Raw genomic sequence first — 57,671 nt, 5'->3', positions numbered from 1 at the left:
CACCCAGCGCAGGGAGAGGGACAGCGGCGCCTTGCCACCGAGCTTGGTGTCATAGGTCACGATCGGGCCCATGGCGAAGTCACGGCCACGGAATCCGTTCAGGCGATCCGCAATCGGCCCGCTGTCGTTGCCCAGCTGCTGCACGGTGCCCATCACGATGCCAGCGCCCCATTTGCCGAATTTCTTCACGCCCATCACGTCGAGCGTGAACAGCGGCGCATCCTGATAGTCAGTAGCGGTGTTCCGCGTATAGAACTGGAAAGCCCCTACCGCGTTGAATTCGAGCCCGTATTCCGGCATCAGATGCGTAAATGCAATCTGCGGTACGAAGGTCCAGTTGTTCAGGCTCGGGTTGGCCAACGCATTCTTGTCGTACTGGCCCGTGGGCGCCCACACGTTGAAGCTCAGCGCCATATGGCTGGTCTTCGAGAAGTGATAGCCCGCGATGATCGGGCTGAAGTACATGTCGTACAGATTGGAGGCCCGATCCGATGTCCCACGCGAGAAATTGCCTATACCGGCAGTTGTATGGACCGACATCCAGACGTAGGGCAGCGTAAAGCTCGAGGCAAAGTTCCACGCCCCTCCGCCGGTATCCCAGACCTTCATCAGCGTGGCCAGCGTGAAGGCGACCTTCGCGTCGAGACCGATTGAGGTCTTGCCGGCGATCGGCACTTCCCGGCCGCCACTGACCGATCCGTCCATGTAAAGCTGTTGCAAATTTGCAATCCAGACCGGCTCGGACGGGATGACGGCCACATTGGGCGACACACTCGTGCCGGTCACCGGGCGACCCAGTGCGCCTTCCGTGGCGTGACCGGCCAGCGGAGCCAGTAGCCCTCCCGCGGCCAAAGCGGTCAGGACGGCTGATTGCGCGCGCTTCATTCTTGTTTCCCCTTGACGATGACAATGCACCCCTCCCGGCGCAGAAGCTGCATCGTCTCAGATTCCTCCCGGGTCCGAATTCAGCTTTCTAGTTTCACGAGTTGAATGTTTTCGCTGTTCCGACTCCTCCGGGGTTCCGGAGTCCAGACGGAATCCCGCTGATGCCCTTGCCCACGTCAACAGCACGGGTAAGCGTCGGTGGTAAGGTGTGTCCATGCGCGTCCCGCACATCGCAAATCGCATATGGACGCCCCGTGCCTTCCCAACTCTCCTGCATTCAGTCCGACCATCATGGCCAGCGCCCTGCTTCTCGAGAACATCCACGCCAGCGCCCAGCAACTGCTGAGCCGCCACCAGATCGACCTCGCCACCCAGGGCAAGGCCCTGGCCGGCGACGCGCTGCTTGCCGCCGCGCGCGATTACGAACTGCTGGGCATCCGCTCGGCTACCACGCTGACAGCCGAAGCGTTCGCCAAGGCGCAGCGGCTGCTCACGGTCGGCTGCTTCTGCATCGGCACGTCCCAGGTGGACCTGGGCGCGGCTGCTCATGCCGGCATCCCGGTTTTCAATGCGCCGTTCTCGAACACACGTTCTGTGGCGGAGCTGGTCATCGGGCAGGCCATCATGCTGATGCGGCGCATCCCGGAAAAGAGCCGCGCCGCCCACAACGGCCAATGGCAGAAAACCGCCAAGGGTGCCTTCGAGATCCGGGGCAAGACCATGGCGGTGATCGGCTATGGGAACATCGGCGCGCAGGTTGGCATCCTGGCTGAGGCGATGGGCATGCGCGTGGTGTTCTACGACATCCGCCCCCGCCTGTCGATCGGAGGCGCCATGCCGGTGCACTCGCTCGAAGATGCCCTGTCGCAGGCCGACGTCGTGACGCTGCACGTTCCCGCCACGCCGCAAACGCGCAACCTGATGGATGCCAAGGCACTGGCTGCCATGCGGCCTGGCAGCATCCTGATCAATGCGTCGCGCGGCACCGTGGTGGATATCCCGGCGCTGGCGCAATTGCTGGACAACGGGCAACTGGCTGGCGCAGCCATCGACGTGTTTCCGGAAGAGCCGCGCAGTAACGCCGATCCGTTCGTCTCGCCGCTTCAGGGCAAGCCGAATGTCATCCTGACGCCCCATGTCGGCGGCAGCACCGAAGAGGCGCAGGAGAATATTGGCGTGGAAGTGGCAACCAAGCTGGTCAATTTTCTCGAAACCGGCGCAACCCTGGGCGCAGTGAACCTGCCCCAGATTCAGCCGGCGCCGCAACAGGCTCCGGCCCGCGTGCTCAACATCCACTACAACCGGCCGGGCACGCTGTCGCACTTCAACCAGGCGCTGGCCGAGATCGGCGCGAATATCGTGGCCCAGCAACTGCAGACCGAGGGCGATATCGGCTACGCGATTACCGACATCAGCCTGGTGCCACCTGCCGGCTGGGCGGAGGCGCTGATGAAGGATGACGCCTTCATTCGCACCCGGATGATCGTGGCGCCCTGACCGGCGGCTCTACCGCCGCCCCGGTCATCGCGCCTTGCCCGATTTCCGGTGCTCACAGGGCCCGGCCCCGAAATGCGGGCCGGGCCCTTCTTCTGCCAGCGCATCCTGCGGATTGCGCAACGGACATTCCTTCAGGGACAGACACCCGCATCCGATACAGCCGTCGAGCTGATCGCGGAGTTGCGTCAACGTGCGGATACGCGCGTCCAGATCCGCGCGCCATATGGCTGAGAGCCGTCGCCAGTCCGCAACCGTCGGCGCCTTGTCATCCGGCAGGCGGCTGAACGCATCGGCAATCACGGACAGCGGCAAGCCCATGCGCTGGGCCACCCGTATGACCGCAAGGCGCCGCAGTATCCCGCGCGGATACCGGCGCTGGTTGCCGGCACTTCGTGTGCTGCAGATCAATCCCTTCGATTCATAAAAATGCAGCGCGGACACCGCGACGCCGCTACGCGCGGCAACTTCGCCAACGGTGAGCGGATCACCGGATCGCAACGGGTGGTCTTCCTGATCTTCGAGGGCGCGTTTCATGGTGGTGGAAAGCTGGTCACGGACGATGCGCCATCGTAGCGTGAAAATTCGCCTACAAACAGCTTGACCTCAAGCCCACTTGAGGTTTGATACTGGCGCGACTTTCCACTGAGGACCTTGCCATGCTGCTCGAATCGCCCCGCGCTCCCTATCTCCAGTTCATGAATCCCCCCGATCTTTACGACCCCAAGCTCAACGGCTATTCGCATGTGGCTGTAGCGACGCGCCCGGCAAGGATCATTTTCGCGGCCGGGCAAGGCGGGGAAGACATGATCGGCGGCTTGCGTGCCGGCTTCCAGGAGCAGGTGAAACAGGCGCTTGCCAACCTGCGCGTCGCGCTGCAGGCCGGCGGCGCCGACATTCCTGATATCGCAAAGATCACCGTGCTCATCGTCGACCATTCGATGGACCGTCTGGCGATCTTCAGCCGTGCGTGGCAAGCCATGCTCGGTGACTGGCCAGCCCCCGCCTGCACGCTGATCCCGGTGCCGCGACTGGCGCTGGATGGCATGTTGTTCGAGATCGAGGCCATCGCTGTATTGCCCGAGTAAAAGGACTGCCACAAAGAAGACTGCCGGACGCAAGATTCGTACCGCGAGCGAACCGGGCGTGCGTCACCTACAGTAGGTGGAGATGCAACGGAGACGTACGTCATGGAAGCACTGACCACTGCACTGGCGCGGCTCAGCCTCCATGCCAGGCGGTGCGCGGAATCGTTGGCAGCCGTGGCCGCCGTGGCTACGGAACCTCAATGGCGTGCCGAGCTGGCCTATCGCGCCAACCTGCAGCATTGCGCAGCCGCGGAACTGGCGGCGCGTGCCGGCATCCCTGGCGAGGATGCCAATGACGCTCCGGCCGGTCTTCGGGAGATTCCGCCTTTCCTTGCCGGTAAACAGGGTCTGATCGATTTCGCAGCGCAGCAGGCGGCGCGCGCCGCCGCCGCATATGGCGACTTGCTACGCGAACCACTCGATGACGTCGAGTTGCGCCTGTTACTAGCGCACTACTACCGTGGCGCAACGGAACTGCAGCGCCTGCTCGAACAACGCGCGATGGATCTCGATCACTCGCATAGCGATGAGCGCGCGGCCCACGCAACGCCTCCGCTACATCGCTAACGCGCCGGGTGGCGGCAAGGCCGCTGGTTGCAGCGCCGCCTGGGTCTTCGCGGTCAGCTCCTGCTGCGGCAAATAGGGACGAATAACCAGCGCCACGTAGTCCTGGTCGTCCGGCGAGACCACCAGATACACCAGCCCCGAGATCACCAGTGCCACCTCGCCGATCTGCTCGGCGATGCGCGCGGCCACGAAGTACTGCAGCAATGTCTGGTCGATGGTCGAGTCGATGGCCTGGGCCGCCGTGGAAATCGTCTGCAGGCATTGCTCGCCGGTCTGGCACACCACGATCACTTCGTCGATCGCATAGCCAGTCGGCGCCCCCCGCACCATCACCGAAATTCCCTCGCTGGTCTTGGCCCGATGCCAGCCCGGCTTGGCGTGGAAATCCGGCAGCACCATCTTTGCCCCGGAATCATGGGCAACGGCGTTGAATTGCTGGGCAAAATCGTGGGGACTGATGGCAAGCAACTGCCGTTCGACAGGCGTGGAGGACACGGCCACGGACGCGGCCACGCTCGCGCTGACCAGAATGGCGGCTAGATTCATCGCTACCTCCCTCGCACGCGCGCCAACAGGAGGCACGGCGCCGCCAGCCGGTCACGATGCACGCCGTGTCTGTGCAACAGGCGTTCCAGCCTCTGGCGGGCGGTTGGACGTCCCAGGCGGGACATTGTCCCGATACGTGGTCCCCTTCAGGACCACTATAGGCGGCAGAGACGTCCGGCGATATGCCTCGACTACTTTCTGGCGGTTTGCATCGCGGCGCTATCGGCACTCTGCGGCGTCACCAGCCGCAGCCCACTGGCAACCGCTGCCGCACCCGCGAATCCTGCGCCGAGTGCCAGCGCAAGCGTCGGGCCGTGGCTGTCGGCAATGCTGTAAGACAACGCCACCAGCGCAGCGCCCGTGGCCTGACCAAGCAGCCGTGCCGTGGCCACCACTCCGCTGGCGCCGCCGGCACGCTCGCGCGGCGCGCTGGCCATCAGCGCCTTGAGGTTGGGTGACTGGAAGAATCCAAAACCAGCGCCACAGATCGCCATGCGGATACCGATATTGAGGACGCTGGCGTCAGCCGGCATCAGCGCCAGCGACGCCATGCCCACGGCCATGATCGCCAGGCCAATACCGCCGAGCAGCCCCGGCGGATAGCGATCCGAAAGGCGGCCCGCGATCGGCGCCATCAGCGCCACCACGGCGGACCACGGCGTGAGCAGGAACCCGGTTTCCACCGGACTGCGACCCAGGACATGCTCGAAATAGAACGGCAACGACACAAAGGCCAGCCCTTGCGCCGCGAACGAGCAGATTGCCGTCAGCGTCGAGAGCGCGAACATCGGCCGCTTGAACAGGTCCACCGGCAACATCGGGGCCGGGTGACCGCGCTCGCGGCGCAGCAGCAATACGAACGCAATGACGAACACGATGGCAGCAGCCACCACGTATTTGGCCGGCGCGCGCTGGACGCCCTCGCCCAATGCAAAGATCAGCGAGGCAAACGTGATGACGTTAAGAATGGCCGCCACGGGGTCGAAACCATGGTCGCTACGCTTGGTCTTCGGTAGAGACGGAATGGCGATCGCCAGCGCAAGCAAACCGATCGGCAGGTTCACCGCGAACAGCCACGGCCACGATCCGAACGACAGGATGACCGATGCCACGGTGGGCCCGACCGCGAAGGACACCCCCACCACCAGTGCATTGAGCCCGACACCGCGGCCAAGGCGGTGAATCGGAAAGATGGCGCTGATCAGGGCGGTGTTCACGCTCATGATCGCGGAGGCGCCGATGCCCTGAAGCGCGCGCGCGGCGGCCAGCGATGGCAGCGACCACGCCATCGCGCAGATCACCGACGAGACGATAAACACCACCACGCCGGCGAGATAGATCCGCCGATGGCCAAGAATGCCGCCCAGCGCCGCGAACGGCAGCAGCGTCGCCACCATGGCCAGCTGGTAAGCGTTGATGATCCACACGGAAGCAGCCGGCGTGCTGTTCAGGTCGGCCGCGATATTGGGCAGCGCTGTGTTCGCGATTGCCGTGTCGAGCGTGGCCAGCGAGACCGCGATCATGATGGCGGCCATGCCGCGCTTCTCACGCGCAGTCATCGGGGTGTCGAGGGGCGCGGCGGCGGAGGCTGGCTGGCTGGCGTTGTTCTGCACGGTGTCGAACGGGAGCGAGTGTCGGAAACGGCGATTTCGTTGCAACGTCAACTATCGCCAAGTCGCAACAATACGGGAAAACGCCAAGGTCTGCTGGACTCGCTTCAACGCCCGGTTGACTGATGTCTGGCAAGTATCGCGCGTTCAGTCGACTTCTACGCCGTTCGTGCCACGATGTTTTGCGAACTCCGCCGAAACCCAGTCGAGAAACACTCTCACTCGCTGCGACAACTGACGACTCCGGGGGTACAGCAGCGATACCGACATCGCTGGTGGGGGAGTTTCCGGCAGCACGCTGACCAACGTGCCGCGGAGCAAATCCTCCTCGATGTGGTAGCGCGGCACCTGGATCAATCCGAGGCCGAGCCGACATGCCGCCACCAGGCTTTCCGCGCCGCTCACCGACACGGGCGCCGGCAACATGACCTCACTGCGTACCCCTCCGGCCATGAATTCGAGCGGCAGCAGGCCACCGGTTAGCGTGGAGCGAAACCCGACCATGCTGTGGTCGCCAAGCGACTCGATCGACACTGGATTGCCATGTCGCGCAAGGTATGGGGGAGCAGCGAGCGTGAGTTGCGCCAGTCGGGCCACGCGTCTGGCCACCATCTCGCTGTCCTGCGGTTCACCAACCCGGAGCACGCAGTCGATGCCCTCCCGAACCAGATCGACCAGACGATCGCCCTCACTGATTTGCAGCGTGATGCCCGGGTGCCGTGCCAGGAATGCCGGCAAGGCCGGAAACAGGAAGCGGCGCGCGAGTTGCCCTTGCACGTCGACCCGCAGCACGCCCTTAGGTGAGGTGCCCGCGAATGCCGCCTCGGCCTCCTCGAAATCCGCCAGCAGCCGCAGACAGCGCTGGAAATAGGCTTCGCCGTCGAGCGTCGGGCTCACGTGGCGTGTGGTCCGCTGCAGTAATCGCACGCCAAGCCGCGATTCCAGTTGCTTGACCGCGTCGGTCACCGACGAGCGTGGCAAGTCCAGGTCCTTGGCCGCAGCGGTGAAACTGCGCCGCTCCACGATTCGTGCGAACACGCGCATGGCGTCGATACGGTCCATATTGTTCGGATTTTCGAATACTGATGCCCAATTCTGCCTGTTTATCTAGCATTGCGTAAGGTCTATCGTTCCCTCACCGATTCAGTTCATTCGAGGAAATGCCATGACTACAGACCACTCGCAGCCGTCGCAGGGGGAATCACAAAAGGTCGCCATCGTTACCGGCGCATCACGCGGCATCGGCGCCGCCATTTCGGCGCGGCTGGCCCGCGACGGCTTCGCGGTCGTCATCAACTATGCGAACGGCGCGGACACCGCCGGGGATCTGCGTCGCAAGCTCGAAGCAAGTGGCGGCCGGGCCATGACCTTCCAGGCCGATGTCAGCGATGCCAGCGCGGTCGCCCGCATGTTCGATGCAGCCGAGGCCAAGTTTGACGGCGTCGACGTCGTTGTCAACAACGCGGGCGTGATGGTGCTCGACACGATTGCAGCGTCTGACGACGCAGCATTCGAGCGCGTGATGAACATCAATCTGAAAGGGGCTTACCACACCATGCGCGAGGCTGCCCGCCGCCTGCGCCATGGCGGCCGGATCATCAATCTCTCGACCAGCGTCATTGGCTTGCGCATGGAGCGCTACGGCATCTACGCGGCCTCGAAGGCGGCCGTGGAAGCGATGACCGCCGTATTGAGCAAGGAGATGCGCGGCCGCGCCATTACCGTCAATGCGGTGGCACCGGGGCCAACCGCTACCGACCTGTTCCTCAACGGCAAATCACCTGAAACGATCGAACGGCTCGCGCAGCTCAATCCGCTCGAACGACTGGGTACACCTGAAGATATAGCGGCAGCGGTGGCATTCCTGGCCAGCCCCGATGGGGCCTGGATCAACGGCCAGGTGTTACGCGCGAATGGGGGAATGGTCTAACGGCCGCGCAGGTGCGCAGGTGCGTGGTGCCCATTCAATAGTACGGGCCGTAGCGCATCTGCACGTCATCGACGTGGTTGGTCCGCAAGTTGAAGAGGCACGTATAGCGGAACGACATGCTCTCCTCGGTGCCATCGGGCTCGAACGTGCCCTCGCCGCTCACGCCCGCTTGCGAGGCGGATTGTTGATAGATCCGCTCGCGGTCCGGCATCATCATCACGCTGCCGGGCTGCGGATATCGATTCTTGACGGCGTTTGCGACCATCTTCTCGCAGGCGTTGCCGGCGGCTTCCATCTGCGCCCGGCTGACGCCGCCGTAGTTTCCGGCAGGAGGTGCCACGCTAGTGGGAGGCGTGCGTTGTGGCGGGGTGGGAGGAGGCATTGGTGTGCTGGTGCAGGCTGCGAGCAACGCGGCCAGGGCCAGGCACGGATAGGAAAGACGTGGCATCAGGTCGTATCCGGAGTCGGCGGAAAAAACCGTCGGAAGACGGGTGCTATGCCTTGGACTCTATGTCAGAAATGCTCTCGGAGCAACCTGGAAGGCGCTGGCGCGTCACGCAACCTTGCCGGCTTCCCGCGTCAGAGGGGCTGCCGGGGCCGCCGGAGCCGCCGTTGTCATGTGAGATGTCGCGGAAGAAAGCCGCGCGCGCGTGGACTCATCGGCCGCCGGCCCTGCCCTGAGCACATGGCGCCTGCCCATCTGCAGCGGCTCGCCGTTCTCGGTATCCACCAGCATCGGTTCCACCACCTTGCCGGTTTCACGATCGACGATCTGGACACTGGGCCCTTCCGGCGCGAAGTTGCGATTGCCCCAGGCCAGCAGCGCCAGCAATACCGGGCGGAAATCCCTCCCGCAATCGGTCAGCACGTACTCGTAGCGCGGCGGGCGCTCCGAATACTGGCGCTTTTCCAGCAGGCCTTCCTCGACCAGCCCGTTGAGCCGGCGCGTCAGCATATTCGGCGCGATATCGAGGTTTCTCTGGAACTCGTCGAAGCGCTTCGTGCCATAGAACGCATCGCGCAGAATCAGAATGCTCCACCATTCGCCCACACGCTCGAGGCTGCGGGCGATCGGGCATTGCATATTGCGGAAAGTCTTGCGTTGCATATCGTCCGGACCGTTTGGCGAAAACATGATGATGATACCTACGTTCGGCAACGTCGGACGATCTGGAATGGTGGCGGCCGCCCCGACCCCGCCCCCATGACGGCGCCAAGGGCAGCGACAGAAGCAACGCGACCAACAAAAACGGCGCCGCAATATCCATTGCGGCGCCAGAATACCTGCGCGGAGTGGAGTGCCGCGCAGGCCCTCGCTTTCAGTTGGATCAGAAGATGTGGCGCAGACCCAGCGAAACGCCCATCTGACCGCTGGCATCAGGCGTCTTGTAATAGACCTGCGAGGTCGACGGCAGATAGCCCACCGACTGACCGTTCGGCAAATACGAGATGTTGTCCCAGTTCAGCGACGCATTGCGTGCGTACATCACCGCGAAGAAGACATCCGTGCGCTTGGAAAGGTTGTAGTCGGCCAGCGCCAGGTACTGCTGAGGATTCTTCGGGTTGACGTGCTGCCCAGCGATCGTCGCGTCCTTGATGTCGTCGTAGTAGTACGCCGCGGTCAGGCGCAGCGCGGCCGTGGCATCCCAGGACACGCCGGCCCAGTACATGTTGTCGCGATGCGGCAACAGCGTCGGCGTGCCGGTCGACGGTGCCACCGAGTTGCCCCAGCGATAGCCGGCGACCATCTTCACCAGTCCGAGACGGTAGCTGCCCGCGACCATCGCGCGCATGTCGCGGCCGTAGTCGTTCGAACCCGACGCGCCGGTTGCCTGGGCGGTATTCAGCGTCTTGACTTCGTCATAGGCCGCCGCGACACCGAACGGCCCAGACTGGTAGGACGCGCCGATACCGTACGCCGAACCGGCCGCGAACGTACCGGTGCGCTCGCCGAACGACCAGTGCGTCATCAGAGAAACCGGGCCAAACGTGCCCTGGTACTGGACCATGTTGTTTTCGCGGAAGTTCGCCCCGGCAATGCCGACCACGGGCTCGAACTCGGGCGCGTACGCTGCTGGCGTGAAGCTACCCATGATCAGGAACGCTGAGGTGTACTGGCGGCCGAACGTCAGCTTCCCCCACTGGTTTTGCAGGCCCAGGTAAGCCTGGCGGCCGAACAGCAGGCCGCCGTTACCCATCTGTCCATTGTCGGTATTGAACTGGTTCTCCAGCACGAACAAGCTCTGGAGCCCGCCACCAAGATCCTCGATACCGCGCAAGCCGAAACGCGACTGCGCGATGCCCGACGAGTTCATGAACACGTCCGACCCGCTACCCGGCGCCAGCACGCCGTTGTTGGTGTTCTGTACGTGATTGACGTACTGGATGCTCGTCGTCACAACGCCATAGAGCGTCACGGACGATTGTGCCTGCGCCCCTTGCGCAAGCAGGCCGCCGGCAATGGCGGCGAACAGCGTCTTCTTCATGTTTTGGAATCCCCGTCCTCTGGTGTGGTGGCCCATGACTCCGGTTCCTCCGACCCGGTGCCCTGAGGCGCAATCTTGCGATTACGTCATGTCATTTAATCTCTCGTATTAAATTGACAAGGACGAAGGCTAAGGCCATCCGAAGGTTCAGATAGCTAGGACTTTCCCCAACTGGACGGGTATTTGGACGGATTCGAAGCCTCGACAGATGTCGGACATCAGATTTTTCCGTATCCTTGCCGGGCTTTCATTCATCCACCGAGAAGCTCAGGGAACGGCAGGACATTTCTGATGAAGCTCAAGCAAGCGCGCACCATCATCGTCGACGAGCACAAGCCGCCTGCGCAAGGCAAGGCTGCCAGGCGTGGCAGCCCCGGCGTGGAAGCGACCGACGACAATGGCGACGACCTGACCGACACCGCAAGAAGGATCCTCGAGATCGCCGAACGGCTTTTTGCCGAGCAGGGCGTGGAGCAGGTGGCACTACGGCAGATCGTGGTGGAAAGCGGCCAGAAGAACCGCTCCGCCCTGCACTATCACTTCGGGTCACGCGAGGCCCTGGTGAGCCATCTCCTCAACCGCCGCCTGCACGAGATCAACCGGATCCGGAACGGCTATCTCGACGCGCTGGAGCAACGCGGGACGCCCGTCGACATTCACGGCGTGGTGGATGCCACGATTCGCCCATTGGTCGACGTGGTGCTCCAGACGGACTGGGGCACCAACTACCTGCAGGTGCTGGCACAGACCACGTTCAGCCCGGGTCTGCTGAGCAAGGGCCTCGTGGATCGGACCGCGATGAGCGCGCTGTACCGCGTGCGGGAGCATATCTACCAGCTGTTTCCGAACGTGCCTCGCGACGTGATGAAACTGCGCATGGTCTGGTTCATCGACACCGTGGTCTACGCGCTGGCCCATTGGGTGCGCGAGCGCGGGAAACGCTCGCGCTCGGAACCTCCGATGGAGGAACTGATTGATTTCTGCGCGGCGGCGATCCAGGGGCCGACGCCCCGCAGTTCCGCCCGAAAGCACTAGCCGGCCCGCAGGGCCAGCCAGCCTCGCCCTCCCGCCGACTTCAGCCCGCCGCCCTTTCGCTATCCTGCGCAGCGCGCGCCAGCACGGGCACCAGCGCCGCGCCGGTGTGGCTGGCCCGAATGCGGGACAAGGCCTCGGGGTCCACCGCGCCAACGATCGTGCCGCCATTCGCGCCACCTTCCGGCCCTAGGTCGATAATCCAGTCGGCCTCGGCGATCACGTCAAGATCGTGCTCGATCACCACCACGCTGTGCCCGCCATCGGTCAGGCGATGCAGCACCTTGATCAGGCGCGCCACGTCCGCCATATGCAGGCCCACCGTCGGCTCGTCTAGCACATACAGCGTGTGTGGCGCTTTCTGGCCGCGGCGCGTGATGTCGTCACGGACCTTCGACAGTTCGGTGACTAGCTTGATGCGCTGCGCCTCACCGCCCGATAACGTGGGCGACGGCTGGCCCAGCGTGAGGTAGCCCAGGCCGACATCCTTCATCAGTTGCAGCGGATGCGCGATCTGCGTGATGGCCGAGAAGAACTCCACCGCCTCGTCGATCTCCATCGTCAGCACTTCGCCGATGTTCTTGCCGCGCCAGGTCACCGCCAGCGTTTCCGGGTTGAAGCGCTGCCCATGGCAGACATCGCATGGCACCTTCACGTCCGGCAGGAAACTCATGCCGATCGTCCGGACGCCCTGGCCCTCGCACGCCGGGCAGCGGCCCTCGCCGGTATTGAACGAAAACCGCGACGCGCTATAACCGCGCGCCTTGGCTTCGAGCGTTTCCGCGAACATCTTGCGGATGGCGTCCCACACGCCGATATAGGTCGCCGGACAGGAGCGCGGCGTCTTGCCGATCGGGGTCTGATCGACTTCGAGCACACGGTCGATCGACTCCCAGCCACTGATCGACTCGCAGCCATGCCACGCGTGCTCCACGCTGAGCGACTTGGTCGCCGTCGGCTTGCCAGCCTTTTCGGCCACAGCCCGAGCGCGGCGCGTGGCCGGCGAGGACATCACCGATCGCCCGACCGCGTCGAGCAGGTTCGTCATCAGCACATCGCGCGCCAGCGTCGACTTGCCGGATCCGGACACCCCGGTAATCGTCACCAACCGCGTCAGCGGAATCCGTGCGGTGACATCACGCAGGTTGTGCAGGTTGGCACCGTGGACGGTCAGCCATTGCTGCGGATCGGCGGGCTTGCCCGCGCGCCCGGGCGTGACCGGACGGCGCGCCTGCAGCGGATGGATCATCGGATGGGCCAGGAACTGCCCGGTGGTCGAATCCTTGGCCGCCGCCAGCGCTTCCACGCCACCCTGCGCCACAAGGCTGCCACCGCGCTTGCCTGCGCCCGGGCCGATGTCGATGATGTGATCGGCGCGACGGATCGTGTCCTCATCGTGCTCCACCACCACCAGCGTATTGCCCTTGTCGCCAAGCTTGCGCAAGGCATCGAGCAGAATCTGGTTGTCGCGCGGATGCAGGCCGATCGTCGGCTCATCGAGCACATAGCAAACACCCTGCAGATTGCTGCCAAGCTGCGCGGCCAGGCGGATACGCTGGGCCTCGCCGCCAGACAGGCTCGGCGCGGCACGGTCCAGACTCAGGTAACCGAGCCCCACCTCCTCCAGGAACTGCAAGCGGCTGGCGATCTCCGTCACCACGTCGCGCGCGATCTCGGCATCGCGCCCCTTCAGGCGCAAACCGTCTACCCAGCGGCGGGTATCGGACACCGTCCATTGCGCTACATCGGTAATCGCATTGGCATCGAACGTTACCGCACGCGCCACGGGATTGAGACGCGTCCCGCTGCAATCGGGACACGCCGCGTCACCCACGCCCTCCGGCTCTTGCTCTTCCGATGGCAGGCTCTGCTCACGGCCACGGTCATCGCCACCGAGCACGGTATCGTCAAACGCGGCGCGCTGCTCGCGTGTCAGCGCCAGACCCGTGCCCACGCACGTGTTGCACCAGCCATGCTTGCTGTTGTACGAGAACATGCGGGGATCCAGTTCCGGATAGCTCGTGCCGCAGACCGGACAGGCACGCTTGGTCGAAAACACCTTCGTTTCGCCCACGTGCCCGGTGTTCTTGCCTCCCTGCATCGCGTCGTGCAATCCATCGAGCGGGGCCAGCAGATGCATGACCCCCTTGCCGAGTTCGAGTGTCTGCTCCAGCAACGCGCGCAGTTCCGCCTCATTGTCCGGCGACACGACGATATCGCCCACCGGTAACTCAATCGTGTGCTCGCGGAAGCGGTCCAGGCGTGGCCACGGATCGACCGGCAGGAACTCGCCGTCAACGCGCAGATGCGTGTTGCCACGCGCCTTGGCCCACTTGGCCAGATCGGTATAGACACCCTTGCGGTTGACTACCAGCGGCGCCAGCAAACCCACGTGCTGGCCGCGATGATCGCGCATCAGCTGGGCGACGATCGATGCCGGACTCTGTGAAGTCACGGGCGCGCCATCGTGCACGCAATGCTGGATGCCGAGCTTGACGTAGAGCAGCCGCAGGAAGTGCCAGACCTCCGACGTGGTGGCCACTGTGCTCTTGCGCCCGCCACGCGACAGCCGCTGCTCGATCGCCACCGTGGGTGGAATGCCATAGACCGCATCCACTTCGGGCCGCCCGGCCGGCTGCACGATCGAACGCGCATAGGCGTTGAGGGACTCCAGATAGCGGCGTTGTCCTTCGTGGAACAGGATGTCGAACGCGAGCGTCGACTTGCCCGAACCCGATACCCCGGTGATGACATTGAATTTGCCGTGTGGGATATCGACGTTGAGCGACTTGAGGTTGTGCTCGTGGGCATTCACGATACGCACGACGTTTTCGCCCTCGATGGCGCGGCGCGCCCGCGCGGCCTGCACCGCCGCCTGCAGTGGCAGGCCATGTTCCGCAGTCTCGGCGCGCTCCGCCGCCAGCGTGCCGGCCTCGCCCAATGCCCCGTCATAGTGGATCAGCGCGCGGCCGGTATGCGATTCGGCACACGCCCGGACGTCATCCGGAGTCCCCACGCAGACCACCTCGCCGCCGGCGTCGCCACCTTCCGGACCCAGATCGACGATCCAGTCCGAAGCACGGATCACGTCCAGGTTGTGCTCGATGACGATCAGCGAATGGCCGCCGTCGAGCAGCTTGCCGAAAGCCCGCATCAGCTTGGCGATATCGTCGAAGTGCAGCCCGGTGGTTGGCTCGTCGAACATGAACAGGCGCTTCGGCAACACCACCGCCTTGCGGTTCTTGACCGGCTGGGCCTGCGCCGCCTCCGCCAGAAAGCCGGCCAGCTTGAGGCGCTGCGCCTCGCCGCCAGACAGTGTCGGCACGGGCTGCCCCAGCTTGACGTATTCCAGGCCGACGTCCGCAATCGGCGCCAGCACCCGCAACACGGCAGGATCGCTCTCGAACAGGGCCGTCGCCTCGCTGACCGTCAGCTCCAGCACGTCGGCCACGCTCAGGGCGCGTGGCGCCTGGCCGCGCGCGGCACGCTCGATCTTGACTTCCAGCACCTCCGGGCGATAGCGCGTGCCATCGCAATCGGGGCAACGCAGGTAAACATCCGAGAGAAACTGCATCTCGACGTGCTCGAACCCCGAACCACCACAGGTCGGGCAACGGCCATCGCCAGAGTTGAAACTGAAGGTGCCAGCCGTATAGCCGCGCTGCAGTGCCAGCGGCGCCTTGGAAAATAACTTCCGGATCTCGTCGAACGCGCCAACGTAACTGGCCGGGTTCGAGCGAGCCGTCTTGCCGATCGGCGACTGGTCGACGAAGACCACGTCATCGACCTGGTCCGCCCCAACCAGTTCGCGAAACACGCCCGGCGACTCGGTAGCCTTGCCGAAATGGCGTGCCATGGCCGGATACAGGACGTCTTGCAGCAGCGTCGATTTGCCCGAGCCCGACACACCGGTCACACAGACCAGGCGATTGAGCGGGATCTCGACCGTGACGTCCTTGAGGTTATGCTCGCGCGCCCCTTCCAGCCGCAGACGCGGCGTGGCGGCGTCGATCGGGCGCAATTGCCAGTCCGACGTGTCCGTCACGCGGCGGCGTCCGCCGAGGTAGTCCCCGGTGAGGGTCCGCTCCTTGCGGATGGCCTCTGGCGTTCCGTCGAAGATGATCATGCCGCCACGTTCGCCCGGCCCCGGCCCCATGTCGATCAGGCGATCCGCGGCCAGCATCACGGACGGGTCATGCTCCACCACCACCAGCGTATTGCCAGCGTCGCGCAGGCGATGCATGGCTTCCACGATGCGGTTCAGATCACGCGGATGCAAGCCGATACTGGGCTCGTCGAGCACAAACAGCGTATTGACGAGCGAGGTGCCTAGCGCCGTGGTCAGGTTGATCCGCTGCACTTCCCCGCCCGAAAGCGTGCGGCTCTGGCGGTCCAGCGTCAGATAACCCAGACCCACATCGCACAGGTATTTGAGCCGTGTGCGGACCTCCGCCAGCAGCAGCTTGAGCGCATCGTCGAGCAGCGCCGACGGCAGCGTCAGGTCGTCAAAGAAACGCCGGATGCGCGCGATCGGCATCAGCATCAGGTCGTGCACGGTCAGGCCGGGTAGCGCTTCCAGTTGGGAGCGGCTCCAGTCCACGCCGCGCGGCAGGAAACGCTCGGCCGGCGGCAGCACGGCGTTAGCGTTCCCGGTGCTCCCCAGGCGCCACTGCAGCGCCTCGGTTTTCAGGCGGGCACCGCCACAGGTCTCGCACGGCGTGTAGCTGCGGTACTTCGACAGCAGCACGCGGATATGCATCTTGTAGGCCTTCGACTCGAGGTAGTTGAAGAACCGCATCACGCCGTACCACTGCTTGTTCCACTGCCCGTTCCAGTCGGGGGACCCGTGGATCACCCAGTGCTGTTCGGCTTCGCTGAGCTGGTTCCACGGCAGATCTCGCGGGATGCCGGCCTTGGCCGCGTAGCGCATCAGATCGTCCTGGCACTCCTTCCACGCGGGGGTCTGCATCGGCTTGATCGCCCCATCGCGCAGCGACTTGCGGACGTCAGGAATCACCAGCCCCAGATCGACACCGATCACGCGCCCAAATCCACGGCAGGCATCGCACGCGCCATAGGCGGAATTGAACGAGAACAGCGCTGGCTGGGGGTCCGCATAGCGGATATCGCTTTCCGGACAATGCAGCCCGGTCGAGAACTTCCAGACCGGCCCTTCACCCTCGTCCGTCACCACATGCACGCTGACGCGGCCGCTGCCACGCTTGAGCGAGGCCTCGATGGCCTCTAGCGCCCGCGCCTTCTCCACGTTGCCAATGCGGAAACGGTCCGCCACCACGTCGAGCACCTTGCGATTTCCGGTCGCCGACTCGACCACGCGCTGGCCGTGCACCCGGGTGTATCCGCTGACCGAGAGCCATTGGGCGACTTCTTCCTCGGTGGCCGATTCCGGCAGCTCGACCGGGAACGTCAGCACCAGCCGGGCATCGGCAAACGGCTGCCCCGTGCTCGTCCGGGCCACCAGTTCCGCATAAATCGTCTCTGGCGAGTCATGCCGGACCGGCAACGCGGTCTGCCGGTCGAACAGTTCCGCCGCGCGCGCGAACAGCAGCTTCAGGTGATCGTTGAGCTCGGTCATCGTGCCGACCGTGGACCGCGAGCTTCGCACCGGATTCGTCTGGTCGATCGCGATGGCCGGCGGGACACCATCCACCTTGTCGACCTGGGGCCGATCCATGCGATCCAGGAACTGGCGCGCATAGGCACTGAACGTCTCGACGTAGCGACGCTGGCCTTCGGCGTAGAGCGTGTCGAACACCAAGCTCGACTTTCCCGAACCGGACGGCCCAGTCACCACGGTCATCTGACCCGTGTGCAAGTCGAGATCAACGTCCTTGAGATTGTGCTGACGGGCGCCGCGAATGCGAATGGTGCCGGAATCTGACAATTTATCCTCTCTAATCAGATAGTTGGAGGCGATAACTGAAGGGATACCTTACCTTCGTTGTGCCTCACTGACCGCGTGGTCGGCATAACTATACTGTATAAACGTACAGTCATCCTGACAGGATACAGACAAGATTGTCGAGAACCTCGGCGGGTCGCAGGCAGACCTCCGGCCCTACCTCAGCCTCCCTTCGGCAGCTTCCAGCCCGGCCGGATGAAGTGGCAGGTATAGCCGTTCGGGTACCGCTCCAGGTAGTCCTGATGTTCCGGCTCGGCATCCCAGAACGGTCCGGCCGGTGCGATTTCGGTCACGACCTTGCCAGGCCATAGTCCGGACGCATTCACGTCGGCCACGGTATCTTCCGCTGTCTGCTTCTGTTCGTCATTCAGGTAATAGATCGCCGAGCGATAGCTCGTCCCCACATCGTTGCCCTGGCGATTCTTCGTGGTGGGGTCGTGGATCTGGAAGAAGAACTCCAGGATCTGGCGATAGCTGATCTGGCTCGGATCGAAGGCGATCTCGATGCCCTCGGCGTGTGTGCCGTGATTGCGATAGGTTGCATTCGGCACGTCGCCGCCGGTGTAGCCCACCCGGGTGGACAGCACGCCGGGGTACCGCCGCAGCAGGTCCTGCATCCCCCAGAAGCAGCCGCCGGCGAGGATTGCGGTTTCGATTTGCGTCGTCATACTCGGGTCCTTTGCATCGCGTGGCGTAGAGGCCAGTAATATACGCACACCGCGTCGAATCCGCTCATGGTCACAAAGTCCCCACAGCGCGCGCAGGCTATCGTCACGAGCCTGCGGCGTGACATCGCATCCTGCACCCAATGTGCTGCCGATCTGCCTGCCGGCCCGCGGCCCGTCGTGCAGTTCAGCGCCACGTCTCGCATCCTGATCATCGGTCAGGCACCGGGCTCGCGGGTACATGCCAGCGGCATTCCGTTCGATGACCCCAGCGGCGACCGCCTGCGCGAATGGACGGGGCTGAGCCACGATGCGTTCTATGATGCATCGCGCGTGGCGATCATGCCGATGGGCTTCTGCTACCCCGGCAAGGGTCCGAGCGGGGACCTCCCGCCACGCCACGAGTGCGCACCGCTCTGGCACGACGCCATCCTGCAGCTCCTGCCGGAAGATCGTCTGACCCTGCTCGTTGGCAGCTACGCCCAGGCTTATTACCTGCAAGGCGAAGTCGGCGCCACGATGACGGAGATCGTGCGCGACTTCCGCCGCTTCGGCCCCAATCTGTTTCCGCTGCCTCACCCTTCGTGGCGCGTTGTCGGCTGGATGCGCAAGCAGCCCTGGTTCGAAGCCGAATTGCTGCCAGCGCTGCAGGCGGCCGTGCGCGCCAGGCTATGAATTAGCGGGATTCGACCTAGCCGAGCGGCAGCGCCGTGCTATACAGCACCTGCTTCAGCGCGAAGCTCGAACGAATGCTCGCCACACCGGGGATGCGGGTGATCTGGTCGATGATCAACCGCTCAAGCGCTTCCACGTCGGGCACCACTACACGCAGCAGGTAGTCAGCGTCTCCGGACATCAGGTAGCACTCCATCACCTGTGGCAACGCGGCGATTCGCCGCTCGAACGTATCGAGCGTTTCCCGTCGCTGCTTGTCGAGCGACACGGAGATGAACACCACTACTTTCAGGCCCAGCCGACGCGCGTCCAGCAGCGTGACGCGCCGCGAGATCACGCCGATCTTCTCCAGACGCTTCACACGCGCCAGGCATGGAGACGGCGAGAGACTGACCCGGCTGGCCAGCTCCACATTGGTCAGGCTGCCATCACGCTGCAGTTCGCCGAGAATCCGGATGTCAGTGGCATCGAGTTCGATGTCCAGCATGTCATGCTTCCATGGTTTTACATTGCAGCATTCTATGCCGTATTGAACGACTGCAGCAGTGCGATCCGGTTACTGATGCCGGGCGATGAATCGTAGACTTTTCGCAAACGATCTCTCTCGCTTCGCATGTCCGCTACCGCCCCGTCCAGCGCCACTTCCCGGGCCCCGGCCACCGCCGGATTCCGCTCTTTTCTGCCATTGATTGGTGCCGTCGTCATCTGGGGCGGTAATTGGCCAGTCATGAAGATGGGACTGGCCCACATCAGCCCGCTCTGGTTCGCTGCCTGCCGATTCGGCTCGGCCGCGCTGATCAGCTTCCTCGTGCTCGGCGCCCTGCGCAGGCTCCGCCTGCCCTCGCGGCAGGAATGGCCGTTGGTGATCGGCGTCGGCCTGCTGCAGATGGGCGCATTCACGGCGCTGGCGTTGTGGGCGCTGCAGTACGTGCCGCCGGGCCGCGCATCGGTAATTGCGTATGCGACCGCCATCTGGGTGATCCCGCTGTCCTCGCTGGTGCTCGGCGAGCGGCCATCGCGCCTGCAATGGCTGGCGACCGCATTCAGTTACGCCGGCATCGCCGTGATCGTCGCTCCGGCGCTCGGCGGCTGGGAACTGCACACGGTGATGGGCCTGACGATGCTGCTCGGGGCATCACTGGCGTGGTCGGTCAGCATCATTCAGTTGCGCGCAAATCGTGCAATCCGGCTCGGCGCGGACATGATCCCCTGGGAATGCGCCGTGGCAACCGTCCCGCTGATTGCCCTTGCCTGGTTGCGAGATGGCGCGCCCGACCTGGGCGCGATGGTCGACATCTGGCCCGTGATCGCCTATACGGGGCCGCTCGCCACCGCGCTGACCTTTATCGTCGTGCTGAACGTGACGCAGTCATTGCCGCCGGCCGCCACCTCGATTGCCATGCTTGGTGTTCCGGTGATCGGGCTGGTGCTGTCGACCGTGGCATGGCACGAACAGATCTCGCTCGATCTGTCGATCGGCCTCGCGCTGATCGGAATGGGCGTGGTGACTACCGCGCTCGCGCCCCGGCTCGGCAGGCTGGCTGCCCGCTAGAGCCCAGTCAGGATCAGGGTTCGACTGACGGCTCGCGCTTCAGCGTGCGCAGCACGAAGGTCGAGTGGCTGTGCCGCAGGCCGGGAAGCTTGTAGAGCTTGTGGCGCAGGAATTCCTCATAGCCTTCCGTGCCTGCCACCGCCACCTTGATCAGGTAGTCGTACTCGCCCGTCAGCAGATGGGCCTCCAGCACTTCGGGCAACTGCGCCAGCGCCTCGCCGAATCGATTGAACATCTCGTCGTCGTGGCGATCGAGTGTGACTTCGATCAGCACCGTATCTGGCAAGCCCAGCGCCTTCTGGTTCAGCAGCGCGGCATAGCCACTGATCACGCCAGCGTCTTCCAGGGCCTTGACCCGGTTCCAGCAAGGCGTGGCGGACAGGCCGACACGTTCGGCCAGCTTCGCATTGGAGATGCGGCCGTCGCGACGCAATTCGCGCAGGATGCGACGATCGATCTCATCGAGTTTGAGCGGGTTGTTCACGGAAAATCGTACGCAGAAGATGTAATAACCTCCAATCTACATGATTGGAGATATTCATTCTGAAAATTGGCAGCCTGTGCAGAAAAATCAGAAGCCAATTTTGCGGACGCGCTGGTAAATTTACCGAACCGCTTACGCATCACTTACGCCTTGCTTCCGGACCCTGCCATGCCCCTGCCCACCCTCCAGCTCGCCCTCCGCCTCGATCGCGCCGACGTCTTCGGCAGCCTGGAATGGGTGCTTGCCAGCGCCCGTCGCACGGGGCTCTCACTGCGTCAGCTTCAGGTCGACAGCGAACGCGGCCACATGGCCAACCTGTGCTGCGAAGCGCCGGCGGCTGATCTGCTGCATCTGTTCGTGCGCCGAGTCGGCTATGGCGTTGAAGTCGAGGTTGTCGACGCCGAGTTCTCCGACGACGTCGACATGCTTCTGGCGGAAGATGGCGTTGAGGTCGAAGCCGAGGCCGCCCACGCCTGAGCCGCCAGGCCGGCGTCCCCGGCAGCTCCTGCGCCGCGACGTCTGGACCGCGTACTTCGAGTGGACCGTCAATGCCTTCGGGCTGTTGGCCGCCGGTGACTTGGAAGCGTGTATCCGCAAGCGCGCGCAGCGCGGCAACAGCGCACGCTCGCGGTGCAGCATGCGACCCCAACTGCGCGGGACAACTTTCGATATAAGTCAAGAAGGTCCGTTGCGTCGCTGTGTCGCATGGCGCACGGATACCCCTCTCCGTATCCTTGCGGTCGAGCCAAAAATTAAGCATCTCTGGCCCACGTTGAATCCTCGGCATGGGCCTATCGACCGCAAGCAATGCAACGACAAAAAAAATGGCGCCGCGCAGCGGCGCTTCCTGCCGCCGCACTGTCAGGTGTGGCCTTCGCCCAAGCCGTTCCGGCAAGCGTTCCTGCCGAGATTCCCACCCTTCCTCCTGTTACCGCCACGGCCGCCGCGGCGGGTTCGTTGACCGCTCCGGGCATCGCGCAGCAGCGCCAGTCATTGTTCCAGTCGGCCGGATCCGTGGGCTTTGTCGATGCCAACGCCTATAGCAACACGTACGCCAGCGATCTACGCGATGTGCTAAAGGATGCACCCGGCGTTTACGTGCAGGAACGGTACGGACAGGAGCTGCGGCTGTCGATCCGCGGCTCGGGGATTGCGCGCGGCTACCATACGCGCGGGCTGGAAATCCTGCAGGACGGCGTGCCGACCAACTTTGCCGATGGCAGCGGCGATTTCTATCAGATTGATCCGCTCGGCCTTTCGGCCGCCGAAGTCTATAAGGGCGGCAACGGGCTGGCGTATGGCAGCACCACCCTGGGCGGCGCCATCAACTTCACCACACCCACCGCGCTGACCGTCGACGCGCCGAACATGGTCCGACTGGATGGGGGCAGTTTCGGCACCGTGCGCGGCAGTGGCCAGGTGTCACGGCAGATCGGCAACTGGGACTTTCTGGTCAACGCCACGGTCAGCCATTCCGACGGCTATCGCAATCACGAACGCGGCCAGTACGAGCAGCTCAACGCCAATCTCGGCTACCGGTTCAGCCCGGCGGTGGAGACGCGCTTCTACTTTGGCGCCTATGTCGTCGATCAATTGCTGCCCGGCACACTCTCTCTGAACGATGCGCTGAACAATCCGCGCATGGCATCGCCGAGCGCGCTGGCGGGCGACCAGGCGCGCAACACGCGCACCGAGCGCCTGGCCAATGTCACCACCATCAAGCTCGACAGCGGCCAGATCGATTTCACTACCTGGGCGATCCACAAGAGCCTGTATCACCCGATCTTCCAGGTGATCGACCAGGACTACTGGACCTATGGCTTCGCGCCCCGCTACACGGGCGAATTCGCGCTTGGCGGCATGCGTAACCAGTTGATCGCCGGGATGCGATTCTTCGGCGGCAACAACGACGCGCGCCAGTACGTCAACGTCAATGGCAATCGTGGCGCGCAGACGCTGAATTCGGCGCAGGATGCCTACAACTACGAGCTCTATCTCGAAGACCGCCTCTATGTGCTGCCCACCGTGGCGCTGATGGCTGGCGCCAAGGCGTACCGCAACCGCCGCGAGTACAAGGACTACGGTGGCTTGCCCACCAACCCAACGCCGAAGTCGGACGCCACGACCTACAGCGGCGTGAATCCGAAGTTTGGCGTGCTGTGGGAACCGAAGAAGAACGTCCAGGCGTTCATCGATATCACCCGTAGCGCCGATGTGCCCGATTTCACGGACCTGAACCAGACGATCGGCATGACACAGCAGTTCGTGCCACTGGCCGCCCAGCATGGCTGGACGCTGGAACTCGGCACGCGCGGCCAGCAGGACCGTTTCGGATGGGACCTGACGCTGTACCGTTCTCTGGTGCGCGACCAACTGCTTCAGTACACGGTCAGCCCCGATATCCCCGCGTCAACGTTCAACGCGAACAAGACGACCCTGCAAGGCGTGGAGCTTGGCGCGAATGTAGACGTGCTACGCAACGTGTTCGGCAGCGGCGACAAGGTCAATGTGTCCCAGCTCTGGAACTACAGTGACTTCCGCTTCGACAACGATCCTGTCTATGGCAACAACCGGATCGCCGGGGTGCCGCAGCACGTGCTGCGCACGACGCTGTCCTATAGCCGAAACTCGCGCCTGCGCGTGGCGGGCACGATCGACTGGGTGCCGACCGGTGCATGGGTGGATTACGCCAACACGCTCAAGGTACCAAGCTACGTGCTATTCGGTATTGAGGCGAGCTACGAGTTCGAGCGTGGCGTGACGCTGTTCCTCGATGCCCGCAACCTGACGGACAAACGCTATATCAGCGATTTCAGCACCGTCACGGATGCGCGGACGGCCAATACCTCGGTGTTCTATCCGGGCAGCGGCCGTGCGTTCTACGCGGGGATCAAGTACAAGTTCTGAGTGCGGGCATTGTGCCTATTGCGCTCGGATGCACTGCACTCGGATGAGGGCTTCGCCACGCCCTTGCCGGGCGTGGCGCGGGAAATCAGTTCACGCGCTGGACGGCGGGCGGCATCCACTTGCCATCGAGCACCACCTGGTCCGGCCAGTAGGCTCGCAGCATCAGGTTGAAGGCGTCGGGCGGCGCCGGCAGCCAGTTGGATACCTTGCGCTCGTCGGGCCGTTCGTACTGAATATAGATGTCCAGAGAGCCATCGCGGTTGTAGCGGAGGCGATCACGGCTGCCAATCGCGTAGCGCTGCATCGAATTGCTGACGAATGCCTGCTTGTCGTTGTACATCGTCAGCGACCAGAACGCCTTCACCGGCGGCAACTGTGACTTGTCGAAGTGCAGGACGTAGCGGCTGCCACCATCGAACGGGCGGCCCATCGCATCGGCGCGCGCGGTCGGGTAGATCGCATCCTCGGGCAGATTCGCGCCCAGACCGAACATCGCCACCACAGCGCGGCGGCCATAATCCGTGCCATACACCCCGATATCACGCTGGACGCGCCAGCCCATATTGCCGGCAGCGCTCTTGCGCCCATTGGCCTTGATCATCGTCAGCGCGGCGGACGCACCCTCCTGCACGGCGCGCGCCGTCGAAGGCTCGAGCACGGTGGTCTTGAACGGCTGACCGGCCTTGATGCCCATGCGTTGCATCTTCTCCACCATCGCGGCGTCATCGGCTGCGGGCGGGTTGGCAGGCAGCAGCGCGGCCAGACGGGTAAAGAATGCCTGGGCGTCCATCGCCGCCACCTGCTCGGCCGGCGGCGTCTCCGTATCGATCATCGCTGCGCGCGGCACGGGCTGCACTGCGGTACGGCTGCCCTTGCGCCACGCCGACAGCGGCACCAGGCGGAACTGATCCTGCAGCCGGTGCACGTTCGCATAGTCCTGCTTGCCATTGGTCTGAATCCGACCAATCAGCCAGGCCATATCGGTGGGCGATTTGATCTCCTTCACACCCTTGGGCAACTGCCCCTGCCAGTTCGGGCCGACGATCGCGAAGACACCACGCTTCGTGCCAGTCGTACGCTTGCCCGGCGACGCGAAGACATTGGTCCAGGCGTCGAGCATCGGCATCAGGTAATAGCGGCCGCCGGTATCGGGCACGGACAGCACCATCGGCTCCTTCGACAGGTCCAGCCACGCCGACGAATACAAGGTGTCGGCATTCGGGCTGACAACATCGGTAAAGGCCGCATCCGGGAAGGCGCGCTTGTGACCGAATGTATTGACCGGCACCTTGGCCGTCGCCACCTCACGCGTAACGTCCATTAGAACGAGCGGATAGGCGTAGGTGAACACCTCGGCCGAGAGGGTTTTCATCGCTTGATCGGATGGCGGCTGTTCGACGGCCGAATCAGCTGCCGGACGCTCCGACGTGGACGAGCAAGCGGAAAGGAAAACGGCAAGCGCAACTGCGCCCGCCAATCTGCGGATGGATGAATTCATGACCCCGTTTCCCATGGGAATGGCGGCCTTCCGGGCATCAGCAGGGGCGCGAGTTGCTCCGGAGGCGCATCTGATAGGGACGAATAATGTGCTTCCGGGTTGGCGGCTGTCAATGGCCCCGGCGAGTGGTTGCGCGGGGAAACGTACATTGGGGTTGGCTTCGGCAGGGACTGTGCAAGGCCGCAGGATGCTGTGGGTACTTGCCGGTTCGTGCCCTGTGGACCGAATGCACCCACAGATATTCAGGCGAAAGCGATGTCTACATGAGGCGCACAAACCCAAGTGCCGATCCAAGCGTTCTCAAATTGAACGACGCGGCCTTTAGGGCACATGTTCTCAGGCGAGCGAAATGCCATTTGGCATCGAAGGGCCGGCGACTAATCTCAGGGCTTATAAGCCCTGACAGAACGACTTGAGGGCAACTGCGCTATCCAGCGTCGCCGCGCTCTCGCAGTTGTTCGAATCAGGATGCCCGCCAGCCAAACATCGTTTCACCGCCTCTGCTTTGCGCCATGGATTGCCGCAGCGGCCACCGCATACGAGTCGGTCATCGTCTTCAGTTGCGTCAACCGAGCACAATCGAGTCGGACATACCTTCGCGCGCAACCCAAAATGAAAAAGGGCTTCCATTTCTGGAAGCCCTTTTAATAGGTGGCGCGGCTGGCAGGATTCGAACCCACGACCCCTTGGTTCGTAGCCAAGTACTCTATCCAACTGAGCTACAGCCGCACGCGAGGCCCGAATTGTATCGCAATTCGCATCGCGCGCAAGTACTTCGTGAAAATTATTTCTCGAAGACCAGATACTCCCTCGTCAGACACTGCCTCGACACTGCCACCGCCATCCCTTACCAGCGGTACCTGGCACCCAGTGTCCCGCCCGCGTTGCGTCCTGCGCGCGCCTTGACCCAGAGCTTCAGGCCGGTGGTCGAATTGCTGTGCGCGCCGACGTTGAAGGACAGCAGACCACGCAACAGATCGGTGTCGATGCGCGTGCCGTTGATGTTGATGGTGCGTGCGCGATTGTCCTGCCACCAGTCCGCTTCGACGAAGGGGTAGACACCATTCAGGCGCGTGGGCGCGGAGCTATACAGCCGCACGGCCAGCCCGGTGGCATTGGCCTCGCCCGGTGGCGCGTCCCAGTTGCCGGGTACCGGCGCCATGCCAGGACGGTATGCCATCTCGACACGGGACTGCAGGGTCGGACCGGATCCGTTACGCGACAGCGGCGTATCCATCGCCAGTGCCATGGTGCGCGTGCTGCCATCGACGAACCCGGTTGCCGTTGTCATGTCATCGAGATGCAGCATCGCCGGGCGCGCTCCGGCCCGGTACGTTTCGACCTGCCGATCGATCGGTCCCGCACTGCCCACGACCTCATGCTCGCCGCCGGGCACCGCCATCTGCTCCGAAGCCAGCACGTCAACAGGCGCAGGCTGATCAGGATCGTCGTCCGCGGCCACCATACGAGGTGGCTCAAGCGATGGGGATTCCGGTGTGGTGGCTTTCGCAGGCGACGTGCCCGCGTCGCGTTTGTCCTGGACAATCGATGGCGGCGTATCCGCGCCCGGCGGCCCGCTCGCAAGTTCCTCGGCGCAGGCCGCGGCGCTCGCAAGCAGCACGATCAGGAAGCCCAGATGGAGACAGGAATGGTGCCCTGGGTGCGTGCCGACACAGCGCTCCCAGCCGGGACAATGCCCGGCGCCCTCCCCTCTCCCGCACGTGAACAGTACGGACATGGCAACCACCTTGCCGGGCGTTATTGAATCGTGCCCGATCAAACTGGAGCATAGGTCAAAGCCAGCCTGTCAGTTAGACCGTAATGCGGGTTGCCGGACGGGGGCGGCACGGTGTGGCGCGCCGTGAGAATTTCTCCTGACAGTGTCAGCCATTCTTCCTGGAGCCGGCCCTCTTAGGCCTCGGGCGGAGAAACGAAAAAAGCCCCGCTTGCGCGGGGCTTTTCTGAATTTGGTGCCCAGAAGAGGACTCGGTCACCCATGCGCGACCCCGGGTTGCGCTTGCAAGCGCAACCTTTTCTCGTCCTCGCGAAAGGCCCTCAAGGGCCTTTCTTTCCGGGCGGAGAAACGAAAAAAGCCCCGCTTGCGCGGGGCTTTTCTGAATTTGGTGCCCAGAAGAGGACTCGAACCTCCACAGTGTTGCCACCGCTAGGACCTGAACCTAGTGCGTCTACCAATTCCGCCATCTGGGCTTCGTTTCGCTGCATTGCTGCTGCGATGCGAAGAAAGAGATTATGCTGAGCAAGACGATCTCTGTCAACACAAAATTCATCGATTCTTCAAAAAAACTCTCCATACCGTCATGCCCGGTGTAGCTGGAAGTCGACTTTGGCCGGTCGCCCCTCGAGCGCCAGCATTGCGGTGGCCGGCGTCGTGCGGGCAACGACTTTCCCTGCCCGCATCACCACCAGCCGGGTCGCGCGCAGGCGGAGCGCCTCCACCGGGTCCCGCGCCTGCAGCAGCACCAGATCGGCGCGGCAGCCCGGCGAAATCCCATAGCCTTCGAGACCCAGGATACGTGCCGGCGTTTCTGTCACAGCGGTGAAACACGCGCGCATGGCGTCCAGCCCCGTCATCTGCGCGACATGCAGACCCATGTGGGCCACCTCGAGCATGTCGCCCGAGCCAAGGCTGTACCAGGGGTCCATCACACAGTCGTGACCGAAGGCCACAGGAATGCCGGCGGCAAGCATCTCGGGCACGCGCGTCATGCCGCGCCGCTTGGGATAGGTATCGTGCCGCCCCTGCAGCGTGATGTTGATCAGCGGATTGGCGATGGCCGATACGCCGGCCTCTCGCATCAGCGGCAGCAGCTTGGAGACGTAGTAGTTGTCCATCGAATGCATCGACGTCAGATGCGAACCCGTGACGCGTCCCTGCAACCCCAGCCGTACCGATTCGCTCGCCAGCGTCTCGATATGGCGCGACATCGGGTCGTCGCTTTCGTCGCAATGCATGTCCACGCGCAACCCGCGCTCGGCGGCTTCCTCGCAGAGCATCTTCACCGACGCCGCCCCGTCGGCCATCGTGCGCTCGAAATGCGGAATGCCGCCCACCACATCGACACCAAGGTCCAGCGCGCGGCGAAGGTTGTTGAGCGCATCTGGCGCGCGCAACAGACCGTCCTGCGGAAATGCCACGAGTTGCAGATCCAGGTAGGGCCTGACGCGCTCGCGCACGTGCAGCAGCGCCTCCGTGGCCAGCAGGCGCGGATCGCACACATCCACGTGGGAACGGATCGCCAGCAGCCCTTTGGAGACGGCCCAGTCGCAATACGCCAGCGCGCGCTCGACGATGGCATCCTGCGTAAGCAGCGGCTTCAGTTCCCCCCACAGCGCGATGCCCTCGAGCAGCGTGCCGGACTGGTTCACGCGCGGCAGACCATATGACAGCGTGGAGTCCATATGGAAGTGCGCGTCGACGAACGGCGGCGAGACAAGCTGCCCAGCGGCGTCGATCTCCTCTCCCGCCGTTGCCGCGATCCGTGGCTCCACCGCCGCGATCCGGCCGTTGGCAATGCCGATATCGATATCGGTACGTCCGTCAGGCATATTGCAGCGGCGCAGGATGGTGTCGAACATGAGGTGTCCCTTGTGATCCCGATGGCGGTGACGTGGCAATGGTAGACGAAGACTGCATGGCAACTGCCACGCATGATGCTGGATCAGGCCAGCGAGGCTTTCTGATCCAGCCCGCAGCCACGCAGCAGCAACGCCACCAGGTGCTCGGTGGCGCGTTCGAAGTCCTCGGTGTCGAGCTGGCTGACGCCCAGTACGGCGCAGACCTGGGCATCGAAGTCCGCGTAGGTCTGCGTGGCGGCCCAGATCGTGAAGAAGAGGTGATAGGGGTCGACCCGGGCCATCTGACCGTCTTCGATCCACGAGCGAATCACCATGGCCTTGCGCGTCACCAGTTCGCGCAACGCTTCACGCAGCACGCCGCCGATCTCAGGGGCGCCGTGCAGCAACTCGTTGGCGAACACGCGCGACGCGTCCGGATGGCTGGCCGACAGCCGCATCTTGGCGCGGATGTACTGCTCCAGCGCCACGCGCGGCGCATGGTCGGCGCTGATGATATCGGTCTCGGATAGCCAGAGCTGCAACGTGTGCGCCAGCACGGCACGGTACAGCGCCTGCTTCGTCCGGAAGTAGTAGTGCAGGTTCGACTTCGGCATGCCGGCCTGCAGCGCGATGTCGGCCATCGTGGCCCCGGCGAACCCCGCGCGCGCGAACACGTGTTCCGCGGCGCGCAGGATCTGCGCCTCGTTCTCCTGCCGGATACGGCCTCCCGATTCGCGCACGGGTGGCGCAAGCGCCGGCGCGCCCATCATTTTGTGCCGTAGAGCCGGTCGCCGGCGTCACCGAGACCGGGCACGATATAGCCGTGCTCGTTAAGTTGCTCGTCGATGGCCGCCGTGACGATGCACACATCGGGATGCGCCGCCTGCAGCGCGCGCAATCCAGGCCGCGACGCAATCAGGCAGACATACTTCATGGTGGTCACCCCCGCTTCCTTGAGACGGTTCAAGGCGGCGATGGCCGAGTTGCCCGTGGCCAGCATCGGGTCGACGACGATCACCATCCGCTCGCCGATGTCCTCGGGCATCTTGAAGTAGTACTCGATCGGCTCCAGCGTCTCGGGGTCGCGGTACAGGCCGATATGACCCACGCGAGCAGCCGGCAGCAGTTCCAGCATCCCGTCGAGAAAGCCGTTGCCGGCACGGAGGATCGATACCAGACAGAGCTTCTTGCCGGACAGCACCGGCGACTGCATGGGCGCGATCGGCGTGCGGATCGAGATGATCTCCATCGCCAGGTCGCGCGTGGCCTCGTAGGTCAGGAGCTGGCTGATCTCCCGCACCAGGCGCCGGAAGTTGTCGGTGGTGGTGTCCTCGTTGCGCACGAGTGTGACCTTGTGCTGCACCAGTGGATGATTCACGACCATGACCGAAGGCGACGTGGCCTTATCGGGGTTGACATAGGTCTCCGCGGCCGCAGCCGCGGCTGGCAGATCGTTCATGGTGCGCTCCTTGAGTGACAAACTCTCGTGAAGTTCGGGCAAGGCGGCCCTTGGGCCCGCCACGCCTGGGGCTGCCAGCGAATCGTTTCCGTTGTCTGCTGTCTGTTAGCTGCTGCCTGCTTCCGTGCGTTCGATCCATGCGCGACGCGCTAGAACACGGTGCCGTCGCTCTGTATCGCGAACGGTGGCGGCCCGCCCGGTGGACGCCGCTGCGCCGCGACGCGCCGCCCCGCCGCCCACGTGCCGCCCTCGAGCACACGTGCCAGCGGGAAGTCCGCCTCGCTCAAACCGAGCGCCTGCCGCACGCCATCGGCGATCAGGTCCAGCCCCGTCACGGTCAGCGCGCGCCATTCGACGATCTCCGGCTCATCCACCGCGTGCGCGCGGCTGGCGAACGTGGCATCGCGCGGCACCATCAGTTCGAAGTCGTACAGCAAGCCACCATTGCGGTACTCGGGCAGACCCGTCAGCGCATCGAGCCCGGTCACGGTCAGCCCCGCATCCTCCAGCGGCTCCAGCAACGAATAGGTCAGCCATTGCGTGAGTTTGTGGAACGGCACCATGCCCTCGGGCGCCGCCGGATGCCGCCAGCAATCCCCGAGCGAGATCCCCTGGATCTGCAGCCGGCCTGGCCACACAGGGCCCAGCGCCACCAGCAGCGTGCGCAGCACGAAGCTCGCTTCGATCCGCCCTTCGCGCGCATGCGAGGCCAGATAGTCATACAGGTTGCCGAGCCGTGCCGGACTGCCAAATACCGCCGGTGTGTCCTGCATCACCTCGCCGAGCCGGCGCAGAAGTCCCGCGCGCCCTTCCAGGCCGACCAGCGGATTGTGCTGCGCTACCTGGAACGCCGAGGCAATGGTCGAGGCGTCGATGCGGCAGAGGCGGTCGGCGTCGGAACGTAACGGATCACCTTGCCCGGCGGAGAAGCCGCCACGCGCGAACAGGTCGAAGCTGGCCACGCCAAGTCCCTCCGAACGCGTCAGCATCATGTCGCTGGCCGCATCGCGGTAGCGCCAGTCGGGCCCGGCGCCCGCATCGAGCAGCACACTCGGGATCACCAGGTCTATACCGATCCGCGCGCGCTCCTCGCGATGCTCAGGGCCCGACATGCCCGCGCGCTCGCACAGGATCTGCCAGCGGTTGATCGTGGCCTGCCCCGGCCCGCCACTTTCGAAGTGGCGCCAACGGCTGTGATACGGCACCTGCAGCGTCGGATAGCGGCGGCGAATCGTCGCGGCCACATAGTCGGCGATCGCGTGAACGCGGTCCGGGTGCCACGTGAACAGCTCGGATTCCCCCGACGCCACGAAGTCCGTCACCACCGCGCAACGCGTTCGCACGGCTTCCGCACTGAGCAGCGCGGCCGCGGGATGATCGGGTGGAACGGGGCTATGCCAGCCGCTGCCCAAGCCATCGTCGCGTCCTGCCCTGCCTCCTTCCGGAAATTCAGTCATTCCTTCAACCCCCTGCCCTTTGCCTGGGCGAGTTCCTTGGCGTCAGGCGGCGTGTACCTGGAGAAATAACCCGCCGCCACCTTCGCATCGATTTCCACGCGCGCATCGGCCGGAATCAGGGACTCGGGAATCGCCACCTGCTCCACCACCTCGATACCCTGCGCCGTCAGCGCGCCATGCTTCATATTGCTCATCGAGGCCCAGCGATCGATCCTCCTGATCCCGAGCCAGTGAAATACATCCGGCATCAATTCCTGGAACCGCATATCCTGCACGCCGGCCACGCATTCGGTACGTTCGAAGTAGGTTTCGGCGCGGTCGCCGCCCACCTGGCGCTTGCGCGCGTTATAGACCAGGAACTTCGTCACCTCGCCAAGCGCGCGGCCTTCCTTCCGGTTATAGACCACCAGGCCCACACCACCCTGCTGCGCCATCTCGATACAAACCTCGATACCGTGCGCCAGATACGGGCGGCATGTGCAGATGTCCGACCCGAACACGTCGGAGCCATTGCATTCGTCATGCACGCGGCAGGCCACACGGGTGTCAGGCTGGCCCAGCTTCGTGACATCGCCGAAAAAGTAGAGCGTCATGCCGCCGATCGGAGGCAGGAACACCTTCAGATCGGGTCGCGTCACGAGCTCGGGAAACATGCCGCCGGTCTGCTCGAACAGGCTGCGGCGCAGCACGCTCTCCTTGATATTGAAGCGGCGCGCGATGCCGGGCAGGTACCAGACCGGGTCCACCGCCGCCTTGGTCACGCGCACGTCGCCATTGGCCTCGAGGATGTCGCCGTCGGGCTTCAGCCGGCCGGCCGAGATCGCGGCCATGAGTTCGGGCATGTTGATATGGGCACGCGTGATGGCGATGGTCGGACGGATGTCCACCCCGGCGGCGATGCGATCGGCGAAGACGGTGGAGACCAGGTGGCCCCAGGGATCCAGCGACACGATCCTGTCCGGATCGCCCCACTGCGGGTGCGGGCCGATGGCTTCGGCCGGGGATGTATCGGTCAGGTCAGGACGATGCGCGCGCTGCAGGCTGCCCGCCGCCACCGCCAACGCGCGATAGATCGCATAGGCGCCGGCGTGGGTACCGATAACGTTGCGCTGCGCGGGGTCCGTCAGGCTGGCAATGACTGGCCCCCGCTCGGCCGCCGTGGGTGCGCCCCAGTGAATCGGCTCGGCCGGCTTGTCGCGGCGTGTGTGCGAGGTCAGAACGATATGATCGGACATGGCAGCCTCGTCTCCCCGGATCGAAACCTGACCAGTTGGTCAGGTTTATATATCCATACTAGGCAATGGCCATGCCAACCCTCAACTGGGGTTGTTACCGTGGGTGACATTCCGCACGCACCGGACGGGTGCGAAATGCATGACGAGGGCGGTACATGCTGGTGCGCCCGCACCGGCATTGATTTGAGTACGTTGGCGCCGGCTGCTCAGGCCTGGGGCTTCTCGCCCCGCGTCCACTTGCGGCCGTGAATGCCTTCCTTGACGAACTCGATCACCGCGCGCAGCGGGCTGGCGGCTTCCACATAGCGATGGAACACGGCGCCAGCTACGTTGCTGGCGACCCACGCCAGCAACATCCCCAGCGCGTTGAGCATCGGCTGGCCCGGAGCGAAATGGAACACCAAGGCGTTCACTACCAGGCAGACCGGAAAGTGCACGAGGAAGACCGAGTAAGAGATCTTGCCGAAATATGCGGTGACGCGGCCACCCGGCCAATGCTCGAGCCAGCCCCCACGGCGGGAGATGGCCAGCACCAGCGCCGTGACCAGCGCGACGGCGATACGCAGGCGGAAGTCCATCGTCAGGGCCACCACGCCAACCGCGCCAAGCGCGATCAGGGCCACCGGAGAACGATCGGGGTTCGACGCCCAGTACGCCAGCGTGCCCATGCCGTAGGCGCCAAAGAAGTAGATCGCCCAGATATCCCAGGTGGCATCACGGTTGAACCAGAACAGCGAGGCCACCGCTAGCGCGGCCACGGTCGGCACGCCCAGCGGCAACGTATCGCGTGACACCGCGCGCGCCAACCAGAGCGCGAATACCAGCAGCGCGAACAGTTGCAGATCGATTGCGATATACCAGACGCCCGCGGACAGCGCGTCAACATCGAGGATGTTGTGCAGCAGCAGGATGTGCGCGATGACCTGCGTCAGGTGCGGCGCGGCGGGTATCGAGTCGTGATGCATCCACGTCCGCGCGATGGCGGCGCCGATGATCGCGACGAGCATCGCCACGGTGTAGGGCACGACGAGTTTCTGATAGCGGCGCCATACCGTGGAAAGCGGGCTCTGGGCGGTCAGGCGTCCGGCAGGAGCCAGGCTGCGCGCGGCAAGGAATCCACTGATGACCAGGAACACCTGCACCGCGATGCGCGCGTAGTCAGACAGCCATCCGATCAGGCCGGGGGCCAGAGATTGGGCGGCGTCGGACATCGGCCCATAGAAGGCCAGATGATGCAACACGATCAGCTGCGAGCTGACCGCCTTCAGCGCGTCTACACACGCCAAACGAGAAGGCCGGGGGCTCATTTGTTATATGTGAGATACAAAGTGGGGCGCATTGTACCTCCATTGTTGCGTTTCAAAATGTGGAGAGTGGGTAACGCATGTAAGCAGGTGTACTGCCCTCCTGCGTCGCATCGCTTTCGACTGAACTTCCGCCACTGGCACTAGCTTATGAAAAGAAAACACAAATTGCCGGTGGCATTTGGCCAAACCGCCCTTGTTTCTCGCGTGCAGACATACAGGTAGGGGCATGGTTGTTACTCCCCCGCGAGCAATAGCCTCATCGTTTGGGCAAGCTTTCTCGTCTCCATAAAAAATTCGTATGAATGGTATGGAAAAGAAGAATGCCCGGACTGTCACCAATATTCTCTCGGCAAGAGACTTGAATCGAGCCTGAGTACCCGTTGCGAGCGGCGCCCGCCATCAGGTCGAATGAGGCAACGAAACCTCCGGGATTTCGAAGCGCGATGAGCGCTTCGATCAATTTTCGCAGACGTTAAGCTATTTTCTACTGCGCTCGCTTGCATGATTCGCGCTTCGCGTCGCGCCACCCTGGAGCGACGGATCGCATCCGAATTGCACGTCTTCGCGCTCGGCGAGCCTCCCGGGTTAGGTTTTGGAGTATTGACGCCCTTTGGGTCGGCTTGTATAAAAGTTGCCGTACCCGCCACCTTCTGCAAGTGTTTTAGAAAAATAAGACTGTGGCATGGAACAACCTTGATCCGATTTTCCGGCAGACCGATGCCCGCGTGGCACGGCTTCCCAGGGACGCAACAAGGAGACAATTGTGGACGGACTGGAGACATTTCGGCAGGAGGCGCTTGCCTGGCTGGAAGCGAACTGCCCGGCGGAGATGCGCCAACCGGTGCGCAACGAGGACGACATCTGCTGGGGCGGGCGCAAGTTCCGCTATCAGTCCGATGCGCAGCGCCTGTGGCTGCAACGCATGGCCGAAAAGGGCTGGACCGTTCCGGAGTGGCCGACCCAATATGGCGGCGGCGGGCTCAGTCCGGCACAGGCCCGGGTGCTGCGTGCCGAGATGGCCCGATTGAACTGCCGGACGCCGCTGCAGAGCTTCGGCATCTCGATGCTGGGCCCGGCGCTGCTGAAGTACGGCACAGAGGCGCAAAAGCAGGAGCACCTGCCCAAGATCGCACGCGGAGAGATCCGCTGGTGCCAGGGCTACTCGGAGCCCAATGCCGGCTCCGACCTGGCGGCGCTGCAAACGCGCGCTGAGGAGCGCGACGGCCACTTTATCGTCAACGGCCAGAAGATCTGGACCTCGTACGCCGACAGGGCCGACTGGATCTTCTGCCTGGTGCGCACCGACTTCCAGGCGCAGAAGCACACGGGTATCAGCTTCCTGCTGTTCGACATGGAAACCCCCGGGGTCTCCACCCGGCCCATCGTGCTGATCTCAGGCAAATCTCCCTTCTGCGAGACCTTCTTCGACGATGTGAAGGTACCGTGCCACCAGTTGGTCGGCGAGCCGAACCGTGGCTGGGAAATCGCCAAGTATCTGCTGACGCACGAGCGCGAGATGATCAGCGCCATTGGCAGCCGCGGCTTCCGCGAGCCCATGGGTCGCCACGCAGCGAAAGTCATCGGCATGGACGCGCAGCGCCGCCTCGATGATCCGATGCTGCGCGCCCAGATCGCCCAGTTCGAGATTGACGAAGCCGCCTTTGCGGCCGCCGGCGAGCGGGCACGCGACCTGGCCAAGCAAGGCGAAGGAATGGCAGCGTTCTCTTCGGTGCTGAAGTACTACGGCGCGGAGCTGAACAAGCGGCGCTATGAGCTGTTGATGTCCGTCGGCGGCACTGACGCCCTGGAGTGGGAAGGCGAACGCAGCCAGGACGGCGCCCTGGCGCGGGGCTGGCTGCGCACCAAGGCCAATTCGATCGAGGGCGGGACCAGCGAGGTGCAGCTCAATATCGTCGCCAAGCGCCTGCTCGGGCTCCCGGGCGCCTGACGTACCGGCTCGCCCGTACCGCCACGCCTACCGCAGCCCAAAGACATCGAAGCCCTCGAAGCCCAAGGACCGTCAAAGCCGCCATGCCCATCGTATTCGACGACACGCAGGAAATGCTGCGCGACAGCGCCCTCGCCTTCCTGAAGGACAACGCCCCGATTTCCGCGCTGCGCACGCTGCGCGACACGCATGACCCCGTTGGATTCTCCCGGGATCTCTGGCGCCAGGCCGCCGAATTGGGATTCACCGGCGTGCTGATCGACGAAGCCTATGGAGGCAGTGGCCTCGGCGCGGTCGAGGCTGGCGTCATCGCCGAAGCTATCGGGGCCACGCTTGCGCCGGTGCCGTTCCTTTCCACCTCGGTGCTTGGCGCCTCACTGCTGGGGCTGTTCGGCAGCGACACGCAGCGAAGCGCGCTGCTGCCGGAGATGGCGTCGGGCCGCCACCTGACGGCGCTCGCGCTGGACGAGGGGAGCAAACACCGGCCAGAGCGCATCACCCTGCTGGCGCGACGCCATGGCGACGGGTACATGCTCGACGGCAGCAAGGTGTTCGTCGTCGACGGCCATGTGGCCGACACGTTGATCGTCGCGGCGAAAGACGCGCAGGCAGGGCCCGATGGCGACATCTCGCTGTTCCTGGTGCCGCGCGACAGCGCCGGCGTCCGCGTCGAACGCTGCGTGATCGCCGATGCCACCAATGCGGCACGCGTCAGCTTCGAAGGCGCCCGAGTTCCGGCCTATGCGCTGCTGGGCCGCGCCGGCAACGGCGCCGCGATGCTCGACAAGGTGCTCGACATCGCCCGCGCGGTGCTGTCGTCCGAACTGGTCGGTATTGCAGACGCCACGTTCGCGCGCACGCTCGCCTACCTGAAGGAGCGCAGCCAGTTCGGCAAGCAGATCGGCGAGTTCCAAGCCTTGCAGCATCGTGCCGCGCATCTGTTCGCGGAGATCGAACTCGCGCGTGCCGCGGTGCTGCAATGTCAGCAGCGGCTGGACACCGGCCGTTCGGATGGGCCGGAGCCGCTGGTTTGCGTGGCCAAGGCCAAGGCCGGCACCACCGCCACCCTGGCAGTGCAGGAGGGCGTGCAGATGCACGGCGGTATCGGCATGACCGACGAACTGGACATCGGGTTCTACATGAAGCGCGCACGCACAGCCCAGGAGTGGTTGGGCGACGCCAACTGGCAGCTCAACCGCTGGGCAGGGATGCGCGGCTACTGATCTGGCCAGCCCCCCCGCCACGACGCTGGCGGGGCACGACGCAACACCGAGGCGAAAGCGATCGCGCGGATGTCGGCATACGCCCATGCCGGTCGATCGCTCACAAGGAGGCAACATGTCTGCGGTATCGACTGTACGCGCCACCCCGGGAACGACATCGGCAGCAACATCGCCGCCCGGAATCCAGCCAGCATCGCTCAGGGGTCTGCCATGAGCGCCTACTTCGTGCGTCGCCTGCTGGCACTGATACCGACGCTACTCTTCGCCAGCATCATCGTGTTCACCATCGTGCGCCTGGTGCCCGGCGACGTGGTCGATCTCATGCTGAGTCAGAACGACATCAGCGCCGATGCCCTCACCCGCGAGCAACTGGTCCACGCGCTCGGGCTCGACCGTCCGATCTGGGATCAATACCTGCGCTGGGTCACCAATATCGTGCTGCACGGCGATCTGGGGCAGTCCCTGTGGCAAAGCGAGCCGGTCCTGAAAATGGTGATGGCCCGAATCCCGGCTACCTTCTCGCTAGGTGTGCTGGCCCTGTTCGTGGCACTGACGGTGGCACTGCCCATCGGCATCGTGTCGGCCACCCGCCAGGACAGCGCCGTCGACTACGTGGCACGGTCGTTCTCCATCCTGATGCTGGCCGTCCCCAGCTTCTGGCTCGGCACGATGGTGATCGTGTTCCCGTCAGTGTGGTGGGGATGGTCTCCCGACGTGCGCTACATCCCCTTTCTCGAAGACCCGGTGCAGCACGTGAAACAGATGCTGGTGCCAGCCATCGTGCTGGGCATGGCGCTGTCCGCCATCACGATGCGGATGACACGCACCATGATGCTGGAGGTACTGCGGCAGGACTATATCCGCACAGCCTGGGCCAAGGGACTGAATGAACGACAGGTCATCTTCCGCCATGCGCTGCGCAACGCACTGATTCCGGTGGTGACGCTCATCGGGTTGCAGGCACCGCTGCTGATCGGTGGCGCTGTTGTCATCGAACAGATCTTCGCGGTACCGGGCATGGGCCTGTTGCTGCTCGATGCCGTGCACCAGCGGGACTATCCGGTCATCACTGGCGTCTTTCTCGTGGTCGGCGTGGCGGTGATGCTGATCAACCTGCTCGTAGACCTGAGCTACGGCCTGTTCGACCCCAAAGTGAGGCACCACTGATGGCACACCCCTCCGTCGATCCACGCGCCGTGTCCCCTTCGCTCGTTACCGCCCAGGCGCCTCCCGCCTCGCGCAGGCGCTCCCGGTTTCCGATGATGCGCCGACTGTTCCGCGACAAGCCGCTCGGCGCGGCTGGTGCCGTGATCTGCGCGATCTTCTTGTTCTGCGGCATCTTTGCCGGCTGGCTGGCGCCATACGGTGTCAACGAAATCAACATGATGGCGCGGCTGCAACCGCCGTCATGGGCGCATCTCTTCGGCACTGACAACCTTGGCCGTGACATCTTCTCCCGCTGCCTGTATGGCGCGCAGCTGTCGGTGGTGATCGGCCTGTCGGCGGCCACGCTGGCCACGCTGGTTTCCCTCGTGCTTGGCATCCTGTGCGGCTATCTGGGCGGCAAGCTGGACCTGGTGGTGCAGCGGATGGTCGACGCCTGGATGAGTTTTCCGGACCTCATCATCCTGATCGTCGTGGTCTCGGTGCTGGGCCCGGGCAGTTGGCAGATCGTCTGCACGCTGGGTCTGCTGCTTGGTATCGGCGGCTCCAGAATCGTGCGCGGGGCCGTGGTATCGGTGCGCGAGAACATGTACGTGCACGCGGCGCAATCAATCGGCGCCTCCACCAGCCGCATCCTGTGGCGACACATCCTGCCCAACGTGCTGCCGCCGGTGATCGTCCTGTTCACGACCCGTGTCGGCACCGCGATCCTGGCGGAGTCTGGACTGTCATTCCTGGGCCTCGGCGTGCCGCCGCCCGCTCCCACCTGGGGCGGCATGCTGTCGGGCGACGGGCGCACCTTCATGTTCCAGGGGCCGTGGCTCGCGCTTGCGCCAGGCATCTGCCTGACGGTGGTGGTCTACGCCATCAATGTCTATGGCGATGCCATGCGTGACCTGCTCGACCCACGGCTACGCGGCGGCCGCTGAAACGCGCCCGCCAACACCGGCCGGCAATGTGGCCCGGCGAATCACGACTCTTCAGACCCTGTAAGGAGCAAGAGATGGTGCCCATGATCAAGGCGAATGTCGGGAGGACGAACTGGCCACTGATGGCGGCAAAGGCCGTGGCGGCCGCAGCGGCGGCATTGGCCTGCGGCATCGCGGCCGCGCAGGCGGATGCGCCAAAATACGGCGGCACGCTTGAGGTCGGATCGGTCTACCCCACCATCTCGGCGTTGTCCTGGGATCTGGCGGACTGGAACTGGAAGCAGAACTACGACACCGGTCAGGTCTATGAACAACTGTTTGCAGCGGATCTCTCCAAGTCGCGTCGCAACGGCGGAAAGTACGCCTTCCAGGCCGATGCCTGGCTGCCGCCGGATGCGATCCGGGGCGAACTGGCCGAAAGCTGGAAGTGGACCGACCCGCTGACGCTCGAGGTCAAGCTGCGCAAGAACGTCCGCTTCCCCGCGAAGCCGGGCGTGATGGAAGAACGGGAGCTGACGTCGGAAGATGTGCTGTTCAGCTACGGCCGCATGAACGCAAGCGCCAAGAAGATCCCCAGCTACTACGACTACCTGACCAAGGTCGAAGCGCCGGACAAGTACACCGTCATCTTCCGCTTCAAGGAATTCAATGCCGAGTGGGACTATCGCTTCGGCTGGGGCTACTACTCCGGCATCATGCCCAAGGAGGTGGCCACCGCCGGGGCAGCGAACTGGAAGAACGTCACCGGCACCGGCCCGTTCACGCTGAACCAGTTCACGCAGGGCAACTCCACCACCTATGTAAAGAACGCGCAGTACTGGGACACGGACAAAATCGGCGGCAAGGACTACAAGCTGCCGTTCGTCGACAAGATGGTGCTGCGCACCGTCAAGGATGAGGCCACGCGCAATACCATGCTGCGCACCGGCAAGCTCGATGTGCTGGAACTGGTGCGCTGGACTGCCGTGGACGAGCTCAAGAAGAGCGCGCCGCAGCTTAAATGGTCGAAGTGGCTCTCGTACACCGGCCAGTACCTGGCGCTGCGCGTCGATACCAAGCCGTTCAACGACATCCGCGTGCGCCGCGCTCTCAATATGGCGGTCAACAAGCAGGAGATCGTCAAGCAGTACTACGGCGGCAACGCGGAGCTTTTCGCCTACCCGCAGCATCCCGACTACGGTGGCTACTTCGAGCCGCTGAGCACAATGCCGGATTCGGTGAAAGAGCTGTTCACCTACAACCCCGAGAAGGCGAAGAAACTGCTGGCGGAGGCCGGCTACCCGAAGGGCTTCAAGTTCAAGGTTCAGGTGTGCGCCTGCAACCAGGATCACATGGAGATGCTGCCGCTGATCGGCGCTTACCTGGAACAGGTGGGCGTGAAGATCGAGATCCAGCCGATGGAGTACGGCGCGTACCTGTCCGCGATGACCACGAAGACCAATGCGCCGGGCTACATGATGGCGAATGGCCATACGAATCCGACCACCACGTTGCGCAAGAGCTTCGTGGCCGGACAGGTGTGGAACGCCTCGCAATGGAATGATCCGGCCTTCACAGCCCGCGTCGACCAGGCCTTCCAGATCCGCGACGAAGGCAAGCGCCAGGAGGCGATCCGCGCCATGACGCGCGACATCGTCGCGCAAGCGCCCTACATCTGGCTGCCGACGCCCTACGTATTCACCGCCTGGTGGCCGTGGGTCAAGAACTACGACGGCGAACTGCGCGCCGGCGCCGTGCGTAGCGGCCCGATCTACGCGCGCGCATGGATCGATCAGGAGATGAAGAAGAAGCTTGGCTTCTGATCCGCCGCAAACCCGCCCCTCCAACCACCTGAGCGTAACCATGACAGAGCCCATTCTGCAGGTGAGAGACCTGACCACGCGCTTTCGTACCGACCGAGGCGTGGTCACCGCCGTGGACCGGGTCTCCTTCGACGTGAACGCGGGGGAGACCCTCGCGATCGTCGGAGAATCGGGATCGGGAAAGAGCGTGACCGCGTTGTCGATTCTCGGCCTGATTCCGCAACCGCCGGGCGAGATTGCGTCCGGCGAGATCCGGTTCGAAGGCAAGGATCTGCTCCGTCTCAAGCCCGCCGAGATGCGCGCCATCCGGGGGAACCGGATTGCGATGATCTTTCAGGAGCCGATGTCGTCGATGAACCCGGCGCTTACGGTTGGCAAGCAGATCGCGGAGCCCATTCGCATCCACGAGCACCGCCCCTGGCGCGATGCCTATGATGAGGCCGTCGCGCTACTGGCCCAGGTGCAGATCCCCGAGCCGCGCAGCCGCGTGCAGGCATATCCGCATCAATTCTCGGGCGGGATGCGGCAGCGCGCGATGATCGCGATGGCATTGGCCTGCAAGCCGAAGCTGATCATCGCCGACGAGCCGACCACCGCACTAGACGTCACCGTGCAGGCGCAGATCCTGGACCTGCTGAAGACGCTCGCGCAAAAGTCCGGTACGGCGCTGATCCTGATCACGCATGACCTGGGTGTGGTGGCGCGATACGCGGACCGTGTCGCGGTGATGTACGGCGGCCGCCTGGTGGAGATGGCCTCGGCGGAAGCGCTTTACCGCCACCCTGCCCACCCGTACACGCGCGGGTTGATCGCCTGTGTGCCCCGTCTGGATGGCGACACCAGCCAGCCGCTGGTGCCGATCGACGGCCAGCCACCAGATCTGACCGCGCTCGGGCAGGGCTGCGCGTTCCGCCCGCGCTGCAAGCTGGCCAATGAGACATGCGATCAGGCGCCGCCCCCACTGCGCGAGATCTCCCATCAACACCTCAACGCCTGCTTCCTCCATGACGCATACTGAAACGCCACTTGCGGCGTGCCCCTCGCAGAGCGTCGCGCCCCCAAGCCGCCCCGGCAGCGCACGTCCAGACCTTGCGGGTCCCGCGGCTTCGCAGTCCCCGGTCGCTCCGGCCGTGGATCCGATTCTTCGCGTCGAAAACCTGAAGGTGCACTTTCCGGTCACGCAAGGCGTGCTGTTCAAACGCCAGGTTGGCACCGTGAAGGCTGTCGACGGCGTCTCGTTCACGCTCAATCGCGGCGAGACGCTAGGGCTGGTCGGCGAAAGCGGCTGCGGCAAATCCACTACCGGTCTGGCCATCATGAAGATGCTGCCCGCCAGTGACGGCCGCATCCTGTTCGATGGCGAGGACCTGGCTGGCTTCAAGGGTCAGCGGCAGAAGCAGTTCCGGCGCACCGTGCAGATGGTCTATCAGGACCCGTTCGCATCGCTGAATCCGCGCATGAAGGTCCGTGACCTGATTGCGGAACCGCTCGAGGTACACGGCATGGCCGGCGACCGGCAAGCCGTGCAGACGCGCGTAAGCGAGTTGCTGGACATGGTGGGCCTGCTGCCCTATATGGCGGACCGCTACCCGCACGAGTTCTCCGGCGGCCAGCGTCAGCGCATCGGCATCGCGCGCGCGTTGGCGCTGGAGCCGAGCCTGATTGTCTGCGATGAACCCGTGTCGGCCCTGGACGTCTCGATCCAGGCGCAGGTGGTCAACGTGTTCATGGAACTGCAGCGCACGCTCGGTCTGTCCTACCTGTTTATCGCGCACGATCTGGCGGTGGTACGGCATATCAGCGATCGCGTAGCCGTGATGTACCTCGGCCGCATCGTGGAGATCGCCACGCGCCGCCAGCTCTACGCCTCTCCGCTGCATCCGTACACCCGGGCGCTGTTGTCGGCCGTGCCAGTCGCCGATGTGGAGACCGAGCGACGGCGCCAGCGAATCGTACTGAAAGGCGAAGTGCCGAGCCCGATGAATCCGCCCTCAGGCTGCCGCTTCCACACACGCTGCCCGATGGCGATGCCGCAATGCCACAGCGACGACCCGCCGTTGCGCGACCGAGGCGACGGGCAGATGGTTGCCTGTCACCTGGCCGAGTAAGTGGGAGGTGGGTGGGGTGGTGGGTGGGCTGTCGGGTGATTGGCCCGCATGGCCGGGCTTCAGCGTAACAACCCCACCATCATCGGGCGCACGAACAGGTCAGCGGCATTGTCGGCGTCGGCATCGCGCACCCAGCGGCGGAGTTCCACGGCCGCATTGATCATGCCATGCACTTGCAGCGCGGCAATCGCCTGGTCCAGTGGGCGCACCGAGCCGTCCTGCATCCCTTGCACCAGGAGGCGGACGAAACGGGTGGACAGTCGCGCCATGTCACGCATCTTCGCGATCCGCATCTCCTCTGGCAAGGCGCCATAGATCGTCAGCCGCAGCAGAGGTCCCTGGCTGGAGAACTGGTAATGCACCAGCGCGCGCGATACCGCGCAGAGCTTGTCCCATCCCGTGCCGGGCAGGTCGTCGACCAGCGTCTGGGTGTTCCGGATCACCGTGGACATGCGGTCGAAGCACGCCGAAATCAGGTCGTCCTTGTTCTCGTTATGGTGATAGAACGCGCCCTTGGTCAGGTTCAGCCTTGCGGAGATCCGGTCCGCAGACGCCCCACGGTATCCCTGCTCGTTCAGCAGTTCCGTGGCGGCTCGCAGGAAGGCCTGCTGCGTCGTCTCCGGCTGCGCAAGCGCCGGGAGCAGCGCCGTCACGTCGCACTCTGTCTGCCACGCCGACTTTGGCCCCGCGATGCCATTGAGGACGATGTCCGCCAGCGTCTGCGCGACCTTTGGGTAGTCATCGGTTTCATATCGGTCGATCCAGCCGGCAGCTCCGCTGGTCAGCGACCACAGCAGGTGCGCGCGCGCACCCAGCGCGCTGCGCTGGGAGGGATCGCTGGGCAAGGCGTCGCACAGCAACCCACGGACGCGCCGGAACATGTCGTTGAAGGCGGCGAAGGCAACCTCCACATGGCTCTCGGGCAACGCGCGAATCTCGCGCAGGCTCATCAGTTCGGGCTTCTCGCCGACTGCCGTCCGCGCCAGTCGTGCCACGAACAGCGTGATGAAGGCCCGGGCGCGCTCGCTGGGGCTACCCGCTTGCGCCGCCTCATCGACGAGACCGCACGTCTCCGCGATGGCGCGCATCAGGCAGGCCAGGACCAGATCCTCTTTTTTTCGGTAGTAGTACGTGATGCTGTTGGTGCTGAGCCCCACCTGTTGCCCGACGTCGGCCAGGGTCGTGCCGCGCACCCCCTTGCGATTGAACAGTGCCGCAGCAGTATCGAGAATGACTTCGCGCTTTTCGACGTAACGGCGGGTCTGCCGAGCTTCCGATTGGTCCGTGAGCATGAGCGGTTGGGCACGCAGGTTGGGTGCTGCGGATTATATGTGAGCGACTCGTAGGCGAAGCGCGGTTCCGCGCTGCTCGAAGATCGGCATATTTCTCCTGGCTATCGAACACACGGTATGTGCGCTCTTGATTGATAGCATTAAGTTTTCTGATATGCGATGAATTTTTAGAAACTGTGGTTTGCAGGAAGCCAGTGGTACTGCTACGCTTGCCGAGGCGCATCCGACCCCGGCGTCAAGGCGTCGCGCGCATCGCGCGACGCCTTGCCCCACACCCATCACGACCTCCCGTGCAGAGAGACTTCCCATGAGCGACATTGTCAACTACGAACTTCGCGGCCCGGTTGCCGTGCTTTCGATGAACAAGGGGCCGGTCAACGGTCTTGGCGCGGCACTGCGCACGGCCATCGCCGATGCGATGGATCGGGCCAACGCAGACCCGGCCGTGCAGGCCATCGTGCTGACCGGCACACCCCGCGCGTTCTCGGCCGGTGCCGACATCACCGAATTCGGAACGCCCAACGCCTCGCGCGAGCCCAATCTGCGTGTCGTGATCGACCAGATCGAGGGCGGCGCCAAGCCGGTGGTCGCCGCAATCGCCGGGCAGTGCTTGGGCGGTGGGCTGGAACTGGCCCTGGGTTGCCACTTTCGCGTCGCGCTGCCGGACGCCCAACTGGGCCTTCCGGAGGTCAAGATTGGCCTGCTGCCCGGTGGCGGCGGCACGCAGCGCATGCCGCGCCTGATTGGCCTGGAGCAGGCCGTCAACATGGTGACGCTCGGCAACCCGGCTCCGGCCAAGAATTTCGCGGGCACGCCGCTGATCGACCGTGTGGCCGATGGTGACGTGGTGGCCGCCGCGGTGGCATTCGCCCAGGAGCTCATCGCAGCGAAGACGCCGCCGCGCCGCACCCGCGCACTGAGCGTCAGCCACCCGCAAGGCGAGTCCTTCCTGCAGTTCGCCCGCAACAGCGTGGCGCAGCAAGCCAAGGGACAGATCGCACCAATGAAGGCGCTGGAAGCCGTAGCCGCATCGTTGACCAAGTCCTTCGACGAAGGAATGCGCGTGGAGCGCGAAGGCTTCATGAGCCTGATGGCCTCGCCGGAGTCGCGCGCGCTGCGCCATATTTTCAAGGCCGAGCATGCTGCGTCGAAGATCGCCGATCTGCCGGCCGGCACGCCGCTGCGCGAGATCAGGAAGGTTGGCGTGATCGGCGCCGGCACCATGGGCGGCGGCATCACGATGAACTTCCTCAACGCCGGGATTCCCGTCGTACTGCTGGAGATGAAGCAGGAAGCGCTGGACAAGGGTCTGGCAACCATCCGCCGCAACTACGAAAACTCGATGAAGAAGGGCAAGCTCAAGCCCGAGCAGCTCGAGCAGCGCATGGCGCTGATCACCGGCACGCTGAGCTATTCGGACCTGTCCGATGTGGACCTGGTCATCGAGGCCGTGTTCGAGAACATGGACGTCAAGAAGACCGTGTTCGAAACGCTGGACAAGACATGCAAGGCCGGTGCCATCCTGGCGTCGAACACGTCGTACCTGAATCTCGACCGCATCGCTTCGTTCACCAAGCGGCCGACCGACGTGATCGGCCTGCACTTCTTCAGCCCGGCCAACGTGATGCGCCTGCTGGAAATCGTGCGCGGCGCGCAGACCGCACCCGACGTGCTGGCCACCTGCATGGCGCTGGCAAAGAAGATCAAGAAGATCGCCGTGGTCTCCGGCGTGTGCGACGGCTTTATCGGCAATCGCATGCTGGCGCGCTACGGCGCCGCCGCCGGCGCCTTGATCAACGCCGGCGCGCTACCGCAGCAGATCGATGGGGCGCTGCAAAAGTTTGGCATGGCCATGGGCCCATACCGCATGGGTGACCTGGCGGGCCTGGACATCGGCTATGCCACGCGCAAGCGCAAGGCTGCCGAGGCCGGCGTGCCGCTTCGTCCGTCGGTGGCCGACAAGCTGGCCGAGGCCGGCCGCCTGGGCCAGAAGACCGGCGCCGGCTGGTATCGCTACGAAGCCGGCAATCGTGACCCGATCCCGGACCCAGCCACCGAAACCCTGATCGCCGAATTCCGCAGCGCCCAGGGCATCACGCCGCGCGCCATCAGCGATGAAGAGGTGGTGGAGCGCTGCATCTTCGCCCTCGTCAACGAAGGCGCGCGCATTCTGGAGGAAGGCATTGCCGCACGCGCCTCCGATCTGGACGTGGTCTATCTCAACGGCTACGGCTTCCCCCGACTGCGCGGCGGCCCGATGCTGTACGCCGACATGGTGGGCCTGCCCAACGTCGTGCGGAGCCTGCGCCGCTTCGCCGCCGAACCGGGCGCCGACCCGGCCTGGCAGCCTGCGCCGCTGCTGGTGCGCCTGGCCGAGGCAGGCAAGAGCTTCGATTGATCCGGCCGATTTGGGTCGATCCGGTCAATCCGGTCGATCCGGCGCGCTAGGCAGTGTTGAGCGCCGAGGCGGAAGGCAACGCCCTTCTCGCTTCGGCGCGCGGCATTAGCTTATGAAAAAGAAATTCTTCTAACGGGGACGGCCCGGGTATACCCTCCCATTCTTTCATTGCCTGACCCCGAACATGCCGTCGATTGTGTCTGTTTCGTCTCTTCAACGCCTGCTGGCCGGTCTCGCCCTGGCTGCCGCGCTGGTGCCGGCCGCCCAGGCCCAGAATCCCCAGAGCCCGGTCCTTGATCGCATTCGCGACACTGGAACGATCACGCTTGGCTACCGCGAATCCGCGCTGCCGTTCTCGTTCGGCGACGACAAGGGACAGCCGGCCGGCTATGCCGTCGACCTCTGCCTGCGCGTGGCCGAAGCCGCCAAGGAGAAGCTCGGGCTCAAGACCATCAAGGTACGCTGGCTGCCGCTGACGCCGCAGAACCGGGTCCCGGCCGTGGTTAACGGTCTGGTCGATCTCGACTGCGCTCCGAATACCAATACGCTGGAGCGCCAGAAGCAGGTGGCGTTCAGCGTGTCGCACTATGTGTCGACCGTCCGCATGCTCGTGCGCGCCGACTCGGGTATCAAGTCGTTCGATGACTTGCGTGGCAAGACCGTGGTGACCAGCGCCGGCTCCACCGGTGACCGCCATGTGCGCCGCCTGAAGGCCGAGTACGGCTACCGCGACGTCTACGCGAAGGACCACGGCGAATCGTTCCTGCTGCTGGAAACCGGCCGCGCGCAAGCGTTCGTGATGGATGACGTGCTGCTGGCCGGCCTGCGCGCGAAGTCCAAGGATCCGTCGCAGTATGTGATCGTCGGCCCGGCGCTGTCGGTCGAACAGAACGCGCTGATGCTGTCGAAAGCCGATCCGGAATGGAAGCGCCTGGTCGACCAGACGCTGGCCAAGACCTTCGCCAGCCCGGACGTCGCAGCCATGCAGAAGCGCTGGTTCCAGCAGCCGATCGGTACGCGCGGTACCAACCTGGCGCTGGCCCCGTCGACGGAAGTCCTGCAGGCGTGGAAGCACCCTTCCGACGTTGTGACGGAATAAGCGCTTTCCGGGGGGCTCCCCCCGGAAAACCCCTGAGTTGACGGCCCAACCGGCCTTGGACACACTGGCTTGAGCGCGTCTTTACCTCCCGGTAACCCGTGCATCGAGCGAAATAACGCGAACCGCCGGAAAGCGGCATCACTCAGGAGAATTCCATGAACAAGCTTATCGCCACCGCTATCGCGCTGGGTCTGGCCACTGCCTCCGTGGCTGCCGTCGCGCAAGACAAGAAGCAGTTTGACCCGTACTCGCAAGGCGCGAAGGCCGGGCAGAAGTTCGATACCTATAGCGAGGGCGCCAAGTCAGGGGACAAGTTCGACCCGTATTCGCAGGGCGCGAACAAGAGCACGCGTGCCGACCTGACCGATCAGTCGACCCAGTCGACCGACACGACCAAGAAATCGAGCAAGAGCAGCAAGAAGGCGACCAAGAAGCCGACAGCCTCGAACAACTGAGCACCCCGCGCACGGGCCCGAATCGGGTCCGCGCAAGTAAAAAGCCTCGCAGATGCGAGGCTTTTTTTGTGCCATTCGGCGACCGTTCAGCGACCATTCAGCGGCGCACGGCGAAGCAGGACGAAACGACCTGCTTCGCGCCGCGCGCGCCTTACTTGCGCTTGAGCTGGGAGATATCGCGCACCGCGCCGCGATCCGCCGAAGTAGCGAGCGCAGCGTACGCCTGCAATGCCTGGGACACTACGCGCACACGATCCACCGGCTCCCACGCCTTGTCACCGCGTGCCTCCATGGCTTCGCGACGGCGCGCCAGGATTTCGTCCGACACCGCCAGGTGCATCTTGCGCTGCGGAATGTCGATCTCGATGAGATCGCCGTCCTCCACCAGGCCGATCGTGCCGCCTTCGGCGGCTTCCGGCGAGGCATGTCCGATGACCAGCCCGGACGACCCACCGGAGAACCGACCGTCGGTAAACAGCGCGCAGGTCTTGCCCAGGCCCTTCGACTTCAGGTACGACGTGGGATAGAGCATTTCCTGCATGCCCGGGCCACCCTTGGGACCTTCGTAGCGAATCACGACAACGTCACCAGCCACGACCTTGTCGCCCAGAATGGCGTCGACGGCTTCGTCCTGGCTTTCGAAGACACGGGCGCGCCCGGAGAAGACCCATTGCGATTCGTCCACGCCAGCGGTCTTGACGATGCAGCCCTTCTCCGCGAGGTTCCCGTAGAGCACGGCGAGACCGCCGTCCTTCGAATACGCGTTCTGCTTGTTCCGGATGCAGCCGGTCTTTCGGTCGGTATCCAGTGACTCGAAGGTGGCCGCCTGGCTGAACGCGACGGTCGTCGGAATGCCACCCGGTGCTGCGCGGAAGAACTTCTGCGCGTCCTCGCCCGCACCACCCACAACATCCCACTGGGAAATGGCATTGCCAAGCGTGCCGCTATGCACGTTGCCGCACGACAGATCCAGCAACTCGGCACGCGCCAGTTCGCCGAGAATGCCAAGGATGCCGCCCGCGCGATGCACGTCTTCGATGTGGTACTTGTCGGTGGCCGGTGCGGCCTTGCACAGGCACGGCACCTTGCGCGAGATGCGATCGATGTCGGACATCGTGAAATCGACACCGGCTTCCTGGGCTGCCGCCAGCAGGTGCAGCACGGTATTGGTCGAACCGCCCATGGCCACATCCAGCGCCATGGCATTCTCGAATGCCGACTTGGTGGCGATGTTGCGCGGCAGGACCGATGCGTCCTCTTCCTGGTAGTAGCGGCGGCACAGGTCCACGACCAGGCGGCCCGCCTGTTCGAACAGGCCCTTGCGCCATGCATGGGTGGCAACGATCGTGCCGTTGCCCGGCAACGCCAGACCAATCGCCTCGGTCAGGCAATTCATCGAGTTCGCCGTGAACATCCCCGAGCAGGAACCGCATGTCGGGCAGGCGCTGCGTTCCACTTCGGCCACTTCTGCGTCGCTGACCTTCGGGTCCGCGGCCTTGATCATGGCGTCGATCAGGTCGATCTTGGCGATCACCTGGCCGTCCGTTGGGGACTTGACCTTGCCGGCCTCCATCGGGCCGCCGGAGACGAACACCACGGGAATGTTCAGCCGCATCGCGGCCATCAGCATGCCCGGGGTGATCTTGTCGCAATTGGAAATACAGACCATGGCGTCGGCGCAATGCGCGTTGACCATGTATTCCACCGAGTCGGCGATCAGCTCGCGCGAGGGCAGCGAATAGAGCATGCCGCCGTGGCCCATGGCGATCCCATCGTCCACCGCGATCGTGTTGAATTCCTTGGCCACGCCGCCGGCCGCTTCGATCTCCTTCGCAACCAGCGCGCCGAGGTCGCGCAAATGGACATGGCCCGGCACGAACTGGGTAAACGAGTTCACCACGGCGATGATGGGCTTGCCGAAATCGCCATCCTTCATCCCGGTGGCGCGCCACAAGGCGCGAGCACCCGCCATGTTCCGGCCGTGCGTCGAAGTTCGTGATCGGTACTCAGGCATCTCTTTCCTCGGATCTTGCAGTTGTGGGGTTGTAATTGGACACAGGCCAGCCAGGGCGCCGGTATGCGGCGGCCGGGCAAGCCATGGCCGCCAGCCGCACATTTGCGCATGGCGGAAAGGCGAAATAATGCGGGAGCACCGGTGAGACGTCCAATATATTTTTTCGCCACAACAAGGTCGAAAAAAATATCAATGGACGAGCGTCCAGTCAGGCCGGACTTGGGTGGCAGGCAGATAAGACGTCGCCACCATCAAGGATGGCGAGCATTGCCAGTGCAATCAGTCAGTGGTCACGGAAGCGCCCGCGACCGTTTCAATGACCGTTTCAATGACCGTGTCGATGTCAATGGGAGTCCTCATCCCCGGTCAGCTCCAGCGCCGTGACATTGACCTTCTGCACCTTGTTGTTCTGGCGGATCTCCGTGCGTAGCACGAACGCCTCGGTCGGGCAGTACCAGTCAGTCACGTGCAGGACGCTCGGTTCGAGTTGCAGCAGTTCGTCGCCAATCATCAACGGCCCGAGCGACGTACGCTTCTCATAGGTAATCGGCATGCATTCCTTGCGGCCGAGCACCGTGTCGATCATCTGTTTGCGGCCCACGTGGCGCGAGCCAACGATGATCGAGGCGTGCTGCGCCTGCATGGTGCCGACCATGTCATCGGACCCGAGCGGGTAGATCTTGAGGTCGACGGCGGACTGGAAGGTCTCGCCTTCCAGCGTCGTGTTCTCGCGAATCGTCATGCCGGCGTAGTTGAATACCCCGCTGCCTGTAAACGATGCCCCGCCGAACATCCGGGCGTATCGGGCCTGGGCATTGATCGTGGCGTTCCGGCTGTCGATCCGGGTACGGGTGGAGTTTCGGTCGATATTGATCTCGTGGACCTGATCCATCACCACCGGCGGCCCCATGAGGGCGGAAAGCGCCGACTTCGACCTGACTTCGAGCTGGGCACTACAGCCCCGCGCGGTGCGCATGACGTCACGCAGCGTCATTGTGATGGACATCGGCATGGTGCCATCGCCTTCCATCTGAACGCGGGCGCCGGACCGGAACCAGGGCGCGTCGCAGAGCTGGGGACCGACGGGCGCCGCCTCGGCGGCGGATGCGCCATCGGTCACGGGTGCGGCCACCGGCTCGGCCGAATCCGCCAGTGCATTACCAAGCACTCCTAACAGCAAGATCGATAGCAAGGCCGATTTCATCGAGGTCACCCGGGTTCGAGCGTCGGCATCCTCCCGCACAACCGGCCGACGAGTCATGAGTATTGCGCGAAATGCCCTTGAAAGAAATGGCCGGACTCATGTCTGATACATGGCCGATCCGGCCGAAACCACGACCCCGGTGTGCTGTCGTGCTACCATTGCGCGCCCGTGCCCCTCGCGGCCGGGCCCAGGCGATGCCGGGCGCTCGGGAGCCCGATCGGTATTGCCGGTTCCTGGGGCTTATTCAAAGCCTGTTGTCCACCAAGTCGGGTCTTGTCGCGTTGTGGGGAGTTCGCCACATGCCGGCCGTCGTATCGCGTCCGGCTTCCGGCCATTTCAGGAGATTTATGCGTAGTTCCTCGCCCTCGCGTCACGACGGGCTGCCCCCGGGCATGATCGCCTCAGTGGTGCTGGTCGTCATCGCGGTATTGCTGGTCTGGTTCGGCACGCTCGATGCCCGCCACCTGCTACGCCCGGACGAAGGCCGATACGCAGAAATCTCGCGCGAAATGTTCGCCACGGGCGACTGGGTGACGATTCGCTATAACGCCCTCAAGTACTTCGAGAAGCCCCCCTTCCATATGTGGGTGACGACGATCGGCTACGAGCTGTTCGGCGTCGGAGACTGGCAAGCCAGGCTCGCCGTGGCGCTGTCCGGCCTTGTTGGTCTCGTGGTCACCATGATGGCCGTAATCCGCTGGTATGGCGCGCGTGCCGGGCTGCTGGCCGGGCTGGCGTTGCTGGCCATGCCGATGTGGAGCGTCACCGGCCATTTCAATTCGCTGGACATGACCCTCTCGGGCGCGCTGGCGTGTGTACTGGCCTTCATGCTGCTGGCCCAGCACCCCGATGCGTCCCCGGCTGCCCGTCGTGGCTGGATGCTGGCCTGCTGGGCGGCCATGGGCGTGGCGATCCTGACCAAGGGGCTGGTGGGCATCGCCCTGCCCGGCCTGGTGCTGGTGGTCTACACCCTCGTGACACGCAACCTTGCCCTGTGGGGCCGCCTGCACCTGGTGAGCGGCATCGTCGCCATGCTCGTGGTCACTGTGCCCTGGTTCTGGCTGATTTCCTCGCGCAACCCCGAGTTTCCGCATTTCTTCTTTATCCATGAGCACTGGGACCGCTATACCTCGACCGTGCATTCGCGCAAGGGATCGATCTGGTATTTCGTACCGCTGCTGCTGGCCGGGACGCTGCCCTGGCTGGGCCTGACCCCGCGCATGTGGACCGCGGTGCGCGAACGCGCTGGCGCGGTGCGCGGCGTGGGCGCCAAGCCGTTCCAGCCCGCCCTGCTGGCATTCATCTGGTTCGCGGCGATCTTCGTGTTCTTCAGCCTGTCCGGCTCGAAGCTGCCCGGCTATATCGTGCCGGTGTTCCCGGCGCTGGCCATCCTGGTCGCCGTGGCGCTGGAACAGATCAACGAACGGTCGTGGCTGCGGCAGATCAATGCGGTCACGGTGCTGTCGGTGGCCGGCATCATCGCTTCGCCGTTCGTCGCCACGCTCGGCAACGAGACCAACCCCAATGCCGTGTTCCGCGTCTTCGCCATCTACGTTGGCGTGGCGTTCGCCGTACTTCTGGTCGGAATGGTGCTGGCGCGCCGCCTGCTGCGCGCCTATGGCCTGCTGCCAAGCATCACCGCGTTCTCGCTCGCCTTCTTCCTGACCTGCACCATTGCCCTCATGGGCCATGAAGTGATGGGTCGCCGGGCATCGGGCGTCGACATGGTGCCGGCCATCAAGGCCGTGCTCAAGGACGACATGCCGCTCTACGGGGTGGGTGTTCTGGATCACACGCTGCCGTTCTACCTGGGCCACACGCTGGTCATGGTGGCGGCCCCGGATGAACTCGAATTCGGCACCCAGCAGGAGCCGGACAAGTGGATTCCCACCATGGACGGCTTCATCGCCAAGTGGCGTGACGGCCAGCCGGCCCTCGGCATCATGTCTCCGGACACCTACGATAGTCTGGCGGCCAGCCACCTGCCGATGTATGTGGTGGCCCGCGACGTGCGCCGAGTGGTAGTCAGCAATTTCCCGCCGCCGGCCGCGCCGGCACCGTCGCCCAAGGACTCCAGAACCGCGCCATGACGCTATCGACCTTCGCCTTCATCTTTACCGGCGTGCTGCTCAACGCCTGCGCGCAGCTTCTGCTCAAGGCCGGTGTCAACGCCGTGGGCGCGATCACGATCGATCGCGCCACGCTGTTCACCACGGCTTTCCGCGTGCTGACCCAATGGCCAGTCATCGGCGGCCTGACCCTGTACGTGGTAAGCGTGGCGGTCTGGATCGTCGGCCTGTCCCGCGTGGACGTGTCGATTGCCTACCCGATGCTCTCGCTCGGCTACGTGGTCAACGCCCTGGCGGCGTGGTGGCTGTTTGGTGAGATGATTGGCCCCTTGCGCGTCGCCGGCATCCTGCTGATACTGGCTGGCGTTTTCCTGATTGCCCGCTCCTGACGATCATGACTGCTTCCGCTCCGCAGGATTTCCTGCCGTTCGTCCGCCCAAATATTGACGATGCCACCATTGCCGAAGTCGGCAAGGTGCTTGCATCCGGCTGGATCACGTCCGGACCCAAGGTGCAGGCGTTCGAGGCCACGCTGTCCGATCTGTTCGGCGGCCGCCCCGTGCGAACGTTCTCCAACGGCTCGGCAACGATGGAAATCGCGCTGCGCATCGCCGACATCGGCCCCGGCGACGAAGTCATCACCACGCCGATCACCTGGGTCGCCACGGCGAACGTGGTCCTGACGGTCGGCGCCCGACCGGTCTTCGTCGATATCGATCCGCGCACGCGCAATATCGACCTGGATGCCGTAGAGGCCGCCATCACGCCGCGTACGCGAGCCATCATTCCGGTCTACCTGTCCGGTCTGCCGGTCGACATGGACCGCCTCTACGCCATCGCGAAGCGCCATAACCTGCGTGTGATCGAAGATGCCGCGCAGGCCATCGACTCGCGCTGGCGCGGCCAGCGCATCGGCGCATTTGGCGATCTGGTCAGTTTCAGCTTCCAGGCCAACAAGAACATCACCACGATCGAGGGCGGCTGCCTCGTCATGAACTCGCCGGAGGAAGCGCAGCGCGCGGAGCGCCTGCGGCTGCAAGGCGTGATCCGCACCGGCATGGACGGCATGGACGTCGAGGAGCCGGGCGGCAAGTTCAACCTGACCGACGTCAACGCTGCCATTGGGCTGGCCCAGCTCCAGCATCTGGACGCGATCACCGCACGCCGCGCCGAACTGGCCGAGACCTATTTCCGCTGCGCCGCCAACGCCGGACTGGCCGATCTCGGTATCGAACTGCCGCTGCCGCGCGACCCGGACGTGGCTACCACCAACTGGCACATGTTCCAGGTGGTGCTGCCGACCGACCGCCTGCGTGGCGGCGCCGCTGAAGCGCGCAAGCACGTCATGGAGTCGATGCGCGAGTCAGGCATCGGCACTGGCGTGCATTACCCACCGGTTCACCTGTTTACTTACTTCCGCTCCCTGGGCTGGCGCGAAGGCATGCTGCCGCATGCCGAGCGCATTGGCCGAGGCATCGTCACGCTGCCGATGTTCCCCGCCATGCAGACAGCCGACGTGGAGCGGGTTTGCGCAACTCTAAGCGAAACATGCAAACGCCTCTCTCTCTAAGCTCCGTCGAGGTCTCGGTCGTCATCCCCGTCTACAACGAGGAGGGTGGCCTGCAGGCGCTGTTCGACCGCGTCTATCCGGCGCTGGACAGCCTGGGCGAATCCTACGAGATCATCTTCGTCAATGACGGCAGCGCCGACCGCTCGCCGCAGATGCTGGCGGCGCAGTTCCACAAGCGCCCGGACGTGACCCGGGTCATCTTGTTCAACGGCAATTTCGGTCAGCACATGGCCATCCTGGCCGGCTTCGAGCACACGCGCGGACGCATCGTGATCACGCTCGACGCCGACCTGCAGAACCCGCCCGAGGAAATCCCCCGGCTGGTGGCCGAGATGCGCAAGGGCCATGACTACGTCGGCACGATTCGCCGCCAGCGCAACGACTCCGCGTTCCGCCGCTACGCGTCGCGCGCGATGAACCGCCTGCGCGAGAAGATTACGAAGATCAAGATGACGGACCAGGGCTGCATGTTGCGCGCCTACGATCGCAACGTCATTGACACGATCAACGCGTGCCGCGAAGTCAACACGTTCATTCCCGCGCTGGCCTACACCTTCTCGTCGAACCCGGTGGAAATCGAAGTCGGCCACGAGCAGCGCCACGCTGGCGAATCCAAGTATTCGCTCTACCAACTGATCCGCCTGAACTTCGACCTGGTCACCGGCTTCTCGATCGTGCCGCTGCAATGGTTCTCGGCGATCGGCACGGTGCTGTCGATCTCCTCGGCCGGCCTCTTCGTGATCCTGCTGATTCGCCGCTTCCTGCTCGGCTCTGAAGTCCAGGGTGTGTTCACGCTGTTCGCACTCAACTTCTTCCTGGTCGGCATCATGCTGTTCGGCATCGGCCTGCTGGGTGAGTACGTCGGCCGGATCTATCAGGAAGTGCGCGACCGCCCGCGCTACCGCATCCAGGCGGTGCTCGAGCGTGACCCCCGTGACCCGAAGACCGACAACACAGCGGAGGCCTCGTGCGCGCAGTAGTCTTTGCCTACCATAACGTCGGCGACCGCTGCCTGCGCGTGCTGCACGCGCGCGGTGTGGACGTGGCGCTGGTCATCACGCACCGCGACCGACCCGACGAGAACATCTGGTTCCGCCGCGTGGCCGACACGGCCGCCGAACTGAACCTGTCGTTCATCTATGGCGAGGACCCGACCGATCCGGCATTGGCCGAAGCCGTTCGCGCCGCGAAGCCCGATGTCATCTTCTCGTTCTACTACCGGTCGATGATCCCGGCTGACCTGCTGGCCGTGGCGCCGCAGGGCGCCTTCAACATGCATGGTTCGCTGCTGCCGAAGTATCGCGGTCGCGTGCCGGTGAACTGGGCCGTGCTGCGCGGCGAGGAAGAAACCGGCGCCACGCTGCACGCGATGGAAGCCAAGCCCGACGCCGGCTATATCGTCGACCAGACGTCAGTGCCAATCCTGCCGGACGACACGGCCGGCGAGGTCTTCGAGAAGGTCACCGTCGCCGCCGAGCAAACGCTGTGGCGCGCGCTGCCCGCCATGATGGCCGGGCAGACGCCCAAGCGGCCCAATGTGCTCTCCGAGGGCAGCTATTTCTCGGGACGCAAACCCGAGGACGGCCGTATCGATTTCAGCCAACCGGCAGCAGCGGTCTACAATTTGATCCGCGCGGTCGCGCCGCCCTACCCGGGCGCGTTCACCGACATTGGCGGCCGCCGCTTCATCGTCGCGCAGGCACGCCGCATCGAGCCGTCGAGCGTGCCTGCGGGCCTGAAGCCTGGCCTGCATGTCGTGGATGGACGTATCGTGGCGGTCGGCGGAGACGGCGGAGCCATCCGCGTGACGCAGTTGCTCGAAGGTCCGAACGCCGACAACGCGAGCCCGGTATCTGTACAAGTATTCCAAAACATCATTACTGCGAAGTCCTAAGAGGAAAACCGATGAAAAAGGTCCTGATTCTTGGCGTCAATGGCTTCATCGGCCACCATCTGACGCACCGCATCCTGGAAACGACGCCATGGGAGGGCTACGGCATGGATATGTCGTCGGACCGCC

General features: G+C 64.2%; 47 protein-coding genes, 2 tRNA genes and 1 pseudogene (1 of these 50 running past the window's edge). 25 read left to right on the top strand and 25 right to left on the bottom strand.

Annotation, left to right across the window (positions count from 1 at the left end; translation table 11 throughout):
- Positions 1–885: the 5' portion of a SphA family protein gene (locus B2246_RS12445; RefSeq protein ID WP_286881437.1), read on the bottom strand. Its footprint begins 72 nt before the window's first position; only the first 885 of its 957 coding nucleotides appear in the window; its start codon is at positions 883–885; its stop codon lies beyond the left edge, outside the window.
- 291 nt (positions 886–1,176) lie between these two features.
- Here B2246_RS12445 and serA point away from each other — a divergent pair, with 291 nt between their 5' ends.
- Positions 1,177–2,382 carry a phosphoglycerate dehydrogenase gene (gene serA, locus B2246_RS12440; protein WP_286881439.1) on the top strand — a complete coding sequence of 402 codons (1,206 nt, stop codon included), beginning with the start codon at positions 1,177–1,179 and terminating at the stop codon, positions 2,380–2,382.
- 24 nt (positions 2,383–2,406) lie between these two features.
- Here serA and soxR read toward each other — a convergent pair whose 3' ends face one another.
- Positions 2,407–2,916, bottom strand: a complete 510-nt coding sequence (gene soxR, locus B2246_RS12435) for a redox-sensitive transcriptional activator SoxR (protein WP_286962624.1) — start codon at positions 2,914–2,916, stop codon at positions 2,407–2,409.
- A gap of 122 nt (positions 2,917–3,038) precedes the next feature.
- Here soxR and B2246_RS12430 point away from each other — a divergent pair, with 122 nt between their 5' ends.
- Positions 3,039–3,467, top strand: coding sequence for a RidA family protein (locus B2246_RS12430; RefSeq protein WP_008649559.1), 429 nt, complete (start codon positions 3,039–3,041; stop codon positions 3,465–3,467).
- A 102-nt stretch (positions 3,468–3,569) separates the two neighbouring features.
- Positions 3,570–4,034, top strand: coding sequence for a hypothetical protein (locus B2246_RS12425; RefSeq protein WP_008649557.1), 465 nt, complete (start codon positions 3,570–3,572; stop codon positions 4,032–4,034).
- On the opposite strand, the gene B2246_RS12420 is transcribed toward B2246_RS12425, so the two are convergent.
- The 3 genes from B2246_RS12420 to B2246_RS12410 form a co-directional block, all read right to left on the bottom strand.
- Positions 4,023–4,580 carry a hypothetical protein gene (locus B2246_RS12420; protein ID WP_008649555.1) on the bottom strand — a complete coding sequence of 186 codons (558 nt, stop codon included), beginning with the start codon at positions 4,578–4,580 and terminating at the stop codon, positions 4,023–4,025. The two genes, B2246_RS12425 and B2246_RS12420, sit on opposite strands and share 12 nt — an antisense overlap.
- A 191-nt stretch (positions 4,581–4,771) precedes the next feature.
- Positions 4,772–6,139: an MFS transporter gene (locus B2246_RS12415; RefSeq protein WP_286881473.1), complete on the bottom strand. Its 1,368-nt coding sequence runs from the start codon at positions 6,137–6,139 to the stop codon at positions 4,772–4,774.
- A gap of 198 nt (positions 6,140–6,337) precedes the next feature.
- The gene (locus B2246_RS12410) at positions 6,338–7,252 is read right to left on the bottom strand and encodes a LysR family transcriptional regulator (RefSeq protein WP_286881447.1); all 915 of its coding nucleotides are present in this window, start codon (positions 7,250–7,252) and stop codon (positions 6,338–6,340) included.
- Positions 7,253–7,355: 103 nt separating this feature from the next.
- On the opposite strand from B2246_RS12410, the gene B2246_RS12405 reads away from it, so the two are divergent.
- On the top strand, positions 7,356–8,120 hold the full coding sequence (locus tag B2246_RS12405; protein WP_286881449.1) for an SDR family oxidoreductase: 765 nt from the start codon (positions 7,356–7,358) through the stop codon (positions 8,118–8,120).
- 34 nt (positions 8,121–8,154) lie between these two features.
- Here the strand turns inward: B2246_RS12405 and B2246_RS12400 are convergent, their stop codons facing one another.
- The 3 genes from B2246_RS12400 to B2246_RS12390 form a co-directional block, all read right to left on the bottom strand.
- Entirely contained in the window at positions 8,155–8,568 is a 414-nt protein-coding gene (locus B2246_RS12400) for a hypothetical protein (protein WP_011519001.1), read from the bottom strand.
- A 105-nt stretch (positions 8,569–8,673) separates the two neighbouring features.
- Complete coding sequence (locus B2246_RS12395) at positions 8,674–9,228, bottom strand: winged helix-turn-helix transcriptional regulator (protein WP_051705453.1); 555 nt, start codon at positions 9,226–9,228, stop codon at positions 8,674–8,676.
- A 220-nt stretch (positions 9,229–9,448) separates the two neighbouring features.
- Entirely contained in the window at positions 9,449–10,606 is a 1,158-nt protein-coding gene (locus B2246_RS12390) for a porin (protein ID WP_286881452.1), read from the bottom strand.
- A gap of 291 nt (positions 10,607–10,897) precedes the next feature.
- Here B2246_RS12390 and B2246_RS12385 point away from each other — a divergent pair, with 291 nt between their 5' ends.
- Complete coding sequence (locus B2246_RS12385) at positions 10,898–11,641, top strand: TetR/AcrR family transcriptional regulator (protein WP_008649542.1); 744 nt, start codon at positions 10,898–10,900, stop codon at positions 11,639–11,641.
- A 40-nt stretch (positions 11,642–11,681) separates the two neighbouring features.
- On the opposite strand, the gene uvrA is transcribed toward B2246_RS12385, so the two are convergent.
- Positions 11,682–17,543 carry an excinuclease ABC subunit UvrA gene (gene uvrA, locus B2246_RS12380; RefSeq protein WP_286881454.1) on the bottom strand — a complete coding sequence of 1,954 codons (5,862 nt, stop codon included), beginning with the start codon at positions 17,541–17,543 and terminating at the stop codon, positions 11,682–11,684.
- 179 nt (positions 17,544–17,722) lie between these two features.
- Entirely contained in the window at positions 17,723–18,229 is a 507-nt protein-coding gene (gene msrA, locus B2246_RS12375) for a peptide-methionine (S)-S-oxide reductase MsrA (RefSeq protein ID WP_035883550.1), read from the bottom strand.
- A gap of 66 nt (positions 18,230–18,295) precedes the next feature.
- Between msrA and B2246_RS12370 the strand changes: the two genes are divergently transcribed.
- Positions 18,296–18,901: a uracil-DNA glycosylase family protein gene (locus B2246_RS12370; protein ID WP_286881456.1), complete on the top strand. Its 606-nt coding sequence runs from the start codon at positions 18,296–18,298 to the stop codon at positions 18,899–18,901.
- Positions 18,902–18,917: 16 nt separating this feature from the next.
- Here the strand turns inward: B2246_RS12370 and B2246_RS12365 are convergent, their stop codons facing one another.
- On the bottom strand, positions 18,918–19,388 hold the full coding sequence (locus B2246_RS12365; protein ID WP_008649536.1) for an Lrp/AsnC family transcriptional regulator: 471 nt from the start codon (positions 19,386–19,388) through the stop codon (positions 18,918–18,920).
- Between the two features lie 126 nt (positions 19,389–19,514).
- Here B2246_RS12365 and B2246_RS12360 point away from each other — a divergent pair, with 126 nt between their 5' ends.
- On the top strand, positions 19,515–20,453 hold the full coding sequence (locus B2246_RS12360; RefSeq protein ID WP_051705449.1) for a DMT family transporter: 939 nt from the start codon (positions 19,515–19,517) through the stop codon (positions 20,451–20,453).
- 13 nt (positions 20,454–20,466) lie between these two features.
- On the opposite strand, the gene B2246_RS12355 is transcribed toward B2246_RS12360, so the two are convergent.
- Positions 20,467–20,937, bottom strand: coding sequence for an Lrp/AsnC family transcriptional regulator (locus tag B2246_RS12355; protein ID WP_008649534.1), 471 nt, complete (start codon positions 20,935–20,937; stop codon positions 20,467–20,469).
- Between the two features lie 168 nt (positions 20,938–21,105).
- On the opposite strand from B2246_RS12355, the gene B2246_RS12350 reads away from it, so the two are divergent.
- Together B2246_RS12350 and B2246_RS12345 are read left to right on the top strand one after the other, a co-directional pair.
- Positions 21,106–21,414: a hypothetical protein gene (locus B2246_RS12350; RefSeq protein ID WP_008649533.1), complete on the top strand. Its 309-nt coding sequence runs from the start codon at positions 21,106–21,108 to the stop codon at positions 21,412–21,414.
- Between the two features lie 330 nt (positions 21,415–21,744).
- Positions 21,745–23,844 carry a TonB-dependent receptor family protein gene (locus B2246_RS12345; RefSeq protein WP_035883549.1) on the top strand — a complete coding sequence of 700 codons (2,100 nt, stop codon included), beginning with the start codon at positions 21,745–21,747 and terminating at the stop codon, positions 23,842–23,844.
- A gap of 85 nt (positions 23,845–23,929) precedes the next feature.
- On the opposite strand, the gene B2246_RS12340 is transcribed toward B2246_RS12345, so the two are convergent.
- From B2246_RS12340 to B2246_RS12295, 10 genes are all read right to left on the bottom strand, one after another.
- Positions 23,930–25,342, bottom strand: a complete 1,413-nt coding sequence (locus tag B2246_RS12340) for a DUF1254 domain-containing protein (RefSeq protein ID WP_008649531.1) — start codon at positions 25,340–25,342, stop codon at positions 23,930–23,932.
- A gap of 652 nt (positions 25,343–25,994) precedes the next feature.
- Positions 25,995–26,071, bottom strand: a tRNA-Arg gene (locus tag B2246_RS12335).
- Between the two features lie 118 nt (positions 26,072–26,189).
- Positions 26,190–27,080 carry a hypothetical protein gene (locus tag B2246_RS12330; RefSeq protein ID WP_035883546.1) on the bottom strand — a complete coding sequence of 297 codons (891 nt, stop codon included), beginning with the start codon at positions 27,078–27,080 and terminating at the stop codon, positions 26,190–26,192.
- Positions 27,081–27,463: 383 nt separating this feature from the next.
- Positions 27,464–27,550, bottom strand: a tRNA-Leu gene (locus B2246_RS12325).
- 108 nt (positions 27,551–27,658) lie between these two features.
- The gene (locus B2246_RS12320; protein ID WP_286881458.1) at positions 27,659–28,939 is read right to left on the bottom strand and encodes an amidohydrolase family protein; all 1,281 of its coding nucleotides are present in this window, start codon (positions 28,937–28,939) and stop codon (positions 27,659–27,661) included.
- Between the two features lie 83 nt (positions 28,940–29,022).
- Complete coding sequence (locus B2246_RS12315; RefSeq protein WP_186426643.1) at positions 29,023–29,685, bottom strand: TetR/AcrR family transcriptional regulator; 663 nt, start codon at positions 29,683–29,685, stop codon at positions 29,023–29,025.
- Entirely contained in the window at positions 29,685–30,377 is a 693-nt protein-coding gene (gene upp, locus B2246_RS12310) for a uracil phosphoribosyltransferase (RefSeq protein WP_008651376.1), read from the bottom strand. The genes B2246_RS12315 and upp overlap by 1 nt, the downstream gene beginning before the upstream one ends.
- A 149-nt stretch (positions 30,378–30,526) precedes the next feature.
- The gene (locus B2246_RS12305) at positions 30,527–31,834 is read right to left on the bottom strand and encodes a URC4/urg3 family protein (protein WP_286881459.1); all 1,308 of its coding nucleotides are present in this window, start codon (positions 31,832–31,834) and stop codon (positions 30,527–30,529) included.
- Entirely contained in the window at positions 31,831–33,069 is a 1,239-nt protein-coding gene (locus B2246_RS12300; RefSeq protein ID WP_008648510.1) for a GTP cyclohydrolase II, read from the bottom strand. Before B2246_RS12300 ends, B2246_RS12305 begins: the two co-directional genes overlap by 4 nt.
- A gap of 206 nt (positions 33,070–33,275) precedes the next feature.
- Positions 33,276–34,376: an acyltransferase family protein gene (locus B2246_RS12295; RefSeq protein WP_286881462.1), complete on the bottom strand. Its 1,101-nt coding sequence runs from the start codon at positions 34,374–34,376 to the stop codon at positions 33,276–33,278.
- Positions 34,377–35,139: 763 nt separating this feature from the next.
- On the opposite strand from B2246_RS12295, the gene B2246_RS12290 reads away from it, so the two are divergent.
- The 7 genes from B2246_RS12290 (at position 35,140) to B2246_RS12260 (ending at position 43,550) form a co-directional block, all read left to right on the top strand.
- Positions 35,140–36,324, top strand: a complete 1,185-nt coding sequence (locus tag B2246_RS12290; RefSeq protein ID WP_286881463.1) for an acyl-CoA dehydrogenase family protein — start codon at positions 35,140–35,142, stop codon at positions 36,322–36,324.
- Positions 36,325–36,407: 83 nt separating this feature from the next.
- Positions 36,408–37,547 (top strand): acyl-CoA dehydrogenase family protein, encoded by a 1,140-nt coding sequence (locus tag B2246_RS12285; protein ID WP_286881464.1) that lies wholly within the window; start codon positions 36,408–36,410, stop codon positions 37,545–37,547.
- 210 nt (positions 37,548–37,757) lie between these two features.
- The gene (locus tag B2246_RS12280; RefSeq protein WP_008648520.1) at positions 37,758–38,714 is read left to right on the top strand and encodes an ABC transporter permease; all 957 of its coding nucleotides are present in this window, start codon (positions 37,758–37,760) and stop codon (positions 38,712–38,714) included.
- Positions 38,714–39,640, top strand: coding sequence for an ABC transporter permease (locus tag B2246_RS12275; RefSeq protein ID WP_035883540.1), 927 nt, complete (start codon positions 38,714–38,716; stop codon positions 39,638–39,640). Before B2246_RS12280 ends, B2246_RS12275 begins: the two co-directional genes overlap by 1 nt.
- A 74-nt stretch (positions 39,641–39,714) precedes the next feature.
- Complete coding sequence (locus tag B2246_RS12270; protein WP_008648525.1) at positions 39,715–41,442, top strand: ABC transporter substrate-binding protein; 1,728 nt, start codon at positions 39,715–39,717, stop codon at positions 41,440–41,442.
- Positions 41,443–41,482: 40 nt separating this feature from the next.
- The gene (locus tag B2246_RS12265) at positions 41,483–42,460 is read left to right on the top strand and encodes an ABC transporter ATP-binding protein (RefSeq protein WP_008648527.1); all 978 of its coding nucleotides are present in this window, start codon (positions 41,483–41,485) and stop codon (positions 42,458–42,460) included.
- Between the two features lie 112 nt (positions 42,461–42,572).
- A complete protein-coding gene (locus tag B2246_RS12260; protein WP_008648528.1) occupies positions 42,573–43,550 on the top strand; it encodes an ABC transporter ATP-binding protein in 978 nt (325 codons plus the stop codon).
- A gap of 59 nt (positions 43,551–43,609) precedes the next feature.
- Here B2246_RS12260 and B2246_RS12255 read toward each other — a convergent pair whose 3' ends face one another.
- Positions 43,610–44,842, bottom strand: a complete 1,233-nt coding sequence (locus tag B2246_RS12255; RefSeq protein ID WP_035883535.1) for a TetR/AcrR family transcriptional regulator — start codon at positions 44,840–44,842, stop codon at positions 43,610–43,612.
- Between the two features lie 307 nt (positions 44,843–45,149).
- Here B2246_RS12255 and B2246_RS12250 point away from each other — a divergent pair, with 307 nt between their 5' ends.
- From B2246_RS12250 to B2246_RS12240, 3 genes are all read left to right on the top strand, one after another.
- Positions 45,150–47,240, top strand: a complete 2,091-nt coding sequence (locus B2246_RS12250) for a 3-hydroxyacyl-CoA dehydrogenase NAD-binding domain-containing protein (protein WP_286881467.1) — start codon at positions 45,150–45,152, stop codon at positions 47,238–47,240.
- A 184-nt stretch (positions 47,241–47,424) separates the two neighbouring features.
- Positions 47,425–48,339, top strand: coding sequence for an amino acid ABC transporter substrate-binding protein (locus tag B2246_RS12245; protein ID WP_008648535.1), 915 nt, complete (start codon positions 47,425–47,427; stop codon positions 48,337–48,339).
- A gap of 155 nt (positions 48,340–48,494) precedes the next feature.
- Positions 48,495–48,794: a hypothetical protein gene (locus B2246_RS12240; protein WP_008648536.1), complete on the top strand. Its 300-nt coding sequence runs from the start codon at positions 48,495–48,497 to the stop codon at positions 48,792–48,794.
- A 151-nt stretch (positions 48,795–48,945) separates the two neighbouring features.
- Here the strand turns inward: B2246_RS12240 and ilvD are convergent, their stop codons facing one another.
- The gene (gene ilvD / locus B2246_RS12235) at positions 48,946–50,808 is read right to left on the bottom strand and encodes a dihydroxy-acid dehydratase (protein ID WP_024570759.1); all 1,863 of its coding nucleotides are present in this window, start codon (positions 50,806–50,808) and stop codon (positions 48,946–48,948) included.
- Between the two features lie 343 nt (positions 50,809–51,151).
- Positions 51,152–52,012, bottom strand: a complete 861-nt coding sequence (locus B2246_RS12230; protein ID WP_035883533.1) for a hypothetical protein — start codon at positions 52,010–52,012, stop codon at positions 51,152–51,154.
- Between the two features lie 347 nt (positions 52,013–52,359).
- Here B2246_RS12230 and B2246_RS12225 point away from each other — a divergent pair, with 347 nt between their 5' ends.
- From B2246_RS12225 to B2246_RS12200, 6 genes and pseudogenes are all read left to right on the top strand, one after another.
- Positions 52,360–54,102: an ArnT family glycosyltransferase gene (locus B2246_RS12225; protein ID WP_040011140.1), complete on the top strand. Its 1,743-nt coding sequence runs from the start codon at positions 52,360–52,362 to the stop codon at positions 54,100–54,102.
- Positions 54,099–54,470, top strand: coding sequence for a DMT family transporter (locus tag B2246_RS12220; RefSeq protein WP_008648542.1), 372 nt, complete (start codon positions 54,099–54,101; stop codon positions 54,468–54,470). Before B2246_RS12225 ends, B2246_RS12220 begins: the two co-directional genes overlap by 4 nt.
- Positions 54,471–54,475: 5 nt before the next feature.
- Complete coding sequence (locus tag B2246_RS12215; RefSeq protein ID WP_008648543.1) at positions 54,476–55,651, top strand: DegT/DnrJ/EryC1/StrS family aminotransferase; 1,176 nt, start codon at positions 54,476–54,478, stop codon at positions 55,649–55,651.
- Positions 55,630–56,631 (top strand): glycosyltransferase, encoded by a 1,002-nt coding sequence (locus B2246_RS12210; RefSeq protein ID WP_008648544.1) that lies wholly within the window; start codon positions 55,630–55,632, stop codon positions 56,629–56,631. Before B2246_RS12215 ends, B2246_RS12210 begins: the two co-directional genes overlap by 22 nt.
- A complete protein-coding gene (locus B2246_RS12205) occupies positions 56,619–57,545 on the top strand; it encodes a formyltransferase (protein ID WP_186426605.1) in 927 nt (308 codons plus the stop codon). Before B2246_RS12210 ends, B2246_RS12205 begins: the two co-directional genes overlap by 13 nt.
- Before the next feature lie 11 nt (positions 57,546–57,556).
- Positions 57,557–57,671: pseudogene (locus B2246_RS12200) on the top strand (bifunctional UDP-4-keto-pentose/UDP-xylose synthase); the annotation flags it as partial.

Origin of the sequence: Cupriavidus sp. UBA2010 (assembly GCF_002335265.1) — a bacterium.
Taxonomy (GTDB): domain Bacteria; phylum Pseudomonadota; class Gammaproteobacteria; order Burkholderiales; family Burkholderiaceae; genus Cupriavidus; species Cupriavidus metallidurans.
The sequence above is the reverse complement of the archived record's forward strand: the minus strand, read 5'-3'. Positions and strand labels throughout refer to the sequence as shown.

What these genes read in the sequence shown, in the direction of transcription:
- B2246_RS12265 (WP_008648527.1), top strand. Translation starts at nt 41,483, where the DNA reads ATGACAGAGCCCATTCTGCAGGTGAGAGACCTGACCACGCGCTTTCGT.
- B2246_RS12420 (WP_008649555.1), bottom strand. Translation starts at nt 4,580, where the DNA reads ATGAATCTAGCCGCCATTCTGGTCAGCGCGAGCGTGGCCGCGTCCGTG.
- B2246_RS12295 (WP_286881462.1), bottom strand. Translation starts at nt 34,376, where the DNA reads ATGAGCCCCCGGCCTTCTCGTTTGGCGTGTGTAGACGCGCTGAAGGCG.
- serA (WP_286881439.1), top strand. Translation starts at nt 1,177, where the DNA reads ATGGCCAGCGCCCTGCTTCTCGAGAACATCCACGCCAGCGCCCAGCAA.
- B2246_RS12280 (WP_008648520.1), top strand. Translation starts at nt 37,758, where the DNA reads ATGAGCGCCTACTTCGTGCGTCGCCTGCTGGCACTGATACCGACGCTA.
- B2246_RS12250 (WP_286881467.1), top strand. Translation starts at nt 45,150, where the DNA reads ATGAGCGACATTGTCAACTACGAACTTCGCGGCCCGGTTGCCGTGCTT.
- B2246_RS12400 (WP_011519001.1), bottom strand. Translation starts at nt 8,568, where the DNA reads ATGCCACGTCTTTCCTATCCGTGCCTGGCCCTGGCCGCGTTGCTCGCA.
- B2246_RS12305 (WP_286881459.1), bottom strand. Translation starts at nt 31,834, where the DNA reads ATGACTGAATTTCCGGAAGGAGGCAGGGCAGGACGCGACGATGGCTTG.
- B2246_RS12415 (WP_286881473.1), bottom strand. Translation starts at nt 6,139, where the DNA reads ATGACTGCGCGTGAGAAGCGCGGCATGGCCGCCATCATGATCGCGGTC.
- B2246_RS12315 (WP_186426643.1), bottom strand. Translation starts at nt 29,685, where the DNA reads ATGGGCGCGCCGGCGCTTGCGCCACCCGTGCGCGAATCGGGAGGCCGT.
- B2246_RS12360 (WP_051705449.1), top strand. Translation starts at nt 19,515, where the DNA reads ATGTCCGCTACCGCCCCGTCCAGCGCCACTTCCCGGGCCCCGGCCACC.
- B2246_RS12350 (WP_008649533.1), top strand. Translation starts at nt 21,106, where the DNA reads ATGCCCCTGCCCACCCTCCAGCTCGCCCTCCGCCTCGATCGCGCCGAC.
- B2246_RS12390 (WP_286881452.1), bottom strand. Translation starts at nt 10,606, where the DNA reads ATGAAGAAGACGCTGTTCGCCGCCATTGCCGGCGGCCTGCTTGCGCAA.
- B2246_RS12405 (WP_286881449.1), top strand. Translation starts at nt 7,356, where the DNA reads ATGACTACAGACCACTCGCAGCCGTCGCAGGGGGAATCACAAAAGGTC.
- upp (WP_008651376.1), bottom strand. Translation starts at nt 30,377, where the DNA reads ATGAACGATCTGCCAGCCGCGGCTGCGGCCGCGGAGACCTATGTCAAC.
- ilvD (WP_024570759.1), bottom strand. Translation starts at nt 50,808, where the DNA reads ATGCCTGAGTACCGATCACGAACTTCGACGCACGGCCGGAACATGGCG.
- B2246_RS12430 (WP_008649559.1), top strand. Translation starts at nt 3,039, where the DNA reads ATGCTGCTCGAATCGCCCCGCGCTCCCTATCTCCAGTTCATGAATCCC.
- B2246_RS12275 (WP_035883540.1), top strand. Translation starts at nt 38,714, where the DNA reads ATGGCACACCCCTCCGTCGATCCACGCGCCGTGTCCCCTTCGCTCGTT.
- msrA (WP_035883550.1), bottom strand. Translation starts at nt 18,229, where the DNA reads ATGACGACGCAAATCGAAACCGCAATCCTCGCCGGCGGCTGCTTCTGG.
- B2246_RS12215 (WP_008648543.1), top strand. Translation starts at nt 54,476, where the DNA reads ATGACTGCTTCCGCTCCGCAGGATTTCCTGCCGTTCGTCCGCCCAAAT.
- B2246_RS12285 (WP_286881464.1), top strand. Translation starts at nt 36,408, where the DNA reads ATGCCCATCGTATTCGACGACACGCAGGAAATGCTGCGCGACAGCGCC.
- B2246_RS12345 (WP_035883549.1), top strand. Translation starts at nt 21,745, where the DNA reads ATGCAACGACAAAAAAAATGGCGCCGCGCAGCGGCGCTTCCTGCCGCC.
- B2246_RS12365 (WP_008649536.1), bottom strand. Translation starts at nt 19,388, where the DNA reads ATGCTGGACATCGAACTCGATGCCACTGACATCCGGATTCTCGGCGAA.
- B2246_RS12410 (WP_286881447.1), bottom strand. Translation starts at nt 7,252, where the DNA reads ATGGACCGTATCGACGCCATGCGCGTGTTCGCACGAATCGTGGAGCGG.
- B2246_RS12330 (WP_035883546.1), bottom strand. Translation starts at nt 27,080, where the DNA reads ATGTCCGTACTGTTCACGTGCGGGAGAGGGGAGGGCGCCGGGCATTGT.
- B2246_RS12210 (WP_008648544.1), top strand. Translation starts at nt 55,630, where the DNA reads ATGCAAACGCCTCTCTCTCTAAGCTCCGTCGAGGTCTCGGTCGTCATC.
- soxR (WP_286962624.1), bottom strand. Translation starts at nt 2,916, where the DNA reads ATGAAACGCGCCCTCGAAGATCAGGAAGACCACCCGTTGCGATCCGGT.
- B2246_RS12245 (WP_008648535.1), top strand. Translation starts at nt 47,425, where the DNA reads ATGCCGTCGATTGTGTCTGTTTCGTCTCTTCAACGCCTGCTGGCCGGT.
- B2246_RS12225 (WP_040011140.1), top strand. Translation starts at nt 52,360, where the DNA reads ATGCGTAGTTCCTCGCCCTCGCGTCACGACGGGCTGCCCCCGGGCATG.
- B2246_RS12385 (WP_008649542.1), top strand. Translation starts at nt 10,898, where the DNA reads ATGAAGCTCAAGCAAGCGCGCACCATCATCGTCGACGAGCACAAGCCG.
- B2246_RS12300 (WP_008648510.1), bottom strand. Translation starts at nt 33,069, where the DNA reads ATGTCCGATCATATCGTTCTGACCTCGCACACACGCCGCGACAAGCCG.
- B2246_RS12255 (WP_035883535.1), bottom strand. Translation starts at nt 44,842, where the DNA reads ATGCTCACGGACCAATCGGAAGCTCGGCAGACCCGCCGTTACGTCGAA.
- B2246_RS12220 (WP_008648542.1), top strand. Translation starts at nt 54,099, where the DNA reads ATGACGCTATCGACCTTCGCCTTCATCTTTACCGGCGTGCTGCTCAAC.
- B2246_RS12370 (WP_286881456.1), top strand. Translation starts at nt 18,296, where the DNA reads ATGGTCACAAAGTCCCCACAGCGCGCGCAGGCTATCGTCACGAGCCTG.
- B2246_RS12240 (WP_008648536.1), top strand. Translation starts at nt 48,495, where the DNA reads ATGAACAAGCTTATCGCCACCGCTATCGCGCTGGGTCTGGCCACTGCC.
- B2246_RS12340 (WP_008649531.1), bottom strand. Translation starts at nt 25,342, where the DNA reads ATGAATTCATCCATCCGCAGATTGGCGGGCGCAGTTGCGCTTGCCGTT.
- B2246_RS12425 (WP_008649557.1), top strand. Translation starts at nt 3,570, where the DNA reads ATGGAAGCACTGACCACTGCACTGGCGCGGCTCAGCCTCCATGCCAGG.
- B2246_RS12270 (WP_008648525.1), top strand. Translation starts at nt 39,715, where the DNA reads ATGGTGCCCATGATCAAGGCGAATGTCGGGAGGACGAACTGGCCACTG.
- B2246_RS12320 (WP_286881458.1), bottom strand. Translation starts at nt 28,939, where the DNA reads ATGTTCGACACCATCCTGCGCCGCTGCAATATGCCTGACGGACGTACC.
- B2246_RS12395 (WP_051705453.1), bottom strand. Translation starts at nt 9,228, where the DNA reads ATGCAACGCAAGACTTTCCGCAATATGCAATGCCCGATCGCCCGCAGC.
- B2246_RS12230 (WP_035883533.1), bottom strand. Translation starts at nt 52,012, where the DNA reads ATGAAATCGGCCTTGCTATCGATCTTGCTGTTAGGAGTGCTTGGTAAT.